Below are 57,671 nucleotides of genomic sequence, written 5' to 3'. Positions count from 1 at the left end.
GGCAAGTTTCGAAATTCCTATCGCTTCTTTTCTCACTTTATCTGTAGATGGAAGTGCAAGTTATTTTTCGGATACCATTGCAACCGCTTCGAATACGATTAGTGTGAGTATGACTTTTACAGGTGTTACCCTGGTTAATTATGGCCCTACTGCATTTAGTATGGCAACGGGGCTAAACTGGTCATGGATGAAGCCGATAACTGATGCCATCAGAAATGGTTCTAAAGATGTTTCAGGTTTTGTGTTTTCTCCGAAGCCAAACATTGATTTCTCTGAAGACGGTCCTTTCAGCTTTTTAACCGGTGTTGCGATTAGTAATTATCCATCTGTTGTGATTACTGTACACAGTGAATCTTATGAGAGCATTGAAAAAACTATTGAACAAACAGTTTCTTTAGGGATCTCGTTCCTGGGCATACCTTTAGGTGGTGGATCGGAATCTACTTATTCACATACCGCCAGTTCAAGCAGTTCATCTTCAACAGTGACCATCACATTGGATCCTCCTGCTGATATGGTTGCCGGTACGAATGAAAGTTCAAGAGGATGGGTTCTTGGTGCAGAAACCAGCTACCCTGGTGCTGTTCAAAGTAATTTTCAGATTGCCGTTGGATTAGGATATCCGGCTTATCAGCTTTACCAAGATAATACTGGCACTACTTATTGCAGTGCTAAGAAGCAGAAAAGCCATGCAGATGGTGCTAAATTCGTGAAAGCCTGTCTTAAAGCACACGCAGGAACAAGTTGTAATGGTAAACCATGGCTTAGTGATAGCCAAAGTGGTACAATTTGGTCTGCTTAAAATTTTATATAACGTCTCTCTTATAGCTGCCTCTGTTTGGGGCGGCTATTTTTTATAAATCCGGTCTGCCAGACTTAAATGCTGTTTTTTGATTTCACGTAATACGATTTCTGCAATTTTACGGGCACCCATTTCATTGAAATGCGTATTATCAGTTTTTCCTTCTGGATAATTGGGATTTTCACCAGCTTTTAACTGATTAAAAAGCATTTTTGAGTTTTCCGGACCTAATTCCTGAAATAATGCCTGGCTTTCTTTGTCCAGGTCAATTAATTGCACTTGTTGTTCTTGCGCAATTTCGCGTACCAGTGCTGAATAAATAAGGTGTGTTTCTTCAATTTGACCGGTGGTATTAAATTTACGACGTGATACAGGAGTAATCAGTACCGGAACCGCAGCTCTCGCCTTTGTTTCTTTGATAAATAACCGCAGGTTGTTCTTGTAATCAGCTCCAGGAGTATAGCTGGCTTTGGCCTGTGATTCATCGTTATGCCCAAATTGAATAAATACATAATCCTCTGCTTTTAGTTGATTTGTAATTTGCTTCCATAAACCTTCAGCGATGAAGGTTTTAGTGCTCCTGCCATTTTTGGCGATATTTTTTATGGTAACTGTGGAATCGAAGAATAGGGCAAAAGGCATACCCCAGCCAGTTTCGGGGTAAGCTCTTATATTTTTATCAGACATTGTCGAATCTCCTGCAAGATAAATAGTGATGTTTTTAGCAGGCCAGTAAAAAGACATCATCAGCATTAACGAAGTAATGGTCAGCAAATAAATTAAGGATTGTGGTAATCTTTTCATACGTTTTAAACTTTGAATAGTTGATTCAGAGTCTTGAAATTACGATTAGCAGATGGGGGTAATCGTATGATGCGGCTATTAAAAATGTGCAATCGTTGCCAAAAAGATTTATTTAAAGGTTATCTGAGAGATAACCTTTAAGAATCAAATATAATAATACATGGAAAAAAGCATAAGCCAGATCAGATGAGCTCACTGCTGCTTAGACGTCATGAGTGGAATCGAACCACCATATAAGGTTTATGAAACCTCTGCCTTGCCACTCGGCCACATGACTATTTGTGATTGTTTTAAGCTTAATGTTCAACAAACATAATTAAAGTATACTTAAATAGTAGTATTTATTTTGATTTTTATTTTAAATCACTATGTTTACAGCGTTAAGCTGGTTAGAAGGTGTTAATAAATTTTACACCTTCAATTCAGGAGCTTGAAACAATGAACTTGAAAAACATTTAATCAAAAGAACCATGAGCAAATTCGCAAAATTGAAAGAAGTAATCGCTGCTACAGAAACAGACGTGGAAAAATTTTATAATTCGGGTAATGGCGCTGCTGGTACCAGATTACGTAAGGCTTTACAGGAAATTAAAGGTATTGCTCAGGAAATCCGTACCGAAATTACGGAGAAGAAAAATGCTGGAAAATAAGCATCAGATTGGGAATAGTTTAAAGCTATTCCCAATTTTAAACTCTAATATGCTAATGAATTTATATTGCCTTTATATTCAAAATAGCAGTCTCAAATCCGTCTGGATTGTTTGATTTATTCTTAATCCTTGTCCGGTAGTTATAAATCGTATTTAAAGAATATTCGAGTATACGAGCTAACTTATCCGGGTCATTTACACCTAAACGGATAAGCGCAAATATTCTTAAATCAGTGTTTAACAGTTGGTGAGGGTGTAGTCTGACCTGATGTTCTGCAGGGAAAAGCGTATTAAATTCAGTAACGAAATTCGGAAAGAGTTTTAGGAATGCTTTGTCAAAGTTGCTGAATAGTTCTTCACGTTCTTTTTTCAGATTGATATTGCCCACCAGAATTTTGATTTCATCAAACTTTTTAGTGGTAAGTCTTTGTGTGATAGAGCTTTTTATCTTTTCGAGTTTGTTCAGATAGTCAGAAATGATATGTAGATAATATCCTATATATTCTTCTTTGATCTTTTCTGTCTCATTCAGTTTTTCAATCGTATTTCTGAGCCTGGCATTGGCCTCTAAGACTAGTTTATCGGCCGCTTTGATCCTTTTGAGTTGCTTATAAATGATTATAGTAAAACCGATAATTGTCATTGAAAGGACAGTCAGCAGCGCGCAATAAAAAAATAACATTCTTTTTTGTTCCTGTTCATGTAAGATCCTGGCGCTGGCAATAACCGGTAAAATAGCACTTACTTGTACTTTACGCTGTCTGGCGCCATAATTAACTGCATCATCCATGGCTGCTTTGATAAAAAGATAAGCATCTTCTGTATTGTTGTATTGATTCAATAACTGCGCTAGATTTAACATGGCCGCGGCTTCTTTTGTGGACGATTTTATATCAGCGATTGAAGCATTAATAAGTAATTTTACGGCAATATAGTTTTGATGATGCCGAATGTATATGTCACTCAAAGTAGAGGCTGTTATGGCATATTGATGGTAAGATAGTCGTTTGCTGTTAATCAGCGATTTGAGCTTAAGGATAGCCTGTCCAAGATGACCAGCTTTAATTAATTTCAATCCACTATAATAGGAGTATTCAAATGACTTGATAGCACAGAGTTTAAGTGCTGAGTCTACATAAAGGCTGGCTTTCGAGGTATAGATCCTGGTGTAATAATCGTCCTGATCAAAGTCTGCCAGGTCATAATAAGTTCTGGCGTTCAGCAAATAATATTCTCTTTTTACCGAATCAGGAAGGTGTTTGATTTTTAAGGTGCTTAAAGAATCAAATGTCTCTTTAAACATACCTGAAGAAAGTAAGATGAAGCCCAGTTTTAATTTGGCGTAAGCAATTTTGGCTGGGTCTTTCAGTTGGCTGCTGATCCGTTGTAACTGATGGGCGTAATAGAATGCTTTGTCGTATTGGAAAGATTTATATTCGTTATATAATTTCAAGTTAATAAGATATTCGTCCTTTAAGCTCAATTCCCTTTGTACTAATGAAGCTTTCAGAAAATCGATACGCCGCTGTTTTTGAGCATCCAATTGTGATTTCTCTTTTAAAACGAGTTTAAGTTTTTCTATTTCCCTTACAGGGGATTGGGCGGCACAGTTAAGGCAAACGATAGTTAACAAGAGGAGATGAAGTATCAGAAGTTTCATACTATGTGAATGGAATTTTGAACGTAATTAAGCTACTAATTAAATTTTGGTTTATATTCTTCGTCCAGGTATTCGTGTTTTAACTTTGTTAAGTGTTTGTTTTTTAGTTGGTTATTTAATTTGTTTCTAAATATGAGTTTATATTATTTTTCAGGGAACTGAGATTGCTTTAATTAGCTGAATATACTGCTGTCATTTGTAGAAATACCCGACGCGCAAAGCGTAGGGTAGCTAACCAAATATTCTGCTTATGAAACACTTAACTATTTGCTTACTTATAGCCATGGCTTGTCTGGGTTGTAAGAAGTCAGTGACCCTGCAACAAAATGAGCTGGGTACATCCCAATCGCTTACAGTAGCGAATGCGATCTCTAAGTCTACCTCTAAGAAAATTTTCATGCACTGGATGCCCTGGTTCGAGACGCCGGATTCAAGAGGAGCATGGGGGTATCATTGGAAAATGAACACGCAAAATCCGGATGTGATTACAAACGGTAAGCGCCAGATCGCAGCTTATGCTTATCCTAAAACAGGACCATATGCCTCAGGCGATCCTGATATTATTGAGTACCAGTTATTGCTGATGAAGTATTCTGGTGTTGATGGAGTAATGATTGACTGGCCGGGTACCAGGGTACGCTATGATTATCCCGATAACCTGGCAAATTCTAATGCGTTAATTTCAAAGCTAAATGCGCTAGGACTGCAATTCAGTATTGTGCAGGAAGACCGGAACTGGGACGCTGGACAAACCAGCGGAGCAAATGGTGATTTCGTTTATATGCAAAATAATTACTTTAATCAAAGTAATTATCTGAAGGTTAATAATGTGCCAGTGGTTTTAAACTTTGGTCCTATAACTTTTCATCAGCCTTCAGAATGGAACCAGATCCTGGCAGGTCTTAATCCAAAACCAAAAGTGATTCCATTGTATGGCAATACAAACCAGGTGGGATCAAATAATGCCGGGGGGGAATTTCCATGGATTTATCAAGATCATCCTACTGTGGTTAACAATTATTATGCACAGGCTGCTAACTTCCCGATTTCTATTGGTGTGGTTTATCCTGGTTTCAAGTCTTTCTATCAGGCTGGTGGAGCTGACGGGCCCACCTGGCAGATTGCCTATAATGGGACCAGTACTTTTTCAACCTTGCTGGATAAAGCATTAGCTTCCAGTGTAGGGATCATTCAATTTGCAACCTGGAATGATTACGGAGAAGGTACTATGATTGAACCCACTGCCGAATTTGGTTATGGATTTTTGACAACCATGCAGCAAAAACTGGGGGTGTCTTATGGGCAGCATGAATTGGAATTGATTTACCGTTTATATCAATATCGTAAGCAGTATAAAGGTAATTCTGGTGTTCAGCAACAACTAAATCAGGTCTTCAGTTACTTTGCTGCGCAGCAGATCAGCAATGCTGAAGGGCTATTGAACAGTATTGGAGGAGGAACTACCACGCCGCCAACAGGAACAGGTATCACAATCAAAAATAAATGGTTAAATACTTTCCTGTTTGAAGAGAATGGACAGGTTAAATATGGTTCTTCCAATACTGATGCCCGGTCTAAATGGGTTTTAGAACAGGTAAATGGTCATACCAGGATTAAAAATGTAAGTACAAGCCATTACCTGAATATTGAACATCTGTATAGTTATGCGGAAAGTTCAGTAATTCCTGATACTTTTTATAGCAGTTATTGGATAATCGAAGATTATAATGGTTTTAAAAGGATAAAAAGTGAATGGAAAAATACTTATCTGAATTTAGAAAACCAGAGTGGATTTGCGCAAGCTACCAATATTAATGCTACTGCCGAGAGCAGTCAGTGGACTTTGAATTAGTCCTGTAAGTTAACCACGAATGCGTCAAGGGTCTATCCGTGATAGACTCTTGACGCATTTATTTTTCCATAACTAATTTCAAGCACCTCAGCGATCAGCATTTCTGTTTCTCCTTCCACTGATCTTATGTATTCCATAAATATACGTTGTTCATTAGCTGTAAATGAAGTTGGTTGATAGTGCAAAGTAGGTAAGCGGTCAAAAGAGTCTTTCCACCAATCACGAAGAGCTGCTTTACCTTTAATCAGGCCCTGGGTTTCAGGTTGTCTGGTCTTTAGTTTCGGGCTAAAGTGTATGGCATGGTCATCGTATAAAGCTAAAAGTCCTTCGAGGTTATGCGTGTTAAAAGCATTGAACCATTGCTGGGCGATATCTTCTAAAGTAAGACTTTTCATGTGGGTTAAATTCAGGTCCGCAAATTAAATAAAAATTCCTGTTCCCAATGCTAGCTCGTCTCTTGATTATTCATAGCTGATGAACTAAGTTTTAAGAAGTGAGTTTTCGTTTAAATACTAACAATTGTTGATTATTTCGTTAAAATCTGCTTTTAGAATCGATAAATTATGTCATACTATTAACCACGATAATATGTGGATTCGTGTAATAAAAAAATGATTACAGTTTTAAAAATTTATACTTGAAGATTATTAAAGTGTTTTTATGAGAAAACAATTGATTTTTAAAAATTTGATGATGCTATTCGTTGTTTCATGCGTTAGTCTATGTTTCGGTTCACGTAAAAAAGGTCAGCAGGCTGCTGAGAATAAAAAAGAGTATGTTGCCATTCAGAAAAATATGGCCTGGCTGGAGAAGAATATAATTGTACCCTGTCCGGGTAAAAGTTGTTGATTCCTGAGTTTTTATGTATACAACTAAAAGCATATCAGTTGTTTGTGTCCATGTAAAGTTTGATTAAAATCATGCTTTAAAAAATTAAATTAACGCTCACTCTATTTTGCCTGGTCCCGCCAGGCAAATAAAAATAAATATAATGACCTCTCCCTTTCAAAACCCACACTATAAAATTGCGAATATTTTTAACGATAAATTGATCTTTTTTAAGGTTAATAGTAATCAGTAGTTATTAATAAATTAATATTCGCTATTTACTTTCGAGCAATCTATTAAAGCATTCGTGATAATTTGAAACTACTATGAAAATTGGAATTACAATTGAAGAATTGGATTTGCCGCCTGCCTATGCAGATGATAAATCAAAAGCAATACGGTTACGTTTAAAGGCAGTTTATCCTTTGGAATTATAACACTGCCATATCTCCACAACTACATCTACAATCTTAAAAAACAATAATTATGTCACTGCATACTTTTCCGCTACACCCCGCCCAGCAAGACGTGTATATAGATCAATTGATCAATACAGAAGCTCCATATTATAATTTGGGAGGATACATCAGGTTAACTGGGTCTCTTGATAAAGAAAAATTTATCATAGCTGTTAATTCATCGTTAGAAGTTTTTGATGCGCTAAAAATGAGATTTGATCTCAACGACCCGGTACCTGTTATTTATATAGATGATACTTACCAGAAATTTGAGTTACCAGAACTTAATTTTGAAGAGGGTGAAGGTAAGCGTGCGGAAATCGAACAGTGGATAAAGGAGCGTCTGGCTATACCTTTTGAGGTGAAAAAAGAGAATGTTCTGATCGAACAATACCTGATCAGCGTTACGGATGAGGAGCATTATTATTATTTTAAGATGCATCATTTGATTACAGATGGTTATGGTGTTTCGGGATTTAACCAGTATGTAGCTAAAAAATATAAAGCATTGATAACCGGGGAAGATTTAGTTTTTAAGCATCCTTCGTATATTGAAGAAGCCGCAAGAGCTTCGGCCTATTATAATTCTGATGCTTATGCAGCTGAAGGGGAATACTGGAAAAAGAAACTAGAGAAAAGGCCCTCACATGTACTGAGCAGCAGGTATCCGGGTGAGGAGAAATGGAGTACTAAATGTGATACTTTTATTATTGATTTCACGGCTCAGCAGAGAAGTAAACTGGAAGCTTTACAAGTAAAAACCAAAGCTTCCTTTCAACAGCTGACGCTTGCAGCACTGATGATCTATTTCAGCAGTATCCAAGATCAATCCGAGTTCGTTTTTGGTATACCCTTACACCGCAGAAGAACAAAACAGCTACGTGTTATCCCAGGAATGTTTACTGGTGTAATTCCATTTATGGGAAGTTGCACTCCGGGAACAAAAGTGGCAGATCTCTTGAAATCAATTGGGATTTCTCAAAGAGAAGATTATCGCAATCAGAATTATCTGATAGGTGATCTGAGCAGGCATTTTAAAATCAATGCAGTAGAAGATGCCTTGATTGAGATTGTAGTGAATTATGCAGCAATGGATTTTCAGCTGGACTTTGGCGATGGCCTGAGTGGCACAGCAAATAATATTCCCAGCGGACATTTACCTTTTCCAATGGAGATGTTCTGGTATGATTATGGTCAGCAGCAGCCGCTACAGTTGAGAATTGATTTTCAGATTCAGTACTTTGACAAGAAAGAAGTAGAATTACTCGCTGAACGTATTCTTTTCATGCTGGATCAGTTTGATTACATGCTGGACAGTGATGTTTCAGAGATTAATACACTGCCAGGAAAAGAACGCGAATTGCTGAAATCACTCAGTCACTCGCCAGCTTCTTCTTTTGCACCTGATCCGAAAATGCTGACCGAACTGCTTGATGCGCAGGCCGCGATCAGACCTGAGGCTATCGCGATTGTAATGGAAGGCAATTCATTAACTTATAAACAGTTGGAGGAACGTTCTAATCAGTTGTCTCATTATCTGCATGGTCTTGATATAAAGAAAGATACAATAATCCCATTGTGTATAGGGCGTTCCATAGAGATGCTGATCGCGATTATAGGGATCATGAAGGCAGGAGCTGCTTATGTACCAATTGACATTTCTTATCCGGCAGAAAGAATAAATTATATTCTGGAAGATACGGCTGCTGAACTGATGATTTGCAGCGAAGAAACAAAAAAACAGATTACAGGTCAAATTCAGGTAATTACGATTGAAGAAGGCTCTTCAATTTTTGCAGGACAACCAGCAGATCATCCTGCGGCTATCCCTGAAGGTAAAGATTTATGTTATGTGATTTATACCTCCGGATCTACAGGTAAACCAAAAGGGGTAATGGTAGAGCATGCTGGAATGATCAATCACTTATTTGCAAAAATTGATGATCTGCAAATGGACGCAGAAACGGTATTAGCCTTTACCGCGTCTTATACGTTTGATATTTCTGTGTGGCAGATGTTTGCTGCAATTTTATGTGGTGGGCGGACTGTTATTTATACCGATGAATTAATTTATAAACCATCGGATCTGATCGGTGCAGTAGCACAGGATCAGATTACTATTCTGGAGTTGGTGCCGTCTTATCTGGCTGCAGTGTTGCAGGAAGAAATGGATATCCCACTGGAGAAATTGCGTTATCTGATGGTGACAGGGGAAGCAGTCAGTCAGCATGTATTAAGCTTGTGGTTCAGCCACCGGTATTATGCGGGTATTCCGGTAGTCAATGCTTATGGTCCTACTGAAGCATCTGACGATATTACCCATCATATTATGCAGGATACACCACGGAATATTAATGTTCCTCTGGGTAAACCGGTAAGGAATCTGCGAATTTATATTTTCGACGAAGCGATGGAGCTATCACCCATGGGTATTCCTGGTGAAATCTGTGTAGCTGGTATTGGTGTTTCAAGAGGTTATCTTGGCAGACCGGAGCTGACTAATGAGAAATTTATTAAAGATCCTTTCAGCACAGATCCTGCGCAGCGGATGTACCGTACTGGTGATTTGGGCCGCTGGCTGCCAGATGGTGCTATTGAATACCTGGGGCGTATAGACGATCAGGTTAAAATCAGGGGGTATCGTATTGAATTGGGAGAGATAGAACATGCTTTACAGCAATCTGGCTTTGTCAGTCAATCGGTAGTTGTTGCAAAAGAAGATGTTACCGGAAACAAGCGTTTGCTAGGCTATATAGTACCTGCGGCCGGTTATGATAAAGATGCAGTGATTGATTATCTGAAGGAAAAGCTTCCTGCGTATATGGTTCCGGCATTGGTCGAACTGGAACAATTGCCCTTAAGTCCTAATGGAAAAATAGATAAAAAAGCACTTCCGGATGCAACCGCCGACGCTGTCATTAGTACGAAATATGTGGCTCCACGTGACCAAACGGAAGAGTTTCTGGCGGCACAGTGGGTGCAATTACTGCAGGTATCGCCAATAGGTGTCTATGACAATTTCTTTGAATTGGGGGGACATTCATTATTGGGAATGCGGTTAATCGCAGCAATTACAAAAGAATTGCAAGTGGTCATCACCATGAAAAAATTATTCCTTTATCCAACTATTGCTGCTTTGGCGGCTTATATAGCGCAACAGGAAAAAGGGACACAATTAACAATTACCCCACAACCAAGAACTAACGAAATACCCCTGTCTTTTAGCCAGGAAGGCTTATGGTTTATCGATCAGCTGGAAGGAAGTGTACATTACCATATCCCTTTGGTCTTAAGGTTAAAGGGGAAGTTGAATACGGAAGCTTTACAACTGGCTTTAAAAGATATTGTTGGTCGTCATGAAATTCTCAGGACAGTAATCGGCCAAAAAGATGGGATAGGTTATCAGCAGATTCAATCGGCAGCTTACTGGAAAACGGAAGAAATCAATGCGCATGATGATCTTAAAGGTGCAATAGCAGCATTTATTTCCCGTCCTTTTGATCTTTCTGCTGATTATATGCTGCGTGCAGCTATTATTAAAGCTAAAAAAGGCGAAGTCATATTAGCCATCACGATCCATCATATTGCTGCTGATGGTTGGTCTACTCCAATTATTATTAGTGAATTATCTGCATTATATAACCATTATGCGGGGCTTCAGCAGACATTCCTTGCTGAACTTCCATTGCAATATGCAGATTACGCTTGCTGGCAAAGGAACTACATGACAGGAAGAGTTTTGCAAGCGGAACAAGATTACTGGAAAAAACAGCTTTCTGGAATAGAACCACTAAATCTGGTGACTGATTATACACGGCCTGCAGTGCAAAGTAAGTCGGGGGCGTTACTTGAAGTTGAAATAGAAGATGTGATTTTACAGCAGCTTTCTCACTTTAACCGTGAACATAATGTGACGTTATTTATGACACTGATGTCTGTATGCCAGGCATTATTGTATCGGTATACCAATCAGGAAGATATCTGCGTGGGCACACCTGTTGCCGGTAGAAAGCAACAGGAAGTTGAAGGCATGATTGGCTTTTTTGTCAATACGCTTGCGATAAGAAGTAACGTAAATGGATCACTTTCTTTCAGCGGATTATTGCAAATGGTAAAAGAAACGCTGCTTGAGGGTTATGAGCATGAGGATCTGCCATTTGACGAAGTCGTGAAAGTAGCGGGAGAAAAATGGGATATCAGCAGAAGTCCTGTGTTCCAGGTGATGTTCGTGTTACAGGATGCGATGGACTTGTCAAGTATCAAACTGGATGGCATCTCTGCGACAACAGAAGATATTGACCATACCATAGCTAAGTTTGATCTTTCATTCATTGTTACAGAAAGGGAAGACGGACTAAAATTAAGTATAGAATATTGTACTGACCTGTTTCATCAGGATACGATCGAAAGAATGACAGGGCATTATAAGCAAATGCTAAAAGCGGTTATTACACAGCCGGAACATCAGCTCAGTTCAATCAACTTCCTGACTGCAGGAGAAGAACAAAAAATATTACAGGATTTTGCAGTTGCACCGGTCAATTATCCGGCAGCAGAAGAAATGACTTTGGTGTCATTGTTCAGGGAACAGGTTTTAAAAAACCCGGATGCTGTAGCACTGGTGGCTGAGGATAAAATGCTTACTTACGGTGAGTTAGATCGAAGGTCAGATCAGCTTGCGCATTATTTGAGTGCTCAGGGAATTGATGCGGAGTTATTGATCCCGGTTTGTCTGGATAGAGGTAATGAGTTAGTCATAAGTATTCTGGGCATATTAAAGGCAGGGGCTGCCTATGTGCCGGTGGATGCCAATTATCCGCAAGAGCGGATTGCTTATATGCTTTCAGATTGTAATAGCAGCCTGGTGGTGACCAGTAAAAAGTATGCGCATTTATGCGCTGCTAATCCTGAGATTGAGTTGATTTTTATCGATGAACCGGAGACTTTAATAGCGGAGCTAACTGAGGTAGCGGCTGATGCGGATGTTCTTCCCGGCCAGCTGGCTTATGTAATTTATACTTCAGGTTCTACTGGTCGTCCTAAGGGCGTAATGGTAGAACATCATAGTGTAGTTAACCTGGTTAAATGGCATATAGGTGCTTATAAAGTGAGTGCAGAAAGCCGTTCTACAGCTATGGCCAGTATCGGATTTGATGCATTTGGCTGGGAAATATGGCCTTATCTGTGCGCTGGAAGTACCATTTTTATGCTGGATGATGATACGCGGCTTTCTCCGCAAGAGGTAGCAAAACGTTATGTTGCTGCTGGTATCACGCATAGTTTTATTGCAACTGGTTTGGTCAAAGATATTATCAGCGCATTAAGCAGCGCTGCAAATTCGCTTCAATATTTACTAACAGGGGGTGATCGTTTGCCGCAGGTAGAGGTAAGTGATTTATCCTATGTACTGGTCAATAATTATGGGCCTACGGAAAATACGGTAGTGACCAGCAGTTATCCTTTATCTGCAGCTAAAAATGATACACTGCCAGCTATCGGCCGGCCGGTATCCAATACCAGGGCTTATATCTTGGATGCGAACTTTTCACCAGTTCCAATAGGAACTGCGGGAGAATTATGTGTGAGTGGAGCGCAATTAGCCAGAGGATATCTTAATTTGCCTGAACTGACAGCCGAAAAATTTGTCGCCCATCCATTTATACCGGGAGAAAGATTGTATCGTACCGGAGATCTGGCACGCTGGCTGGCTGACGGAAATATAGAATACCTGGGAAGAACTGATGAGCAAGTGAAAATCAGAGGCTACCGGATTGAATTGGGCGAGATAGCTACAGTTATACAACAAAGCAGCCTGGTCAGAGAGTCACTGGTAGTGGCCAAAGTAAATGGTGACGGCAATAAACAACTGGTAGGGTTTATTATACCTGAGGCGAATTATGAAAGGGAACAGCTTGTTGCTTATCTGAAGCAGGCACTTCCTGAATACATGGTTCCATTACTCGTAGAATTGGAAGCCTTTCCGCTGACAACCAGTGGTAAAGTGGATAGAAGAGCATTGCCAGATCCTGCAGGAGAACTATTGCGAAAAAATATATATACAGCACCAATTAATCAAACAGAACAGGTGCTGGTTACGATCTGGGAGGAATTATTAGCGGTAGAAAAAGTAGGTACTTCTGATGATTTCTTTGAGATGGGAGGGCATTCACTACTCGTTATCAGATTAATCGCTGCAATCAGAAAGCAACTGCAGGCAGAGCTGGCGGTAAAGGATGTTTTTATTCACCGTACAATCACAGCTTTGTCAGTTTATATCCAGCAAAATGAGCATAAAATATTATTGCCTGCACTTACTGCGCAGGTGAGACCAGAACGTATTCCATTGTCATTCAGTCAGGAGCGTCTTTGGTTTATTGACAAGTTTGAGGGCAGTACGCATTATCATATCTCTACCTCATTGACTATCAAAGGAACTGTAAACCGGGAGGCCTTGCAATATGCATTCCAGACTATCGTGAACAGACATGAGGTTTTAAGGACTGTAATCCGGGAAGAAGAAGGTGTTGCTTATCAATATATATTGGAAGCTGATGCTTGGGAGCTTACCGATATCAAGACCGCTGAAGGAGTGCGTATACTGGCTGGTCAGCCTTTCAATCTTGCCGTAGATTATGCACTGCGTGCAGGTTTGTTAGTGGTTTCTGAACAAGAACAATTGTTATTGATCACCCTGCACCATATTGCTGCAGATGGTTGGTCGGTTGCCATTCTTGCTCAAGAATTATCAGTGCTATATGGTGCTTATCTGAAAAACCAGGCGCATCAATTATTGCCATTATCCATACAATATGCTGACTATGCATTATGGCAGAAAGCATACGTTACCGGTGATGTGCTCAAACAACAAAAACAATATTGGGTAGATAAATTATCGGGGTTATCACCATTGAATTTACCAACAGATTATCCAAGACCAGCTGTTCAGCGCACTAATGGTGCATTGTTAACTTTTGCATTGGATAGTGAACTTACTGGGCAGTTGAACAGGTTGAATCAGCAGCAAGAAGTTACCCTTTTTATGACGCTATTAACCGTGTTTAAAATATTGTTGTATCGCTATAGCGGGCAGACCGATATCTGTGTAGGTACCCCTCTGGCTGGAAGAAAGCAGCAGGAAGAGGAAGCGCTGATAGGATTTTTCGTCAATACACTAGTTGTGCGGACTGATCTTAGCGAGAATCCAGTTTTCACTAATTTACTGCAGCAGGTAAAACAGACATTACTGGAAGGTTATGATTATCAGGATATGCCTTTCGAAAAGATAGTGGAAGCAGTGACAACAAACAGGGACTTGAGCAGACATCCGTTGTTCCAGGCCATGTTCGTTTTACAGAATACCATGGAGGATATCTCTTTTGAACTGGATGATTTAGCCCTGACTACTACCGATCTGGAAGAGACTACTGCTAAATTTGATCTTGTTTTTACGGTAGTTTCGAAAGGAGAAGAGCTGTTTTTAGGCATAGAATACTGTACAGACCTGTTTAACGCCGAGACGATTGAAAAGATGGCGGGGAATTATGGCGAATTGCTGAAATCAATAGTCTCCACTCCGGAACAAAGAATGGGCATGTTGAATATGCTTACTGCGCGTGATGAAAATGAGTTGAGAAAGCTTTCAAATGGGCCGCTGGTTGACTATGATCAGGAGCTGACTTTCGTTCATGAATTTGAAGCACAAGTCAAAAATACACCCGATGCAGTGGCATTGAGGTTTGAAGAGCAGGTATTAACCTTTGCAGAATTAAATGAAAGAGCCAATCAGCTCGCCCATTATTTAAAAGCACAAGGCGTGAAACCTGATAGTATGGTTCCTATTTGTATGCATAGAGGGTTGGAGATGATTGTTGCTGTTGTAGGGATATGGAAAGCCGGTGGTGCCTATGTTCCTGTGGATCCGAAATATCCACAAGATAGAATCAGTTACTTGCTTGCAGACTGTGAAGCCACAGTAGTCATCACTGACGCAGTGAGTCAGTCAGTTATACCTTTGGCAAGTCAGGTTACGATCGTAGCTTTGGGCGGTGAGCTGGAAATATGGAATACTCAGCCAGTGCATTCGCCGGAAATAATTACAGTTCCCGGAAACCTGGCTTATGTGCTGTATACATCAGGCTCTACAGGTAAACCAAAAGGAGTTCTGGTTGAACACGCTGGATTGCTGAACCACTTACTAGCTATGGTAGATGAGTTCACGATGAATGAAAATACTATTCTGGCTTTTACTGCGCCTTATACTTTCGATATATCTGTATGGCAGATGGTGAATACGCTTATTTGTGGTGGTTGCACTGTTATCTATCCGGAAAGCCTGATCCTTCGTCCTGATGCGCTGATCAGAAAAGTTGAACAGCAACAAGTAACATTGCTTCAGTTGGTACCTTCTTATCTGACTGCTGTATTGCAGGAAGATACGGAAGTAACTTTAAGTGCTTTGCAGTATTTGCTGGTTACAGGAGAAGCGGTAACCCGTCAATTGCTGGCGTTATGGTTTGCACACCCGCATTTTAAAGCTATACAGGTCGTTAATGCTTACGGACCTACAGAGGCTTCTGATGATGTGAGTTTTTATTTTATGAATGAAACCCCGGATGCAGTAAATATTCCGGTGGGTGTTCCTATTCAAAACCTGAGATTGTATGTGCTGGATAATGAAGGACAACTGGTACCTGCAGGGGTGCCGGGAGAAATTTGTGTAGCTGGTATTGGTGTTGCACGGGGCTATCTTAAACGTCCGGAACTTACTGCTGAAAAATTTGTCTGTGATCCTTTCTATCCACAGGACAGGATGTATAAGACAGGAGATTTGGGAAGATGGCTTCCGGATGGGAATATGGAATATCTGGGCCGTATGGATGATCAGGTTAAAATCCGTGGTTTCCGTATTGAGCTGGGAGAAATAGAGATTGTTTTACAAGACCATCCGCTGGTATCGCGGGCTGTAGTGGTCGCAAAGGCAGATGACAAAGGTATTAAACGCCTGATTGGGTATGTGGTTCCTGAAGGGGAGGCTGATAAAGATGAACTGGCTGATTATCTGAAAGAAAGATTACCTGAATTTATGGTACCTGTCATTTTTATGATGGAAAAATTTCCATTGACTGCGAATGGGAAAATTGATAAAAAAGCATTGCCTGATGTGGCCTCGGCAACATTACAGGAATACGTTGCCCCACGTGACCAGGCCGAACAGCATTTAGCTGAGATCTGGCAACGGCTGCTTGAAATACCACAGGCAGGTATATATGACAATTTCTTTGAACGTGGCGGACATTCTTTACTGGTTATCAGATTGATTGCCGCTATCCGAAAAGAAATGCTGGTAGAATTACTTGTAAAAGATGTATTTATACATCCGACCATACATGCACTGGCAGCTTGTATCAAGCAGCTGGGAACTTCTGTACTGGCTCCTGCAATTACTGTGCAGATCAGACCGGATATTATTCCATTATCTTATAGTCAGGAACGTTTATGGTTTATCGATCAGCTGGAAGGTAGTACACATTATCATATTCCTGCGGTATTCAGACTGAATGGAATATTAAATAAAGAAGCGTTGTCCATTGCACTGCAGCAGGTAATTAATCGCCATGAAGCATTGCGGACAGTCATCAGAGAAAAACAAGGAGTACCTTATCAATATGTTCTTTCGCCAGATAGCTGGCAGCTGGAAGAAATCAGCATTCATCATGAGCTTCAGCAGGAAATCAGTGCATTTATAGACAGGCCGTTTGTATTGTCAGCAGATCATATGCTGCGGGCCGGATTGATTACTGTAGGTGAGCGGGAGCACATACTTGTTGTTGCGCTGCACCATATCGCATCGGATGGGTGGTCATCGGGCTTGATTATACGTGAACTCTCTGCGCTCTATACTGCTTATATCACAGCTACCGATGCAGTATTGAAAATGCCAGAGGTACAATATGCTGACTATGCAATCTGGCAGCGTCAGTATTTGAAAGGAGCAGTATTAGAATCACTGCAAAGTTACTGGAAACAAAAACTGTCTGGTTTGGAGCCACTTGCGTTGCCAACGGATTTTATCAGACCAGTTGTACAAAGCACTAAGGGCGCGATGCAGACTTTTAGCATAGATCCTGAGCTAAGTAAAGCATTGAATCAGTTAAGTCAGCAACAGGGAACTACCTTATTTATGACATTAATGTCTGTGTTGCAGGTGCTATTATACCGCTATACCGGACAAGAAGATATTTGCGTAGGTACACCGGTGGCTGGAAGAAGCCGTCAGGAGGTAGAAGAACTGGTTGGTTTCTTTATTAACACCATCGTAATACGCACCAGTTTGAATGAAGAGCTGTCTTTTGCTGATTTATTACAACAGGTTAAAACTACGTTACTGGAAGCTTATGAGCATCAGGAATTACCATTTGAAAAAGTAGTAGATACGGTAGTGAAAAGCAGGGATATGAGCATCAGCCCATTATTCCAGGTGATGTTTGTTTTACAAAATGTACCAGATCACGCGGGCTGGGGTATGCCGGGCTTGATGCTGGCAGAGGATGAAGTAGAGCTGACAACCGCCAAATTTGATCTGATCTTCAATATGGAGGAAGGTGAAGATGGGTTGACACTCAGCATTGAATACTGTACAGACTTGTTCAGACCAGCAACCATCAGCAGAATGGCCGGACATTTTGAACAATTATTGCAGGCAGTTACGACTTCGCCTGCACAACAAATCGGCGTATTACCTTTATTGACTTCGCCAGAAAAACATACACTGCTGCAAACCTTTACAGGTGCACAGGTAGATTACCCTAAAGCAAAAACTATTGTATCACTCTTTGAAGAGCAGGTGGAAAGAACACCGGATGCAGTAGCGGTAGTTTATGAAAATGAGCACCTGACTTACCGTCAGCTCCATGAACGTTCTAATCAGCTTGGGCATTACTTACACAGTATAGGTGTGGTTAAAGAAACACTGGTGCCACTTTGCATGGGCAATGGACTGGATATGATCGTGGCCATCATCGGTGTATTGAAAGCTGGTGGTGTTTATGTGCCAATGGATCCTGCTTATCCTGAAGACCGTATCCAATATATGGTAGAAGATACCGCAGCAGCTATCGTGATCAGTAACAGTGTTGATAGTCATGTTTTAAAAACTATTGACGCGGTACGTGTAGTAGTTGAAATGGATACTGATTTTGAAATGATCAGTAAATATTCAACTGAACCAGTGCCTGTAGCTGTAAATGCAGAAAACCTGGCTTATGTAATTTATACTTCTGGTTCTACTGGCCGTCCTAAGGGGGTATTGATAGAACATAGAAATGTGGTCAGGTTATTTGAAACTGCTACTCCATTATTTGATTTTAATGAACAGGATGTATGGACAATGTTCCACTCGTTTTGTTTTGACTTCTCGGTATGGGAAATGTATGGTGCTTTGTTTTATGGTGGCCGTTTGGTGATGGTTCCTAAACATATTACCCGTGATATTTCTTTGTTTGCTGAGCTACTGGTCAAAGAGAAAGTGTCCGTACTTAACCAGACACCATCTTCATTTTATGTATTACAGGACTATCTGACTACTTATACGGATAAGATAGCAGTACGTTATGTAGTTTTTGGCGGAGAAGCATTGAACCCGGGAAAATTGAAACCATGGAAAGAAGCTTATCCAGACTGTTTGCTGATCAATATGTATGGTATTACCGAAACAACGGTGCATGTAACTTACCAGGAGCTGAATGATGGGCATCTGAACAGCAGTGCAAGTATTATTGGTAAAACGATACCCACGTTAAGTGCTTATATTCTGGATCCGAAGCAGAACCCCGTGCCAATTGGCGTTCCGGGAGAACTCTACATCAGTGGTGCAGGTGTAGCCAGAGGGTATCTGAACAGAGCAGAGCTGTCTGCAGAAAGATTTATTGCCAACCCATTTGAAGCGGGAGAAAGATTATACCGCACAGGAGATTTAGCCCGCTGGTATCCAGATGGAAACATTGAATATCTGGGCCGTATTGATGATCAGGTGAAGATCCGTGGTTTCCGTATAGAGCTTGGAGAAATTGAAAGCTGTTTACAAGAGAGCGGTCTGGTTAGCAATAGTGTGGTATTGGCAAGGACCGGGCATTCGGGTGATAAGCAACTTGTGGGTTATGTCGTACCAGAAATTGGCTTTAGCAAGGAGGCGGTGCAAAACTGGCTTGGTACACGTTTACCAGAATATATGGTACCTGCTATATGGGTGATGATGGAAGATATTCCGCTTACCTCCAATGGAAAGGTCAATCGTAAAGCTTTACCAGAGCCGGAGGTGGATAAATTGCTGAGCACTGCTTATGAAGCAGCCCGCAATGAAACGGAAGAAAAACTGGTTACCATCTGGCAGGAATTACTGGGAGCAGAGCGAATTGGTATCCATGATAACTTTTTTGAACTGGGGGGAGATTCTATCAGTATCATCAGGGTAGTCAGTAAAATAAAGCAACTATTTAACAAAGAAGTAAAAGTATTTGAAGTTTATAAAGCAGCGACTATTGCGCAACTGGGTGAGGTGGTGGATAGTAAATCTGCTATTGCTCAAAGCAGTACGCAGCTCTATGATCAGATTGCAGCAGAGATTGCAGAACTTAAAGATAGTATAAGCACGCAATTTGAAAATATAGCAGAGATTGAGGATATCTATCCAATGAGTGATATTGAACGCGGGATGATTTATGTTTCGTCGTTAAACCCGAAGGAAGCTTTGTATCACGATCAGTTTGTATGCCCTGTCCCTGCATCTTTTGATGCGGCCTTATTTAAAAAAGCTTATGAACTTATTGCAGCGAAGCATAGTATTTTAAGAACTGCTTTCCAACTGGATGTAGCTGGAAATGATCTTCAGCTTGTCTATAAGTCGATTGAGGTAACAGTACCTGCATTTGATGTCCGGGATTTAACTGATGCAGCTGTAAAAACTGCTGTGGAGCAATACCTGGAAGAAGAAAGAGCCACTCCTTTTATTCCTGAAAAAGCGCCATTATGGAAAGCGGCCGTTTTTAACCAGAAAGACCAGAATATTCTTGTATTCCAGTTTCACCATGCCATCCTGGATGGATGGAGTGTGGCTTCTTTGAATACAGAACTTTTCAATTTGTGCAGTCAGCTGATCCGCGAGCCAGAGCAGATTACATTGCCTTTATTGAAATGTACTTATAAGGATTTTATCATTGAAAGTCTGGTTGCTAGAAATAGCGATGGCAATGCGCAGTTCTGGAAAAATGAATTGGAAGATTATAAACGTCTTGATATTTTTTCTGCAGAAAATGACTTCCAGGTATTAGATTATCAGTATGATGCAGCATTGGTTGCACAGCTGAAAGGAAGAACAAAACGAGATAATATTTCATTGAAAGGTTTAGCGATGGGTGCCTATTTATATGCACTGAACCTGCTTACACCAGAAGATGAGCTTACTGTCGGGTTGGTCACCAATAACAGACCGTTGCTGGAAGACGCAGAGCAGTTACTTGGATGTTTCCTGAATACAAATCCTTTCAGGTTTAAAATTGAAGATACTGAGCTCACCTGGAGCAGCTATTTCAATGCGGTAGAAAACAAATTGTTGTCACTGAAAGAACGGGACAGAACCAGCCTTTTTGAGATTACAAAGGCTACCGGACAACAATCATCCCATGATAACCCTTTCTTTGATGCATTATTCAATTATATTAATTTCCATGTTTACAATAAACTGGATCAGGAAATAACAGGAAATGATACGGAAGCATCTGCTGCAGACGCGTTGGATATTGCTGGATATGAGCTGACGAACACTTACCTGGATTGTACAGTAAATACAACGGGAGATACCTTCAGCATTCAATATATCCTGCGTAAAAAACTGAAATCGGGTAAGAAACTGAGCGAATTGCTGGACTATTTCAATAACGTAATCCAGGCTTACCTGAATGATTATTCAGGGTTAATCAAAGATAGTATCATTCTTCCTGCCGGGGAATCTGCACAGTTATTAAAGGTATTTACAGGTGTACCGGCAGGTTATCCTGAGAAAGAAACTATGATCTCACTTTTTGAAGTACAGGCAATCAAAACTCCTGATGCTATTGCAGTAAGTTATGAAACCGGTCAGCTTAGTTATCGTCAATTGCAGGAACGTTCTAATCAGCTGGGACATTACCTGTGCGAAATAGGCTTGACCAAAGAAATGCTCGTGCCGGTTTGCATGAGTAACGGGCTGGATATGATTGTCGCGTTGTTAGGTGTGTTAAAGGCTGGTGGTGCTTATGTGCCTATGGATCCTGCTTATCCGCAAGACCGTATCCAGTATATGGTAGAAGATACGGCAGCTGTTATTGTAATTAGTAACAGTACCGATAGTGAGGCTTTAAAATCGATCAGTAGTATCCGTACACTGGTCGAAATGGATACAGATCTGGAGCGCATTAGTAAATATTCAACTTTACCGGTAAATGTGAAGGTAAGTCCGGCTAACCTGGCTTATGTAATTTACACTTCTGGTTCTACAGGCCGGCCTAAAGGAGTACTGATTGAACATGTGAATGTGGTCAGGTTATTTGAGACAGAATCACCATTATACGATTTTAACGATCAGGATGTATGGACAATGTTCCATTCCTTCTGTTTCGACTTCTCAGTTTGGGAAATGTATGGTGCATTATTCTATGGTGGACGTTTGGTTATCGTCCCTAAACATATTGCCCGTGATACCTCTTTATTTGCTGAGCTGTTAGTTCATGAAAAAGTGACTGTGCTTAACCAGACACCATCTTCATTTTATGTGTTACAAGACTACCTGACTACTTATACAGCTGAAATCTCTGTACGTTATGTGATTTTTGGTGGAGAAGCATTGAATCCTGGAAAACTGAAACCATGGAAAGAGGCTTATCAGGATTGCCGTTTAATCAATATGTATGGCATTACTGAAACAACTGTACATGTTACTTATCAGGAACTTGACGCAGCACATTTGAATAGCAGCGCGAGTATTATTGGGAAAACTATACCCACATTGAGTGCCTATATTTTGGACAGAAATCAAAATCCTGTGCCGGTAGGTGTCCCTGGAGAACTTTATATCAGTGGGGCTGGTGTGGCCAGAGGGTATCTGAACAGAGCAGAATTGACAGCCGAACGCTTTATTGTCAATCCATTTGTAGCGGGCGAAAGATTATACCGTACAGGTGATCTGGCAAGATGGTATCCTGATGGAAATCTCGAATATCTGGGCAGGATTGATGACCAGGTTAAAATCCGTGGCTTCCGTATTGAGCTGGGAGAAATTGAAAGTTCTTTGCAGCAGAGTGGGTTGGTAAGTAATAGTGTGGTACTGGCCAGAACAGGTCATTCGGGAGATAAGCAATTGGTTGCTTATGTAGTACCAGAAAAAGAATTCGATAAAGATGCCGTTCAAAATTGGCTTGGTGCAAGGTTGCCGGAATATATGGTGCCTGCGATATGGGTATTAATGGAAGAAATTCCGTTGACATCCAACGGAAAAGTGAACCGGAAAGAATTGCCTGATCCACAGGATGGTGCATTGTCAGCGAATGAATATCTGGCGCCGCGTACGGCTACAGAAGTAAAAATTGCAGCGATCTGGCAACAGTTATTAGCAGTGCCCCGTATTGGTATTTACGATAACTTCTTTGAGTTGGGCGGACATTCTCTGCTGGCTATCAGGTTACTGGGAGCGATGCGCAGAGATTTGAAAGTAGAAATGCAGGTAAAAGATCTTTTTGCACATGCTACGATTGCAGCATTGGCGGTCTATGCAGAACAAGCATCCGGACGGATTTTATTGCCGGCAATTACCGTACAGCCTAAACCAGAATTTATACCATTGTCGTTTGGACAGGAACGTTTATGGTTCATCGATCAGTTGGAAGGAAGTAAACATTATCATATTCCTGCTGTACTTAAAATGAAGGGACAGGTCAATAAAGCTGCATTGCAGGCTGCAATACAGCAAGTGATTAACCGTCATGAAATATTAAGAACAGTAGTGTTACAAGCTCAGGATGGAGGAATGGTTTATCAGCAGGTATTGCCTGCAGATTTATGGCAGCTGGAAGAAATAACTGGAGCAGAAAATGCACAGTTGGCTGTTGTTGACTTCATCGATCGTCCTTTTAACCTGGCTGCTGATCATATGCTGAGAGCGGGGTTAATTTCTTTAGCACAGGATGAATTTATTCTGGCGATAGTGATGCATCATATTGCTTCAGACGGATGGTCAGTTTCTCTTCTTGTGACTGAAATTACCTTGCTTTACAATGCTTATGCTACTGGGCAAGTGCCTTCGTTACCAGTTTTACCAATACAATATGCAGATTATGCTATATGGGAAAGAGAATACCTTACCGGAGCTGTACTGGTCCAGCAACAGGCTTATTGGGGAAAACAACTGGGCGGTCTGGAACCGCTGGAACTTCCGGCAGATTATCCAAGACCAGCTATTCAAAGTACAAATGGAGCGGTATTGCGTTTTGAAATAGAGCAGGATCTTGCAAGTAGTCTGCAACAGTTTAGTGGTCAGCAGGAAACTACGTTGTTTATGACTTTGTTTGCAACTTTCCAGGTATTGCTGCACCGTTATAGCGGGCAGGAAAATATTTGTGTAGGTACACCTGTAGCGGGCAGAAGACAACAGGAAGTAGAAGGTCTGGTCGGGTTTTTTGTCAATACATTGGCTATCCATACAGACCTGGCTGGTAATCCTTCTTTTGAAAATCTGTTGCAGCGTGTTAAAATGACGTTACTTGATGGATACGAGCATCAGGATATGCCATTTGAGAAAATAGTGGAGGCTATGGTGAAAACCAGGGACCTGAGCAGAAGTCCATTATTCCAGGTGCTTTTTGTAATGCAGGATAATCCTGATGAGGGAGCCGGTTTTAATGGGGTGACCATCTCTCCAATAGATAACGAACATGTTGTCGCTCAGTTTGATCTTACTTTTACCATTGTAGAAGAAGCAGGAGCATTCCTGTTAAATATAGAATATTGTACAGATCTTTTTGCGGAAGAAACAATCGCCCGTATGGGAAGTCATTATAAACAGTTGCTAAAATCTGTGGTTAATGAGCCATCGGAAGCGATTGCAGGACTGGTTATGCTGACCGCGGAAGAAGGGGCTCAATTGCAGCAAATCGGGCAGGGGCCAATTGTACCTTATCCGAAAAATGAGACGTTTGTAAGCTTGTTTGAAAAGCAGGTTGCGATAGCACCTGATGCGATCGCACTGGTTTGTGATAAGCGTGTTTTAACCTATCGTGAACTGAATGCACAAGCAAATCAGCTGGCGGCTCATCTTCTTAGTCTGGGTGTAAAACCAGATGCAATGATACCTATATGTATTACCCGTTCCCTGGATATGATCATTTCCATATTAGGTGTAATGAAAGCAGGAGCGGCTTATATACCTGTTGATACTAATTATCCAGCACAACGGATCAGTTATTTACTGGAGGACGCACAGGCAAAGCTGGTGATCAGCAACAGTACAGTATGTAATGTTTTGCCGGCTAGCTCAGCAGTTATCCTGTTAATGGATGGTGACAGAGAAGTATTGAGTAAATATCCGGTTGATAATCCTGTGCTGGCAGCAAATCCTGACAACCTTTCTTATGTGATCTATACTTCTGGTTCTACGGGAATGCCAAAAGGGGTATTGGTAGAACATGACGGAATGCTGAACCATTTATTTGCCAAAATCAATGATTTACAGTTGAATGCAGAATCAATTCTGGCTTATACAGCATCCTATACTTTTGATATTTCTGTATGGCAGATGTTTGCTGCTTTATTATGCGGAGGCAGAACGGTAATCTATGATGATGTACTGATCCTGCAACCGGTCTCATTTATTGAGCAGGTGGCAACAGATGAAATCACTATTCTGGAATTAGTCCCTTCTTATCTCAGCGCGCTGCTTCTGGAAGAAGTGGATGTGAAACTGGAAAGATTACAGTATTTACTGGTCACTGGTGAAGCTGTTAATCAGCCTTTGCTGGAGCAATGGTTTAGCCATCCAAATTATGGTCGTATTCCGGTCGTTAATGCTTACGGGCCAACTGAGGCATCTGATGATATTACACATTTTGTAATGCATAAAACCCCAGTGGGTAATAGTGTCCCACTAGGTAAACCGGTACAGAATTTACAGCTCTCCATATTGGATAAAACCGGTCAGTTGTGTGCATTGGGTATACCTGGTGAAATTTGTGTATCCGGAGTTGGGGTATCACGTGGTTACCTGAACCGCGCGGAACTTACAGCAGAAAAGTTTGTGACCAATCTGCAGGGAGAAAGAATGTACAAAACGGGAGATCTTGGGCGCTGGCTTCCAGATGGAAATGTTGAATACCTTGGCCGTATTGATGACCAGGTAAAAATCCGGGGTTATCGTATCGAACTTGGAGAAATAGAAAAAGTATTGCTGCAGCATGCGCTGATAAACTCTGCTGTAGTTGTAGTTAAAGCAGATAACCTGGTTGGTTATATCACGGGTACAGCTATAGATAAAGAGGTTATTCGTCAGTACCTTCTTCAAAAATTACCTGAATATATGGTACCGGTATTGGTAGAGTTAGCGCTCTTGCCATTAACTGCGAATGGAAAAGTAGATAGAAAACTATTACCTGATCCTTCCGGAGAATTGTTGATTAATAATTTATATGTAGCTCCCCGTAATGAAACAGAAGAGGTATTAGCTGGTATCTGGGAAGAGCTTTTGGCAACAGAGGGAGCAGGTGTAAATGATAATTTCTTTGAGCGTGGTGGCCATTCATTATTGGCGATCAGATTGCTCGCTATGATACGTACCAGACTGAAAACTGAATTGGTAGTCAAAGATATATTCCTGCATCCGACGATTGCAGGACAGGCTGAGTTTCTACAACAAAAACAGCAGCAAACTACCCATTTGCTACCGCCGGTAACAGCTCAGGAACGTCCTGTACATATTCCGCTTTCATTCAGCCAGGAGCGTCTTTGGTTTATTGATAAGCTGGAAGGAAGCGTGCACTATCATATGCCTGCTGTACTGAGGTTACAGGGAAAACTTAACATCGATAGTTTACAGTATGCACTGCAGCATATTATTAACAGGCACGAAGTACTCAGAAGTGTAATACATTGGTCTGAAGAAGATAATGTTGCTTATCAGCAGATTTTATCAGCAGATAGCTGGCAATTGTCTGTTATAGTACCAGTAGTATCGCCTGAAGATTTAAAAACGGCAATTAATTCTTTTATACAATTACCTTTTGATCTTTCAGCAGACCATCCGCTGAGGGCTGGAGTGATTTCGTTAAGTGCAACTGAACATTTATTGATTATAGTTACCCATCATATTGCTTCTGATGGATGGTCTGAAGCTATTATTGTGCAGGAATTTACAGCACTGTATAATGCACATGTTGAACAACGTGCTGCAGAATTACCTCCGTTGCCTGTACAATACGCAGATTATGCGATGTGGCAGCGTAATTATTTACAGGGAACGGTACTGACCAGGCAATTGGAATACTGGAAAAAGCAGTTAGCTGGTACAACAGTACTGGATCTGCCTGTTGATTATTTGAGACCTGCAGTACAAAGTACCAATGGAGCGATGGCTGATTTTACGCTGGATGCTGAGTTGAATAAGCAATTGCAACAGTTCAGCCAGCAGCATGGAAGTACTTTATTTATGACTTTACTGGCTGCATTTAAAGTATTGATGTACAGATACAGCGGTCAGGATGACATCTGTGTAGGTATACCGGTAGCCGGAAGACAGCAGCAGGAAGTAGAGGGACTGGTTGGTTTCTTTATCAATACGCTGGCTATAAGAACCGATTTAAGCGGGGAACCTGTATTTACAAAGCTGCTGCAGCAAGTCAAAGAAAATCTTTTACAAGGGTATGCTTTCCAGGATACACCTTTTGAGAAAATTGTGGATGCAGTAGTACAAGACAGGGATATGAGCAGAACGCCGGTGTTCCAGGTTATGTTTGTATTACAGAATACTCCTGAACCTTCTGAGTTGAAATTAGGAGAGTTGTTATTGACTGAAGAAAGAGCTGAACATAATTCTTCAAAATTTGATCTGACGTTTGTACTGAAAGAAAGTGAAGATGGCCTGGCTTTGAGTATTGAGTACTGTACGGATTTGTTTAGCGGTGAGACGATTGCCAGAATGAAAGGGCACTATGCGCAATTGCTGAAAGCTATTGTGGCATCACCATCAGCACAAATCAGTTTGCTTCCAATCCTGACGATTGAAGAAGAAGGTCAGTTATTGCATGAATTTAATTTGCCTGTGAACAGGCTGGCCAGAAACAGGACTATTCTGGATGTATTTGCGGATAAAGTGAAAGCTGCGCCAGAGGCTATAGCAGTGTGGTATAAAGAAACGAAGCTTACTTATCTTGAACTGGACAAGCTATCCAATCATCTTGGAAATCACCTGAGAGTTAAAGGAGTGAAAGAAGATACCCTGGTACCCATATATCTGGACAGAGGACTTGAAATGATCATTGGAATTATGGGTGTACTGAAAGCCGGAGGTGCTTATGTACCTGTTGATACGCAGTACCCAGAAGAAAGGATCAGATTTATGCTGGAAGATATTGCCAGTGAATATTGTCTGACTAATGCTGCATTTGAAGCATCTTTAATGGCAATTGTGAAACAACCGATTGAGCTGATCACGCTTGATTATGCAACTATTTCCAAGCTGCATAAGTCAAATGCAGAAGTTAAGACTTCGCTTTGGCCGCATAACCTGGCTTATATGATTTATACTTCGGGTTCTACAGGTTCTCCAAAAGGTGTGCTGGTAGAACATGGTGGAGTTGTCAATCTGGCTGCAACTCAGGTTGTGACTTTAGGTTTAAAGCCTGCCATGAGAACGTTACAGTTTGCTTCGTTTGGGTTTGATGCTTCTTGTTATGAGCTGTTTGGCACATTATTAAGTGGCGGTTGCCTGGTTATTCCGGAAAAGGAAGATATTCTGTCAGCGCAGCACTTCAGTGAATTTATGAATGCGCGTGAAGTGGAAGTGGTTACACTGCCGCCATCTTATCTGAATGTGATTAAAGATAATATACCTGATTTCATTAAGGTCATTGTGTCGGCGGGAGAAGCATTGAATAGTGATGCTGCCCGTATGATGCAGGAAAATGGTATCCGTATGATCAATGCTTACGGGCCAACAGAGAATACAGTTTGTGCTACATTATCTGATGATCCGATTAAAGAAAATGGCAGGGTAGTTATTGGAAAACCAATTGATAATGTGACGATACATATCCTTGATACTGCGGGGAAATTGGTGCCGGTAGGTGTACCTGGTGAATTACATATAGGTGGCGTACAAGTAGCAAGAGGGTATTTCAAAAGACCTGAACTGACGCTTGAAAAATTCATTGCTGATCCTTTTCTGAAACATTCAAATCTATACCGGAGCGGTGACCTTGCACGCTGGTTGCCAGATGGTAATATTGAATATCTGGGCAGAACAGATGACCAGGTGAAAATCAGAGGATACCGTATTGAACTGGGTGAAATTGAAAGTGTATTAACGCAAAGTGACCTGGTTAATGAGGCAGTAGTTTTAGTGAGTCCTGATGACCATGGAAATAAGCGTTTAGTGGGTTATATTGTATCAACGGATATATTTAACAGGTCATTGCTGGAAGAGTATCTGAAAACACGCTTGCCAGTTTATATGGTGCCGGCATTGTGGGTAAGCTTATCAGTCTTTCCGTTAACTACAAGTGGTAAGATAAATCGTAAAGCTTTACCTCAGTTCACACCTGATGCTGAGGTGGATATCACGACTTATGTTGCGCCACGTAATGAGACCGAAGCCGCCTTGGCTGGTGTATGGCAGGAATTGTTGAGTATGACTAATATTGGGATACATGACAACTTCTTTAGGTTGGGCGGCGATTCCATTATTACCATACAGTTGGTAAGCCGTGCCAAATGGTTGGGTTATAACCTGAAGCCTAAAGATGTGTTTATGCATCAGACTATAGCGGAGCTGGCAATTGTTGCCACTTCCCGTAAAAATACTGCTGCAACTGTGAAAGGTGAGCAAGGGCAGTTGGAAGGAAAAGCAGAACTGATGCCAATCCAGCAATGGTTTTTTGAAGAAAAAGAGGCCACAGCACAAGCTATAAATCATTTCAATCAAAGTGTGCTGCTGAACCTTGACAAGGGGATTGATCAGGACATATTAACAACTATAGTACAACAATTGCAGGAGCATCATGATGTGCTGAGATTCTCGTATCAAAAGAACGAGACGGAATGGGTGCAAACCTATACAGACCGTCAAACGCAATTGGTACAGGAAGATCTAAAGGCAATAGAAGAATCGGCGCTTGAATCAGCGATTACCGAAAATTGCCAAAGGCATCAGCTGTCTTTGAATATCACAACCGGACCACAATTAAAGATGGTCTGGATAGAAACACCTGAATTTGCAAAGCATAACCGATTGTTGATTGTGATTCATCATTTGTCAGTGGATGGGGTTTCATGGCGCGTTTTACTGGAAGATATGGAGCGGTTGCTTGAAGGTGCATTGAAAAAAGAAAGTGTCAGCCTGGGAGAGAAAAGTGGTTCTTACAGACAATGGTACAACCATCTTGAACAATATGGGAAGACTTCAGGTCTGCGCTCACAGCTACCTTATTGGAAAGAGATCGAAAAATCGGCGAAGCATTTGCCAACTGATAAAATTCCTGAACGCCTGGTAACCAATAAAGATGTGGGATCATTTTCGATACAACTTGATCAGGTGTTCACACAGCAATTATTACAAGAGGTTTCACAGGCTTATAATACTGGAATAAACGATTTGTTACTTGCAGCACTCGCGTTGACCATAAACGGATGGAGCGGTGAAAAACAGCTGGTTGTAGGGATGGAAGGCCATGGAAGGGAAGAATTGGGAACTGATATTGACATTAGCCGTACGGTAGGGTGGTTCACCAATCTTTATCCGGTCTTATTGACTACTGATGAAAGTAATCAGCATGGAAATCTTATAAAAAGTATAAAAGAACAACTCCGTCAGATTCCTGATAAAGGACTTGGTTATGGTGTGCTTAAATATATTAACAGAGAGCCATTACTTCAAGGTGATTCACCATGGAATATTATATTCAATTATCTGGGTCAGTTTGATAACATGACAAGTGAAGAAGGTTTGTTTGGTTATGCCGAAGAGTCTGCTGGTCAGGAAATAAGCAGTAATTATCCAATGAGAGACTTACTTTCTATCAATGGAATGATCGAAAGCGGGCTGTTATCATTAACGTGGAGTTACAGTGCCTTGCATTATGAAAGCTCAACTGTGGAATCGTTAGCTGCTGCTTATCTGGTACACCTTAAAGAACTGATTACACATTGTGTTACCCAGGATATTGGCGGGCAGTCCTTTACGCCGTCAGACTATGGGTTGTCAGGAGAAGTAAGTTACCAGCAAATGGACAAGTTTTTAAATAGCGATCAGGACGATCTCGAAGATATCATTAGTTTTTAAAATTTTATTACATGGAAATCAAGCAATTCATAGACGAACTATATCGCAAACATTTTTCTCTGGCCGTACAGGATGGTAAACTCATTTTGAGAGGGGACAAAGACAAATTAACTAATGAGCAGATCGGTGCCATAAGAAATGATACGACTACTATTACCTATATAAAAAATAATAAGCAGGAGCTGATTGATTATATCTCTTTAAATGCAGAACCAGAAAAGAAGAAGCGCCACGAAAAAATAACAGCGATTTACCGGCTGAGTGGTTTGCAGGAAGGAATGCTGTTTCATGGATTATATGATGGGGATGCAAGTGCTTATATGGAACAATTTACCTGTGATCTTTCACAGGTAAATGTCGGTTTATTCGAGGAAAGCTGGAATCTGCTGCTGGAGCGTCATACGATTTTACGCAGTAGTTTTGAATACGAAACATTGGGCATGCCAGTACAATGTGTGCATCAGGATATAAAACTCCCTTTCCAGCTACTCGATTATAGTGATTTGAGCCATGAATTACAGGAAGAGACAGTTGATGCGTTTATAGCGGCAGATTTGAAGAAGGGAATTGATTTAAAAAAGCCTCCTTTAATGCGTATTAACTTGTTGCAGCTGGCCCAGGGAAGCTATAAGATGGTGTGGACCTATCATCATATTTTGCTGGATGGCTGGTCCATCTCGATTTTGATGGAAGAACTGCTGCAGTTCTACGACCAGTTGTTAGCTGGTCAGAAAGTAGTGATACAGCACGATAAGTATGAAGATTATATCCGCTATATAGAAAGCAAAAATATTGGTGCTCAGGAACAGTATTGGCGTGAATATATGAAAGGAGTAGAGGGGGGAAGTTTACTGCCATTTATCCATTCTGCAGAAAGCAGTACAAAAGGGGCAGGTTTGTATAAAGATGAATTACTTTTGTTTAATGCACAAATAAAAGCAGAAGCTGAGGCCTATACGAAAGCATGCGGGATCACCTTAAATACGCTTTTGCAAGGGGTATGGGCATTCATTTTGCACAATTATACCGGTAAAACAGGTGTAACTTATGGCGTGGTCATATCCGGACGTCCCGAAGAACTTTCTGAGATGGAAAAAAGGGTTGGTATGTATATAAATACACTTCCTTTGTATACAGCGGTAAATCACGATACAACGATTACTGAATGGTTATCTACTATTCAGAATGGGCAGATATCTTCCAGAGAGTATGGTTATACGGCCTTAAGTACGATACAGCAATGGGCTGGTGTAACTGGAGATTTATTTGATACTATCCTGGTATTTGAAAATTATCCTGTGAGTGAAACTGACTCGTCTGGTCCGGGAAAAATGCAAGTGGAAAATGTGGTTGTAAAAGAACACAATAATTATCCATTGAGTATTGTTGCGGCGGTAACTGACGAAATACATGTACTATTCGTATATAATGAAGAAATGGTTCATGAATCGTATGTCAGACAGTTAAAAAGACATTTCGAGCAGGTGCTATCGCAAATTATATCCTTAGAAAAAAGTAAAGTAGGGGAGCTGCTATTAGTTGAAGGAGAGGATGAAACGCAATTATTACATCATTTTAACGACACCTTCTCTGTTTATGAACAGGAAGATTCTATTGTTTCACTATTTCATAAACAGGCTGAACAGACGCCTTCAGCAGTAGGTTTAGTATTCAGAGAAGGAAAACTAACCTATGCTAAACTGGATGAACGCAGTAATCAACTGGCCAGCTATCTGGTGGAGCAAGGGGTGACTACTGGCATGCTGGTTCCGCTTTGTATGGACAGAAGCCTGGAAGTCATGATTGCTATTCTGGCCATATTGAAGGCAGGAGCTGTCTATATGCCGATTGATCCGGGATATCCTGAGGAGCGGATCCGTTTTATGTTATCAGAAAGCAACAGTCCGGTAGTAGTAACCACTTCAGACTATGCAGACTTGCTCGAAATGCTGGGAAATGCTGAACCTGTAATTTTAGATAAGCTGGCTTATAAGTTACATCAAAAACCAGTGACGCCGACGGGTATCGTGCTTTCTGAACAGGATCTGGCTTACGTTATTTATACTTCTGGTTCTACTGGCCAGCCCAAAGGGGTTAAAGTAACTCATGGAAATGTCGTGAGTTTAGTTCGGGGTGTAAATTATGTTTCTTTCAGTCCTGATGATGTGCTGTTGTCAACCGGAGCACCTTCATTTGATGCAACAACTTTTGAATATTGGGGAATGTTGCTTAATGGAGGCCGCCTGGTTTTATGTGAAGAACAAACATTACTCGATCCTGCTTTGCTGAAAAATGAAATAGTGGAGCACCAGGTCAATAAAATGTGGTTTACCGCCGGCTGGTTTAATCAGTTGGTAGAAACAGCTATTGATGTGTTTGAGAGCCTGCAGGTTATCTTAGTGGGTGGGGAAAAGCTATCTGCAAAACATGTACATAAATTACTGGAAACCTATCCTGCTATTGAAATCATTAACGGCTATGGCCCCACAGAGAATACTACTTTCTCGCTGACTTATCCGATTAAACCAGGGTTTGACCACCATATTCCTATAGGTTATCCATTAAGTAATCGTACGGTCTATGTTTTAAATGAGCAGCAGCAATTGTTGCCAATCGGTGTCGTTGGGGAAATTTATCTGGGTGGTGCTGGTTTGTCCGCAGGATATTTGAACCGGCCGGAGCTGACTGCAGAAAAATTTATTCCGCATCCTTTTTCTGAAAAGGCAGGAGAACGGCTGTATAAAACAGGTGATTTAGGTAAATGGCTTCCAGATGGCAGTATTGCTTATGAAGGCCGGATAGATGAGCAGGTGAAAATTCGCGGTTTCCGTATTGAGCTTGGTGAAATAGAAAGTGTACTGCAAAAATGCGATGGTGTAAGCCAGGCGGTGGTCACTGTTTTAACTGATGAAGATGGCGGTAAACGTTTGATCGGTTATATAGTGCCGGATGGGGTTTATGATCAGGAAAATATAATGGAATTTCTAATACAAAAACTGCCTGATTATATGATTCCGTCAATGCTGGTGGAATTAGAATACCTGCCGTTAACAGCTAATGGTAAAGTCAACAAAAAAGAATTACCAGCTCCCGAAGGCGGCTCTCAGGCAGAGCAGGGATATGTTGCACCGAGAAACGAAACAGAACAAGCGCTGGTTTTGATCTGGCAGAAGATATTAAAAATTGAACAGATAGGAGTATATGAGGATTTCTTCAAACTTGGAGGACATTCTCTGCTGGCTATCCGGCTGATCGGGACCATAAGGGATCAGATGAAGTTGGAGGTTACCGTGAAAGCGATGTTCGAAAATACAACGATCGCAGCCCTTGCTGAATATTTGCAGGTTAGTGGGAATAAGACGTTGCTTCCACCCATTACAGTGTTGCCAAGACCGGAATTTATTCCTTTATCTTTCAGTCAGGAGCGGCTGTGGTTTATAGATCAGCTGGAAGGAAGTGTCCATTATCACATGCCTTCAGTGCTTAAATTAAAAGGTAAACTTAACCAGGATGCCCTTCAGAATGCACTACAAAGTATTGTTCGCAGACACGAAGTACTGCGTTCAGTCATCAAATCTGCAGAGGGTGTACCTTATCAAGAAATCAGATCAGCTGATCAATGGCAATTGTCCCTTATTGATGTTAAGGATGAGCTTGCTAAAACTATCAATTCATTGATAGTGAAACCTTTTGAGCTCTCTGCTGACTATATGCTGAGAGCAGGATTGATCAAATTGCAGGAAGAAGAATATTTGCTGGTTTTGACTATGCATCATATTGCATGTGATGGCTGGTCAATTAATATTCTGGTCGATGAGTTAACTGCTAACTACCAGGCTGCTATCCAAAACGAAAAAGCTCAATTGCCTGATCTGGCTATTCAGTATGCTGATTATGCGATCTGGCAACGTACTTATTTAGCTGGCGAAATACTGAAATCACAACAAGATTACTGGTCAGCAAAATTGGGTGATGCAGCCGCATTGGAACTTCCACTGGATTATGAAAGACCTGCTATACAAAGTACCCGTGGCGCGGTGATGAATTTCCATATTGAGCGTCCACTAACGGAGCAGCTGAATACCTTCAGTCGGCAACAGGATGTGACTTTATTTATCACGCTGTTGTCTTCATTTTATGTGTTGTTGTCGCGTTACAGCAGACAGGATGATATTACGGTAGGTACTCCGATAGCCGGAAGAAGACAAAAAGAATCGGAAGCATTGATCGGATTTTTCATTAATACACTGGCATTACGTTGTGATCTTAGCGCCTCGCCAACTTTTCTGGAATTAGTGAAGCGGGTTAAAACAACTTCGTTGGAAGCTTATGACAATCAGGATATTCCTTTTGAGAAAATTGTAGAGGCGGTGGTTAAAGACAGAGACCGAAGCAAAAGTCCTTTATTCCAGGCCATGCTGGTCTTGCAAAATACGCCGGAAGCGCCTGAACTGATATTAGGCGACCTGAGACTGAGCGGTGAAGAAGTAGACCATGCTTCTGCTAAGTTTGATCTTAATTTTATGATTGAAGAAACAGCTGAAGGGCTGGATCTGACTATCGTCTATTGTACCGATTTATTCAAGGAGACTACCATCGCCAGAATGGCCAAACATTACGAGCAGTTGTTAAAAGCTGCTGTGACTCTTCCTTCTGAAGCTGTTAAAACAATGAAATTACTTTCTCCACAAGAAGAAAATGAGATCGTTCATGGATTTAATGAAGGGGCAGCTGCGCGTCAGTATGCACAGGATAAAACTATCGTAGATCTGTTTTTGGAACAGGTAAATACTAGTCCTGATGCAACAGCTGTAGTATATGAAGGCCAGCAACTCACTTACCGTGAGCTGGATCAGCGCACAAATGAGCTGGGAAGATATCTTCAGGCACAAGGTGTAAAAGGAGATACCCTGGTTTCGATCTGTATGAACAGAAGCCTGGAGATGATCGTCTCTATTATTGGGATATTGAAGGCAGGAGGTGCTTATGTACCTATTGATCTGGCATTTCCTGAGGAGCGTATCCGTTTCATCCTGAAAGACACAGGTGCTTTAATCTGTATAACTGATGGAAGTTTACAAGACAAAATAACTATTCATCCTGATGACCATATCAACTATCTGAATATTACAGAAGATTGGCCTGCTATTATCGGTAAGGCGCCTCGGGAAGATTCATTAAATGCCAGTAAGCCTGGTAATCTGGTTTATGTGATTTATACTTCTGGTTCTACAGGTAACCCTAAAGGGGTAATGATCACTCATAATAACCTGGTGGATTATGTTTACGGTTTACAGCAGAAATGTGCGGTCAATACTTGCAGTTCATTTGCATTAGTACCTGCTATCGCAACCGATCTTGGAAATACGATTCTGTTTGGTGCTTTAGCTGCGGGTGGTGCGCTGCATATTATTGCTGAAGCTTTAACAACGGATGCATTATCACTTTATAATTATTTTGAGATTCATCCTATTGATTGTCTGAAGATAGTTCCCTCGCATTGGAAAGCTTTATGTATAGATGGAAAATTATTGCTGCCTGCTAAATTGCTGATTTTTGGTGGAGAAGCCTTGCAGGATGATGTTGTAAAGCAGCTCAGGTTCGCTGAAGCCAGTTGTGAAGTATTTAATCATTATGGGCCTACAGAAACCACGATCGGAAAATGTATGTATCAACTGGATCTTGAAAAAGATTATGCAGGTGTACCGATTGGAAATGCGTTTTCCGAAACCACTTTATATATCCTGGATACTGAGGGTCGAATTGTACCGGTAGGAGCAGGAGGAGAGTTGTGTATAGGTGGGCGCGGGGTGGCCAGAGGTTATCTCAATCTGCCTGAATTGACCACAGAGAAATTTATATCAGATCCTTTTAGTAAAGATGCTGATTTGCGGCTTTATAAAACGGGTGATCTGGCCTGTTGGTTACCAGATGGTAATCTCAGGTACATGGGACGAATGGATGACCAGGTGAAAATCAGAGGTTACCGGATAGAACCTGGAGAAATAGAACGTGTTCTGCAACAAAGTGGTTTAGTGAATCATGCGGTAGTACTGGCAAAAACAGACAGCGAGGGGAATAAATACCTGGCAGCATATGTGGTGCCAAAAGGTGAGTTTAACAAAGCGGAGCTCACTGGATTTTTACAAGGATGTTTGCCAGCTTACATGATTCCTGGAATATGGGTTCCTTTAACTGAGATACCCCTCACGGTTAACGGTAAGATCAATAGAAAAGCGCTTCCTGAACCTGATCATAAGAAATTGACAAATGCAGCCTATGTTGGTCCGCGCAATACTATAGAAAGGAAACTGGCCGGTATCTGGCAAGAGTTGCTGGGGATTGAAAAAATAGGAATTGATGATAACTTTTTTGAACTGGGAGGCCATTCTCTGATTACCGTGAGGCTACTGGCACAGATCAGAAAAATGGGTTATGCTATTCAATTGAATGCGCTCATGATCAATAAAACTATTGAAACTCAGGCTGCATTGCTAATTGGATTACAAACACAAGATGACAGCAATTTTAATGAACATTTGATCTTACTCAGTAACGCTGCAGGAGACAGACCTTTGTTTATTCTGCCTGGTGGTGATGGTAATCCAGAATGGTACGATCAGCTTGCGGGAGAAATCCGTAGCGAAGGCCCGGTGTATGGTCTTAAAATGATCGGCTTGCTGGAAGGAGAAATTCCACTGCATACCGTGGAAGAGATCGCAGCACAAAATATTAAGTGGATCAAAGAGTTGCAGCCAGAAGGCCCTTATCGTTTATTGGGCCATTCTTTTGGTGGATATGTGCTCTATGAAATGATTCGTCAGCTCGAAGCTATAAATCAACAGGTTGAACAGGCTATTTTACTGGATATACCAGTCAGGGAAAATATTTACCCGATCCCTGTCGATTCATTAATGCATGATGCGCTGATTTATCTCGAAGAAAATAAATATATAGAGAAACCTTACCCGGGATGGGTGGAGGAAATGAAAGCGGCTATGGAACAATTGCCTGTCAATGAACGCCGCGCATTTATGCTGGACTATGTGAAAACTCGGTGTCTTGGTAAAGGTGTGCTCACAGAGTTCCTGGCCAGGATGGTTTACCTGATGATTTGTAATTCAACTATGGAATATTATATATCCGGTAAAGTGGATGCAACACTGACTGTGGTGAGGGCTCTTGAACAGGAGTGGGAAAAGATGGGCTTTGATGAGAACCTTGGTTGGGCACCGCATGCAAATGAGATCCAGCCGGTTGGTGCAGCAGGCGATCATGTAACTATGCTGAAAAATGAAAATGCTAAAACATTGGCAGCTCACCTGAATAATTATACCATGAATACACCAATAACTGATCAAACGGAAGCCTGATCAGCTTCTATATAAAAATCTAATCATCTAACTATTAAATTATAAATTCTCTAATTTTTATTATTATGTCTACACAAGTTTTTGAAACTCTTGAATCCAATGTACGCAGCTATTCCAGAAGTTTTCCTCAGGTATTTCAGAAAGCAAAAGGGTCTTTCTTATACGGGTCAAATGGGGAAGAATATATTGATTTTCTGATGGGAGCTGGTGCGCTTAACTATGGTCATAACAATGATTACATTAAAGCGCAGTTAGTAGAGTATATGGCTGGAGATAATATCATGCAGGGGCTTGATATGTTTACTGTGGCCAAGAGTGACTTTATCACCACTTTTAATGATTTGTTACTTAAACCAAAAGGATTGGAATACAAGTTTCAATTTTGCGGGCCAACAGGTACCAATGCAATTGAAGCCGCACTTAAATTAGCTAGAAACTATACTAAACGCACTAATGTGATTGCATTTATGGGTGCATATCATGGTTTGTCTCAGGGTAGTCTTGCATTGACCAGTAATCAATATCATCGAGATGTAGCTGGAGTCGGACTGCACAATGTTACTTTTCTCCCTTTTGAGAACTGTGGCCCGGCAGGTTTTGATAGTCTTGCATATTTCGAAATGATCCTGGAAGACACACACTCAGGAATTGAAAAACCAGCAGCTGTGATATTGGAAACAGTGCAAGCAGAAGGCGGAATACATGTAGCTTCTCCAGAATGGTTGTTTAAACTGAAAAAAATATGCGAAAAACACAGTATTCTTTTTATCTGTGATGATATTCAGATTGGTTGCGGAAGATCTGGTGACTTTTTCTCTTTCGAAAGAGCACAAATTGCACCCGATATTGTGGTTTTATCAAAATCCCTGAGTGGTTATGGTTTGCCAATGGCTATTTTATTAATTAAACCTGAGTTAGATATCTGGCAGCCAGGTGAGCATAATGGGACTTTCCGTGGTTATCAGCTGGCATTTATTGGTGGCAGGGCAGCCTTGGAATTTAGAGAGAAAACAGGTCTGGAAGCGGCAGTAAAAGAAAAAGCTGCTTTTATTAAAAGTATTCTTCAGGAAGAAATAGCAGCTGAAGATGATCGTATAACAATCAGAGGCCTTGGTATGATGTGGGGAATAGACTTATCTAAATTCAGCGATCCATTACTGGCAAAGAAAATTGCAAAAGACTGTTTTGAAAAGCATAATTTAATTGTGGAATGCGTTGGCCGTCACGATAAAGTGATCAAAATGCTTCCACCGCTGACGATAGAGAAAGAAGTGCTGGAAAGAGCTCTGGCAATCTTACAGGATACTATAAATTTACATGTTCAGCAAAAAGCAGCGGTACTATCTTAATGATTTGTTGAGGTCTTTACCTTTTATCAATGAAGAATAATGCCACATTGCGGCAGAATATGTTTAAATTGCCGAAAATAGAAACGGGATGTCTAATTCAAGACTGAACAATAGTAAATTGAAATCATGAGTAAAGCAGTAAAAGCACAGGATAAAGTTGTAAAAGGTGGTGATGTAGTTCGTATACCACGTAAATTGAAGAAATTAAACAAAAAGAATTTTGGTATTGTTTCTTTTGATGAAAAAGAAGCTTAAGATTTTAAAGCCTCTCCATATGGAGAGGCTTTTTTAGTTAACGCTATAATTTAAAGGTACCCATACCTCTCCTTTTTTGCCCTTTCTTACATTCCCGCGAAGCTTTTAAGGAAATACCACCAGGGGCAAACCCAATCCCTTCTTTATAAGCTGTGGTTTCAAACGTTTGAATTGAACGGAAAACGCAGTTTCCTTTTGTTTTATTTTTTCTTCTAAATCATTCTTTGTCAAATATTTATATTGCGTTAAAGTTCATGTGCTTTGATTATTTATCGGCGCGTACTGGATAACCAAATATTTATTTACACCAAACTTCCCTCTTGTATGAAGGCCCCTTCACACAAATACAATTATGATTAAACGTTTTTTATCTGAAAAACAGCTTAGTCCTGCAACCAAACCAAAAACCAACCAAACCAAATATTAATCGTATGAAGAAAAAAATCAGCTTATTAACTGTGTTTCTATTCGCAGGTTTACTTGCCGCTACCGCTCAGGATATGCAGGTAAACGGAACCGTTAAAGACGCACAAGGAGAACCACTGCCAGGGGTTTCCGTAAAATTACAAGGCACAACAAAAGCTACCAGTACAACCGCTAAGGGTACTTTTACCATCTCAACTCCTGCTACTGGCATTTTGATATTCAGAAGTATTGGCTTTATTACCAAAGAACAAGCCGTAAACAACCGCCAGCAAATTAATATTACGCTCGAAGCCGATAATACCAATCTCGATGAGCTTGTAGTGGTTGGTTACGGTTCAGTCAGGAAAAGCGATCTTACAGGATCCGTTGCTTCGATCAGTTCTAAAGAGATTAAAGCTACTCCGGTTGCTTCTTTAACGCAGGCCATTCAGGGCAGGGCTGCCGGAGTACGGGTTTCACAGTCATCTAATGCGCCCGGTGGTGGAATGAACATTCGTATTCGTGGAGGCAATTCTATTCAAGGTGGTAATGAGCCACTTTATGTGATTGATGGTTATCCACTTTACAATGAAAATGGGCCAGGAATTAATCCTAATGATGTAGAATCCATGGAGATCTTGAAAGATGCTTCAGCAGCGGCTATTTATGGTTCCAGAGGTGCAAACGGGGTAATTATTATCACCACAAAAAGAGGTAAAGAAGGGCTTAACCGTATCCAGTTTGAGAGCTATTATGGTATTCAGACCCTAAGAAAAAAACTGGATCTTCTGGACGCATCTCAGCTGGCCACGCTGGTTAATGATGGAATTGCTAATGTGAACGGAGATAATATCGGTAAGCCTGGTTATCCTAAACCTTTAACTTATACGGATGCTCAAATCGCTGCAATGGGTAAAGGAACCGATTGGCAGGACGAAATATTCAGGTCAGCACCTATTCAAAGCTATCAATTGACATTTTCTGGTGGAAACGACAAAACGCAATATGCCGTAGCGGGGAATTATTTTAGCCAGGGAGGGATTGTTGCTAATTCTGACTTTAACCGTGGATCTGTACGTGTAAACCTGGATCAGCAGTTGTCCAGCAAATTTAAATTCAGCAATAGTTTGACGGTAACCAATAGCAAGAGCAATTCTGTAGCAACAGATGGTGATGGCGGCGGTAACGGTGGTGTCGTATATGGCGCATTGTTTTTCTCTCCGACTGTTCCTGTGTACGATGCTCAGGGAGACTATACAATGAATAACAGGCCCGGAGCGCTTTTAATCAGCAATCCGCTGGCTTTAGCTAAAGAACGTACCAATATTGAACTGAAAACCCGTTTATTAGGGAATACTTCACTGGAATACAAAATTATCGAAGGCCTGACTTTAAAAACCATGTTTGGTGCAAATATGGCCTTTAATAAAACTAACTTTTATCTGCCAAGAACAGTTTATTCAGGTCTGGCAACAAATGGAAGAGCAGAAATTACGAATTCAAGATACTTTGAATGGTTAAATGAGAACACTTTGACCTATAAAAAGGTAATCTCTAAAATCCATAGCTTTAATTTCCTGGTAGGCTACACTTTCCAGAATGCTAGTTTTGAAGATGTAAAAGCCAGTGCACAGAACTTTGCGAGTGATATTCAGAAATACAACAATATGGGTGCTGCTCAGCAAACCAATCCAAATACATCTAATGCGTATGATTGGAGTTTACGCTCTTATTTAGGCCGTATAAACTATGATCTGGACAGTAAATATCTTTTCACCTTATCAGGAAGGTATGATGGTTCTTCAAGATTTGGAGATGGTAAAAAATATTCTTTCTTTCCATCAGGCTCTGCGGCATGGCGGCTATCTAGTGAGCCCTTTATGCGCAAGTTAACCGCGGTCAGTGATTTAAAATTCAGAGCAAGTTATGGCCTTACCGGTAACCAGGAAATAGGGCAGTATCAATCATTAGGGGCCTTACAGACTGATGGTTATAATTTTGGGAATGTAATTGTAATTGGTTATGCACCAAATCGTATCGCTAACCCTAACCTGAAATGGGAAACTACAGCACAGTTAAATTTTGGACTGGATTTGGGTTTATTTAAAAACAGGATTACCATCACTACAGATTGGTATCAGAAAAAAACCAAAGATCTGTTGTATAACGTTTCTCTGCCTATTACCTCTGGATTTTCTACCTCCCTGCAGAATATTGGAAAGGTTAAAAATGAAGGCTTTGAATTTGCTGTAAATACCGTTAATCTGAACGGTGCTTTTCAATGGAACACCAATTTTAATATCTCATTTAACAAAAATAAAATCCTTGACCTTGGAGCAGTTACAGATGATATCCCATCGGGAGGGGCCAGTGGTCACTTACAGTTAGGGAACTCCGGAATACTACGTGCAGGACAACCAATTGGTGTTTTTTACGGATTAGTTACGGATGGTATTTTTCAGAATGCAGCAGAAGTTGCTGTCTCCGGACAGAAAAATGCGAGACCTGGAGAACGCAGGTACAAAGATATTAATGGCGATGGTGTAGTCAATTCATCAGATCGCGTGATATTGGGACACGCCCAGCCGGATTATACTTTCGGGTTTACCAATAATTTCTCTTACAAAGGATTTGATCTTTCCATATTCATTCAGGGCGTACAAGGAAATAGCATTTTCAACTTAAATAAGTATGAGATGGAATCTATGACAGGGGTTAGTAATCAATCTGCCAGTGTACTTGACCGCTGGACTCCAGCAAATCCCAGTAATGATATACCTCGTGCAAGTTCGGCAGGTTCTCCTTACCAGGTAACCAGTCATCAAGTGGAGGAAGGCTCTTACATTCGTTTAAAGAATGTGCAGCTGGGCTATAATTTTAGTCCTGCACTTTTGAAAAGAGTAAGACTTTCCAATGTTAAAGTATACATCAGCGGACAGAATCTTTTAACTAAAACCAAGTACTCAGGTTATGATCCGGAAGTGAGCCGGTTTGGACAGGATAATTTAAGTCAGGGGATAGATTATGGAAGTTATCCATCGTCAAAAATATTCCTGGTAGGTATCAATATCGGACTGTAAAAATTCAATAACCATTAAAAATAATCATATGAAAAGTTTAAAATATATATTGCTCCTCAGTCTGGTATGGCTGTCATCCTGTAAAAAACTAGATGAAAATCCACAATCATTCATCTCACCTGTTAATTTTTATAAAACTAAAAATGATGCACTTTCCGCAATCACAGCTGTATATGCACCAGTCCGTTTAAACGGATTTGTGACGCGCAACTATGTTATCCTCGGTGAAATAACCACGGATAACATGTTCCCGTTAAATAACAGTGCACCAAGAATTGAACTGAATACTTATGTGCATACCTCACAAAACGGTATTTTACGCGAAACCTGGGATAACTTTTATATCGGGATTACCAGAGCAAATGCTTCTATCAATAAAATACCCGGAATAAATATGGAAGAAGCATTGCGTACCAGGCTGGTTGCTGAGGCTAAGTTTTTGAGGGCATTTTACTACTATCACCTGGTGAGATTGTTTGGAGACCTGCCTGTCGTTACCTCAGAGGTCAGTTCATTAGATCAGCTCACTTATCCTAAACGCGACCCTAAAGCTGACGTTTATAAACAGATTATTGCAGACCTTACCGCTGTAGAAAATGTATTGCCTGCATCTTATAGTGGAGCGGATCGTGGCAGAGCGACCAGTGGTGCAGCAAAATCCTTTCTGGCCAGTGTATATCTGACCTTAAAACAATACCAGCTGGCCGCCGATAAGGCAAATGAAGTGATGACTTTAGCTGGTGCAGGTTATGGTCTTTGGGACAATTATACAGATGTCTATGACATTAAAAACGAATTCGGAAAAGAGGCCATATTTGACGCGCAGTTTGTAAGTGGCCCAGGTGGACAAGGAGGAAATCTCATTGCCTTTTTCGCCCAGGAAAATAATAGTGTAGGAGGGAGAGGTTTCGGATCATTCCAGCCTACTACAGATATTTATGATAGTTATACGGCTGCCGATAAACGTAAAGCTATTTTCTTTATTAAGGGTACAGACGGTAAATATTACGTGAATAAATGGATAGATGCAGATGCGACAACAGAGAACCAAAGTGATAATAACTTTCCTTTAATGCGTTACGCAGAAGTAGTGCTCACTTATGCAGAAGCCTATAATGAATTAAATAGTCCTGCGAACGGTAATCCAGCCTATAAAGCGGTCAATAGCATCAGAAAAAGAGCTGGTTTGACTGATCTTGAAAATTTAACACAAGATGGACTTCGGATTGCAATTCTGCAAGAACGCAGGTTAGAACTCGCTTTTGAAGGAAGCAGATGGTTTGATTTGGTCCGTACCGGCAAACTGGTTTCCACATTAACCGCTAAAGGGACAACCAATGTGAGGGAATATCATAACCTATTTCCTGTTCCACAGTTTCCTTTAGGGGTGAATCCTAATCTGGCCCCACAAAACCCAGGCTATACACAATAAAATTAGCCGATATAAAAGGCCGCTTGAATAAATGTATTCAAGCGGCCTTTTCAGTTTTCACCAGATTTTACTTCATCGCCTTATTCAATGCGATGATAGCTTGTTTAAATTGTTCAGGTGCAATCAAAAACTGGATATTTACTTTTCTTAATGCAAAGCCTGCACTTTTGATATTTATATCGTTTTCGGTTAATGCATTGGCGCTTTTAGCCAGTAAGCCAGGCTGGTCCATATTCGTGCCCAGCAAGCAAACCATCGCTACTTTCTCTATGGTAACTTTCTCAAAATCATCTTCCAGTTTATTGATCAGTTTTTTATTAAAGTCGCGCGCCCATATCACAATAGAAATACTATTTGCGCTGGTTGCTTTAAAAGTATAACTTACTTTATGGTCATAAAATGCCTGCATAATCTGTAAATCACTCCCTACATTTCCAACCATCGAAGGGTCGTAGACATCAATCATTAATAACTTGTCCGTTCCGGTAATGACCTCTACGCGTTTATGTTCACAAACAAATTCCCTGGTGATCAAAGTACCTGGATGTGAAGGCTCAAATGTGTTTTTAATCCGCAGATTAATACCACTTACCTCCAATGGTTTTGAAGCCTTTGGATGGATAGCCTCCATCCCTACATCTGCCAGCTGATCGGCAATATCGTAATTCGTATAACCGACTGGTGTACAATTTTCCAATCCTACCAGTGCAGGATCGGCAGTAGACAAATGATACTCCTTATGGATAATAGCTTCTGCCGGTTTTAAAAACTCTGCAATTTTGCTAAAGGTAACCTCTGAATAACCTCTGTCAAACTCACGCATAATACCCTCAGTACCCTTCGCATAACCTGTCACAATACAGAGTGTCTTTTTGAGCTCTATATCTTTAAAAGCATGCCTGATGCGCTGATCGATCGTAAAAGCACGGTGGTCATTAAAGCCACTCAGGTCAACTAGTGCTGTATTGATGTTCATGTTCTGCAAAATATTGGTGAAGTTAAATGCCGAATGGCTCTCCCCAATAGAAGCTAATATTTCGCGTGCTGCTTGCAAAATGCCTTCTTTACTGACGTAACCCGAAGCCAGAATATTTGCTAAATTCTCCAGATATTTCTGGGCCTGATTTACATGATTTTCAATAAACTGATCTGCAACAGTAAGATCTAATCCAAGATCCACGTATTTTTTATTAATAGCTTTTAATTTGACAATTAAATCTTTAAGCGGGCGATGGAAATTCTGGTGTTTAGCAATGCGGTGATAAACACCCGGAGCACCTGTTTTCTTGTTTTCAAGCAACAGATCTGTGACACCTGAGAAAGCTGATACTACAAATATCCTGTTATATAACTGATCACCTGTACGTTCAAATAGAACAATATTTTTAATGACATCCTGCAAGGCACTCATAGAAGTGCCGCCAATTTTTTCTACTGTTAACATCTAATATATTTATTATACCAGGATCTTACTGGTTCTTTTGTTTAGTTTTCCGCCTAAAATACAGGATTATTTTGATAGTTTTTCTACTCCCAGTTCAACAGAATCAAGGAAATTAATCTGTTTACCTTTATTGCTTTCAAAAATAAAGTCTTTGATGCTCTGACCAGGATATTTTGTGAATTCACCAACAATCACCAATCTTACTCTATAGTTAGAGAATTTTTGGAGGATCTCTCCCGCAATACCTGTTTTCAAGTCAAAGAAATCGGGTGTAATGTTTTTCTCATGGATAATAATTTTATCGAAATCCTGATAATAAAGATCAACTAATAATTGGAGCCCTTCCTCTGAGTTGTTAATCAGGATTTCTTCTGAATTTACTTCTGCTATTTTATAAGCATCAGACTGGTGTATTTCTATACTCATAGTTTTTTAGCCAAAACATTCTGGTTGATCAGCTTGCAGGTAAGGTAAAAAAAAACTGGTAAATAAGGAATCTGGAACTTTGGTTTAAGTGATTAATAATTTTGTTTACCTTACTATTTCTTATCAGTCAATAATTCACAGATAAGAGATGTGTATCCAAGAATTAAAACAAGACTATGCCCTGTTCAAAAACACTGCTGTATTTATTGTTTCCTTACTTTGTTTTTTTATTCAGTTGTAAAAGCAAGAGTGAGTCCCTGGATCATACCGACATCACTTTGCTCAGAAATATGGGCTATAGCTTACGATTTACAGATACCACAAAATCAGTAACCTATCAGCAAAGGGCTTTGGCCATAGCGAAAAAAGAAAATAAAGAAGAAGATGTTTCGATTAGTTATGCGCTGCTCTCTCTCTTTTATAAAAAGAAGTTTCAAACCAATAATGCGCAGCTTTATGCTGATAGTTCTTATTACCTGGCGACTCAAATAAAATCTCCCCGTGCAATGGGTTATGCATATCTGGCTACGGGACTATTGAAATCTTTTTTTAGCGAAACAGATCAGGCAATAAATCAATTGATATTAGCTTATCAAAACTTTAAGCAACTCAATGATTATGCAAATATTGCCAGGGTAGCCAGTGAAATTTCAAATCTCTATGCAGATAAAGATGCAGCAAAGCAAAAGAAGTATGTGACCTTAGCTGTGAATGCAGCTGCAAAAACGAATTCGGCAGATGAAAGGCTCTATGTCCGCCTTTCTTATGGAAGTTTTCTAATTGGTGAAAAGAGAAAAAATCCCTTATTGTCAGCCGATACGGCTATAAATTATTTTAAAGAAACGATCCGTCAAATAGAACAGCATCCTGATAAAATCCACACTAAATCAAATATGGCCGTTCCCTATATTAATTTAGCTGTGCTCTACTTTGAAAATCCATTTCCAGGGAGTGAACTCTTATTCTTGCAACAACTGGATAAAGCATTGGTTATTGCAAGGCAATATAATATCCGCAATGTATACCGCAATTCTTTGGGACTGAAAGGCGAATATTATATTCAGAAGAAGGAATATGCAACTGCTGGCCGGTTATTTAAAGAAGGAATTGCTTATCAGGAAGCTATGCCTTATCAGGATTATTACACGTTATCCATGTTTTATGCTGCATTGAAGAAGTTAGCTATCCTGCAGCAAGATTATAAAAGCTATGCCTTATATGACACTGGATTTGTGAAATATAATGCCCTGGAATATAATGAGGCAACTGCAAAAGCATTACAAAATGCAGATGTTCGTTTTGAGTCTTCTCAAAAAGCAAATATGATCAGGACTTTAGAGAAAGAAAATAAGCTGCAGCGTAGTAATAAATGGTTTGGTTATGGTACAGCCTTCTTATTGGCAATTGGCCTGTTATTTATGTTTCGTTCCTATTATTTCAGGCAAAAATATTATATACAAAATGAAACTATTTTCCGGGATAAGCAGAAAACTGCTGAACTGCAATTACAATTAGAAAAACTAGAAACAGCTGCGGCAATGTCAGAGAAACTTTCTATAGAGCGAAGGTTGCTACAATCGCAAATAAACCCGCATTTTGTATTTAATGCATTGGGTAATATTCAAAGCTTTATTTTACAGAATGATACCCGGAATGCTGTTGTTTATTTGGCGAAGTTTTCTAAACTAATGCGTCAGATCTTAGAGTTTACCACCAAAGAATTTATTCCGCTAACAGATGAAATTGATACGTTGAAAAATTATATTGAATTGCAGCAGCTCCGTTTAAATAATAGTTTTGACTATACAATTATTAATCAGGGGATAGACACAGATATCTCCATTCCACCAATGCTCATCCAACCTTTTATAGAGAATTCGATTGAGCATGGCTTAAAGCCGTTACCGTTGACAAAAAGAGGTAATCTTCAGCTTGTATTTTCTCTTGCTGAGCATCACACGTATATTTCATGTACCCTAACTGATAATGGGATAGGGATCGATTTTTCCCTGTCGAATAAGGTGAAAAATGAAGCTAAACAGGAACACCGATCAATGGGGACTGCAATTACAAAAGAAAGATTGAACAGCGAAGGGAGTAGCTATGGCTTTAGCCTTGCTGAAATTAAAGATAATCAGGGAGTGATTGCAGGAACAACAGCAGTCATTAAAATTCCTTTTATCAAAGTATAATATTTTATATAAACCATTATAGTAAGTGTATAAAGCAATACTTATAGAAGATGAACATAAACTGCGTGAAGCTTTATTCTTAATGCTGCAACTTGTTGCTGCCGAAAAAGTAAATGTGATTGCAGTCGCAGAAAGTGTTCAAACTGCAGTTGAGCTGATTGATGAATTGCAGCCCGATCTGGTCTTTATGGATATCCAGTTAAAAGATGGAAGTGGTTTTGAAGTATTAGAACAATGCTCCTTTAAAAAGTTCCATATTATATTTACCACTGCCTATCATAATTATGCTATACGTGCCTTTAAGTGTAGTGCTATTGATTATTTGCTTAAGCCTGTAGATCCGTCAGAACTGAGAGCCGCCATAGAAAAAATAGGCCTTTTAGAGCAGAAGTTTTTAACCAGTACACAGTTAGCTACTTTACAAAATAGCCTGGGTAAATCATCAACTGGCAGAATTTCACTAGCTACACAAGAAGGTCTTCACCTGGTTTCATTAAATGATATTATTTATTGCCAGACTTCGGGTTCTTATACCACGTTTAATCTGAGTAACGGCAGTGCAATAATTGTATCAAAACCATTAAAGAGTTACGAAGACCAGCTCACCCTTCCTGATTTCTTTAGAATCCATCAATCTTATCTGGTCAATCTATCTTTTGTAGCTACCTATTTAAAAGACGGTGTCGTTATCCTGAAAGATAAAACAGAACTTCCTGTTGCGCAGCGTAAAAAAGATGAATTTCTAAGGTTAATCAGATTATAGCAATAAAGCTTCGGATACAAAGCCAAACCCTGCGTATACAAATTCCCGGATAAAAGTATTGATTATCGTTTTACATTCATCTTAAAATTAATACGAAGATGAGCAGTAAAACACTTTCAATCCTATCCTATATTACAATTATCGGATGGCTGATTTCTTATTTTTCTTATAAAAAGGAAACCGTTAAAGACACGTTGGTTGGTTACCACCTGGAGCAGGGGCTTGGGATTTTTATAATCTCGGTGGCGTTAAATATTGCCCTGATAAGTGTTGCGATGCTGATCCCCTCGCTGGCATCAATACTCTCTGTTTTGGGCTATGTTATCGTTATTCTCTGGGTTTTTGGTATCATGAATGCGATGAATGAACAAAGGAAACCAGTCCCTGTATTCGGAAAGTTATTTGAAGGGAAATTCAATTTCAATTCTTAATTCAAACCCTGTTTCATCAGCTGTAAAACCCCTGAAAAATGATAATTCCCTTTATAGAGATCATAGAATCCGTTACTCCAGACCCAAATTTACTGATGTGGAAATTTGCAGACGGAGATAAAGAAATTAAGAATGGTGCCGTTCTTCTTGTAAGAGAAAGTCAGACTGCAATTCTGCTCAATGAAGGACAGCTTGCAGACACCTTTACAGCTGGAAAACACAATCTGAAAACAGAAAATATTCCTATACTTACACGGCTTAAAGGCTGGAAATACGGATTCGAGAGTCCTTTTAAAGTTGATGTTTATTTTTTCAATACGCATCAATTCGTTAATCTTAAGTGGGGCACTCCGGCGCCTGTACTGATGAGGGATCCGGGGTTTGGACAGGTGAGAATCCGTTCCTTTGGTACCTATAACATCCGGATCGCAGATGTCGTGAAATTCTTTAAAGTGTATGCCGGCACTTATCCCAGGCTGACCATTGCCGAACTGGAATTGCAGCTCCGGGATTTTATTGCCCCCAAATTTGCAGAGGTACTTGCAAAGGCAAATATATCCGTATTGGATGCCGCAGGAAATATTTCTGAATTAAATAAGAAAATACAGCCAGTTATTCAGTTATACTTTACCGAGCTGGGGCTGGAGGCCACTCAATTCACAATTACCAGTGTTACTTTACCCGAAGAAGTGCTTAAACACTATGACCAGGTTACCGGTATGAATATGGTAACGGATATGAATAAATATGCTCAGTTTAGTGTGGCAAGTGCAATGGACAAAGAGAATTCTGCTATGGGCGAAGGTGCCCGGAATGCAGTGGCCATGGGAATGCTTATGAACCAGGTAAATCCTGTCGTTTCACAGCCTGCGGAAGATATAACATCCAGGCTTAAAAAATTAAAAGATCTTTTTGAAGCCCAGTTGATTACAGAGGCGGAGTATTTGGCTAAAAAAGAAGAGTTACTCAACTTATTATAAGGAATTGCGGAGATGGGCGAAGACGGAAAAAATAAGACATTATCCTACCTCGGGAAGTTGAAACAGCGGGCGGTCAATCAAGAGAATTATGGCGGGGAGTTCAAAGCGGAAGAGGCTAAAATGGAAATTCATGATTGTCCGGAATGTGGTGCAGGCCGCGCTTTTCAAAAGGGACTTACGGCCTGCGCTTATTGCGGTTTTAAATTTATGGATATCAAGCTTACTTCTGGTCTGTATATCAAAAAAGAAAATAACTCATAGCCGATGTTTGGTCTGTTCGATAAAAAATATAATAATCCGGAACTGCTTGAAACTATCAGTCAAACAAAGGAAAAATGGTTCGCTTTTCTGGATAAACTAGAGGAACGTATGGATGAATTATGCAGTTCAGCAATACAGGAGATCAGGGAGGTTTTTAACCAGGATAAAGACCCTTACAAGCGTGCACATGGCCACATGCTGCTTGGCATACGCGGACAAATTAATCAGATGCGGAATAAAGCTAACGCAGTAAGAGAAGAAAAGATAACCCATTTTATAGATGTAGTCAAAACCGGGCTTCCCGATTTTATTTCCTTTTCTGGCCGGGAATACCACGATAAGTTGATGGCTTTCAGGATAGACTGCATCAACAGGCATCAGATTTTTGAAGATAAAATCGCGCATTATAATGTTTTACTAGGACAGGCTGCGGGCGAGCAGGATCTGGAAACTGCTTATCAGCAAGAAATGGAAGCATTTGAAAGTATCCGGGATAAATTCAATTGTAAACAATGCGGTGGCCAGCTCACCATTCCAAAGCTATTTTTCATTGCTACTTACATCACTTGTCCATACTGCCAGACGCAGAATACTTTCACGCCTTCTACTGGCGCACAAATGGTATTGCAACGGGCACGCAGCCTTGCAGAGCAGCGTACTGCGCATTTGCTTAAACGTTATGAAGAAAGCAAACCTCAAAACAAGACTTTATATCAGCAATATCTACGTGCTATGTTCGATGAATGGAATAAGATTGTACCGGGCATGGCAGTAGAAAATGAAAAGTTTTATCAACGAATGTTACAAGATCATTTGAATTCAATTCACCATTATTAAATAAAAAATCATATGTCAGAGAATCCATTATTAGCACCTGTTCACGGTATTACTTTAGAAGATTACAGTGCAGCGTGCGCGAAAATAGGCAGCGGTTTAAGTGAAACTGCTATCGCAAAAGCTTTAGGAGTAGAATTACCTGTATGGGAAGAAGCCAATCTGCTTTGGCCGGAAAGGATGAAACAAGATTCCACTTATCATATTGTAACGCTTTTTGGCCAGTACTTCGGTGTTGCAGATCAGCATCCAAAACTTGGAAACTTAAAACCAGAACCTTCTGCCGGGGGATCGGGAAATATAGAGAAGATTAAAGCTGACAAAGACTTTTACCAGGAATTGGAAGTGGCCAGACAGGTAGCTTATGATTATGGGCATGATGGGGCACAGTGGATCGCTGATCAGTATGGTATTTCCATTGGAGATTTTCAGATTGCGGCCGCGAAGTGGAGTGAGCAGATTCATCAGGATATTCAGGCCGATTACGAAGGATATAATGAAACACAAGCAGGTTACAGAAAAAAATATGAGCAACAATTTGCTGATGCTCAGGGAGGGAATGTAGCGGATGATATTGATTTCTAAAGGCATTAAATAAACCAGAATTGTTTAGTAGGTCTGGCTGGTTTTAAAGCTTCGTGGTGTATTTAAGGAATGGTTTGAATGCATCAATTCTTTAAATACACCATATTATTTTTATAAATTTGCAAGGTCAATTAAATCGCTGTCAGATGAAAAAGAATACTATTTTGCTCGCTTTGCTATTTGCGTTCACTACTACCTTTGCACAGGTAAAAACACAATATTTTGATGAAGATTGGAAGCCAGTAGCCAAAGAAGATATGGTCTATTACAGGCCAGAGCCAAAAGCTGTAAATGGAAAATATCTTTTCAAGGATTATTACAAATCTGGAAAGCCTCAATTTGTAGGTTACTCTTTATCTAAAACCGAAGAGAAATTTGAAGGAGAAGTCAAATATTACGGGGAGAACGGTAAAATCAGCGGAACATCTGTATTTAAAAATGGAGTTTTAAATGGCTCGGTGAAAACATTCTTTGAAGACGGAAGAATGCGGCAAGATGCAATATACAAAGACGGAGAGGAGCAAACGGCTACACTTTATACTTATAAAGGGACGGAGATAGAAGGTGTTCCTTCCGTATATGATCTGATCACCATCTTTGAAAAAGACGAACGTGTTAAACAGATTATTTATGATGGTAATCCGAAAGGGATGCGTCAGGAGTCTTTTTTAAGCGAAGGTTCTGCTAAGTATTATGGCGCTGATGGAAAACTTTTAGGGGAGCTGATTTTTGATTTAAATGGCAATCCCAATAACGGGACCATGATCGAATTTGAATTTAATCCAATGAGGGTTTCTGCTACGCGTTTTTTCGTTGACGGTCAGGAACAGGAGAATAAGCAGATCTGATCGGCCGTTTATTCAACAATTCAAGTTTAGTTTAAACGGTTAAACAATTAATGCTGAAAATAAGTCATTTGCACCCTATTGTATTGAAAATACGATAGGGTGTTTTAGTAGGTGAAAAGATGTATTATGATGCTAAAATATCAATTTATTGAGTAATAAAGGTCGATTATAGGCCTGTAACTGTCTAAATTATGCGCCGGTTTGACAAAAATATATGTTAAATAATTTGCGATTTAAACGTTTAAATAGAATATTAGCAGTCACAAACCAGTATTTTAAATAAATACTTCGAAAAAAAACGAATATATACGGATGAAAAAGAACATTTCAATGAAAGATATTGCCCAGCGATTGGGCGTTTCAACAGCATTGGTATCCTATGTTCTTAACGGCCAATTAAAAGACAGAATCAATAAAGATACTGCGCAAAAGATTAAAAGCCTGGCAGAAGAACTTGGTTACCGGCCTAACCATGTAGCTAAAAGTTTAAAGATCAATAAAACGCTGACTATCGGTTTAATTCTTGCTGATATTTCAAATCCTTTTTCTGCGAGCCTGGCCAGGATTATTGAAGATGAAGCAAAAAGACATGAATACACAGTGATTTTTGGAAGTGCTGATGAAAGTGCTGACAAATCAGAAGACCTGATCCGGACTTTGATGAGCAGGCGTGTAGATGGCTTTATTCTCGCTGCCCCCGAAGGCTCAGAAGAGCTTTTAAGCGCGCTTAAAAAACAGGATATTCCATTTGTTCTGATCGATCGCTATTTTCCGGAGTTGCAGGTGAATACTGTAACTATCAATAATTTTCAAGCCTCGGCTGAGGCTACCAATCATTTATTGGAACAAGGGTTCAGTGAAATCGGGATGCTCAATTTAAAGGCAGATCTTTTGCACCTGGCAGAGCGTTCCAGAGGATATAAAGCAGCACTCATTCAGGCTGGTCAGAAAGATGAAGGAAAAAACCTTAAAGAAGTAGACGAAAAAAATATGATTGAAGAAGTTCATCAGGCTATCAATGAACTTTTAAACCAGCCGGAACCAATTCAGGCAATCTTTTTTGGCAACAATAATTTAGCGATTGAAGGATTGATTCATATCCGGAGTTTGAATATCCGTATTCCCGAAGATTTGGCTATCGTATGTTTTGACGAGTCGAATGCCTACAATTTATTTTATTGTCCGGTTACTTATATCCGGCAACCACTTGCCAAATTAGGCCAGGCAGCAGTTAAACTATTAATTGAAAGTATCGGAAATCAGGAGCGGAGTACAAATAATATTACACTCGAAGCAGAACTGATCATTCAAAAATCATCTCAAAAGTATATTTAATAACAAGTTGATAACTTGATGTTTAAAATGGTCTAATTTTATTTAATCGATTAAATTAAACTAATAAATAAAACCTGATGTTAACCAAATAAATCCAATATGAAAATTAAGCAGTTTAAAGAAGATGTTGCAAAAGTAATCAGTATAATTGATCAATATTAACAAGATATGAGCAGGAAAAATAGTCTTCAGGTAGTATGTTTTGGGGAAGTATTGTGGGATAACTTTCCGTCTGGTAAAAAGCCCGGTGGTGCGGTCATGAATGTAGCTTATCATTTAAAGACCCTGGGCGTGAACAGTCATTTAATCAGTAGAGTTGGTCCTGATCAGAATGGAACAGAACTCATGCAGGTCATGAAAGATTCGAATGTAGATACTACATTTGTTCAGTTGGATCAGGAACATAAAACCTCCACTGTTGAAGTCACTACCGATCAGGACAATGAAGTTCGTTATGAGATTGTGAAACCAGTTGCCTGGGATTATATCGCATTTGAAAACTCACATATCCGTTTGGTTGCACAAGCAGATGCAATCGTTTATGGAAGCCTGTCTGGTCGTTGCGAAACCAGCAGAGCGACGCTGGCACAATTATTAGCACTGGCATCTTATAAAGTGATGGATGTTAACCTGCGTGCACCCGATTATGAACCGGAATATATTTCGACGCTGCTGCATCAAACGGATTTACTTAAGTTAAATCTGGAAGAACTAACCATTATCAGTGACTGGTTCAGCCAGGATTGTCAAACAGAAACTGCGCGCATAGAGCTCCTTAGAAACAAATTTAGTATTCCTGAGATTGTAGTCACAAAAGGTAGTAAAGGAGCTTCTTACTATGGAGATCAGACTGAACATCACTGGTCGGCATATGCAATTGAGGTAGCCGATACTGTTGGTAGCGGAGATTCTTTCCTGGCAGGATTACTGGCTATGAAACTATCAAACGAATACATTAACGATACTTTAGATTTTGCAGTTGGACTCAGTGCTTTTATCACAACAAAAGCTGGAGCATGTCCACCTTACAAAATGGCAGATGTAAATAAATTTATCAGAACTTATAAAAAGGAATGGAGTGTTGACCGCCGGGCAAATCCTGCATAACATAAAAAAGCAGCCCTATAAGCTGCTTTTTTATTAAAAAGAATATAATAAGCCATCTGGATGGCGCAATTACCTTATTTTACACGTTCAACGTATTCACCTGTACGTGTGTCGATTTTCACTTTATCACCTTCGTTTACAAATAAAGGAACTTTGATTTCAAAGCCAATTTCTGTAGTTGCATATTTTAATGCACCAGAAGATGTATCTCCTTTAACAGCTGGTTCAGCGTAAGTAATTACCAATTCAACAAAGTTTGGTGCCTGGGCCATGATGGGTTCTTCACTTTCAAATGAAACGATAACATCCATTCCTTCTTTGATAAACTTCGCAGCTGGGCCGAACAATGCTTTAGCCACACTGAACTGCTCAAAAGTAACGTTATCCATCACTACAAAGTAGTCACCTTCTTCATATAAATATTGGAAATCACTAGTTTCTACACGGCAAATTTCAACCTGCTCGTCAGTTGCTAAACGGGCCTCTACAATTTTCCCGGTTTTAATATTACGAAACTTTCCTAAGTAGAAAGCTCCACCTTTACCTGGTGTACGATGCAGGATTTCTGTAACTGTTACCAATTCGCCGTTGAAACGTAAAATATTTCCTACTTTGATTTCGGATGCCTTTGCCATAAAATATAGTTGTAAAATTTGAGTTCAAATATATGTGCTTTTTTTGTGTATTTATAGTTCAATTCATAACATCTTATCCTTTCTTACTTACAAAAGCCGCATTTAATAGTATATTTTAATTTAAAACATTTCATAAAACGGTTTGTTCTGGTTGCGAATCAGCTAGAAATGAGCTGACTCTTATCCTTAAAAGGGTGTAACTACTAAAGATAAAATATCGAATTATGAAAAAACCAGCAGTATCTCCATCGAAAGTAATTTCAAAGAATGAAGACCTTCAATCCAATAGGGAAGATGGATCAGGTCAATTGCTGACCACTAATCAGGGATTAAAAATCAACGATGACCAAAATTCATTGAAAGCAGGTGAGCGTGGGGCGACACTGCTGGAAGATTTTATTCTCAGAGAAAAGATCACTCATTTTGACCATGAAAGAATCCCTGAGCGTATTGTACATGCTAGAGGATCGGGCGCACATGGGGTATTTGAATTGTATAAATCTCAGGCAGAATATACAAAAGCCGGGTTTTTAAACGATACGACTATACAAACTCCGGTTTTCGTCCGATTTTCGACTGTTGCCGGTTCCAGAGGTTCTACAGACCTGGCCAGAGATGTAAGGGGTTTTTCTGTTAAATTTTATACGCAGGAAGGTATTTATGATTTCGTTGGTAACAATATGCCTGTATTCTTTATTCAGGATGCGATCAAATTTCCAGACCTTATCCATGCTGTAAAACCTGAGCCGCACCATGAAATGCCACAGGCAGCGTCTGCGCATGATACATTCTGGGATTTCATTTCACTAATGCCAGAATCTTCCCATATGATTATGTGGCTCATGTCAGACCGTGCAATTCCACGCAGTTATAGAATGATGGAGGGATTTGGTGTACATACTTTCCGCCTGATTAATGAAGAAGGAAAATCGCACTTTGTTAAATTCCACTGGAAACCACTGCTTGGCGTACATTCAGTAATCTGGAATGAAGCTTTGAAGATCTCAGGAAATGATCCGGATTTTCACAGACGTGACCTTTGGGAAGCTATTGAAGCAGGCGCATTTCCTGAATGGGAATTAGGGATTCAGGTAATTCCGGAAGAAGATGAACATAAATTCGAATTTGACTTACTTGATCCAACTAAATTAGTTCCAGAAGAATTGGTACCCGTACAAAGAATCGGAAAAATGACGCTGAACAGGAATCCGGATAATTTTTTTGCGGAAACAGAGCAAGTTGCCTTTCACCCTGGTCACCTGGTTCCGGGTATTGATTTTACCAATGACCCACTTTTACAAGGGCGTCTGTTT

26 protein-coding genes and 1 tRNA gene (2 of these 27 running past the window's edge) are annotated in these 57,671 nt (G+C 40.2%); 20 read left to right on the top strand and 7 right to left on the bottom strand.

Annotation, left to right across the window (positions count from 1 at the left end; translation table 11 throughout):
• Nucleotides 1-802, top strand: partial view of a hypothetical protein gene (locus ABIB30_RS16905; RefSeq protein WP_354304004.1) — the end only. The gene continues 836 nt to the left of window position 1, outside the view; only the last 802 of its 1,638 coding nucleotides appear in the window; the start codon falls outside the window, past its left edge; it ends in the stop codon at nucleotides 800-802.
• A 45-nt stretch (nucleotides 803-847) separates the two neighbouring features.
• On the opposite strand, the gene ABIB30_RS16900 is transcribed toward ABIB30_RS16905, so the two are convergent.
• Both ABIB30_RS16900 and ABIB30_RS16895 read right to left on the bottom strand, forming a co-directional pair.
• Entirely contained in the window at nucleotides 848-1,606 is a 759-nt protein-coding gene (locus tag ABIB30_RS16900) for a rhamnogalacturonan acetylesterase (protein ID WP_354304002.1), read from the bottom strand.
• A gap of 206 nt (nucleotides 1,607-1,812) precedes the next feature.
• Nucleotides 1,813-1,883 (bottom strand) — tRNA-Met (locus tag ABIB30_RS16895).
• 193 nt (nucleotides 1,884-2,076) lie between these two features.
• On the opposite strand from ABIB30_RS16895, the gene ABIB30_RS16890 reads away from it, so the two are divergent.
• Nucleotides 2,077-2,256 (top strand): BF3379 family histone-like protein, encoded by a 180-nt coding sequence (locus ABIB30_RS16890; protein ID WP_183865524.1) that lies wholly within the window; start codon nucleotides 2,077-2,079, stop codon nucleotides 2,254-2,256.
• A gap of 61 nt (nucleotides 2,257-2,317) precedes the next feature.
• Here ABIB30_RS16890 and susR read toward each other — a convergent pair whose 3' ends face one another.
• A complete protein-coding gene (susR, locus tag ABIB30_RS16885) occupies nucleotides 2,318-3,916 on the bottom strand; it encodes a SusR family glycan utilization regulator (RefSeq protein ID WP_354304000.1) in 1,599 nt (532 codons plus the stop codon).
• 250 nt (nucleotides 3,917-4,166) lie between these two features.
• Between susR and ABIB30_RS16880 the strand changes: the two genes are divergently transcribed.
• Nucleotides 4,167-5,768: a glycoside hydrolase family 71/99-like protein gene (locus ABIB30_RS16880; RefSeq protein ID WP_354303999.1), complete on the top strand. Its 1,602-nt coding sequence runs from the start codon at nucleotides 4,167-4,169 to the stop codon at nucleotides 5,766-5,768.
• 32 nt (nucleotides 5,769-5,800) lie between these two features.
• On the opposite strand, the gene ABIB30_RS16875 is transcribed toward ABIB30_RS16880, so the two are convergent.
• On the bottom strand, nucleotides 5,801-6,163 hold the full coding sequence (locus tag ABIB30_RS16875; protein ID WP_354303997.1) for a nuclear transport factor 2 family protein: 363 nt from the start codon (nucleotides 6,161-6,163) through the stop codon (nucleotides 5,801-5,803).
• Between the two features lie 919 nt (nucleotides 6,164-7,082).
• Here ABIB30_RS16875 and ABIB30_RS16870 point away from each other — a divergent pair.
• The 6 genes from ABIB30_RS16870 (at nucleotide 7,083) to ABIB30_RS16845 (ending at nucleotide 44,517) form a co-directional block, all read left to right on the top strand.
• Nucleotides 7,083-30,623 carry a non-ribosomal peptide synthase/polyketide synthase gene (locus tag ABIB30_RS16870; RefSeq protein ID WP_354303995.1) on the top strand — a complete coding sequence of 7,847 codons (23,541 nt, stop codon included), beginning with the start codon at nucleotides 7,083-7,085 and terminating at the stop codon, nucleotides 30,621-30,623.
• Between the two features lie 11 nt (nucleotides 30,624-30,634).
• The gene (locus tag ABIB30_RS16865) at nucleotides 30,635-37,996 is read left to right on the top strand and encodes a non-ribosomal peptide synthetase (RefSeq protein ID WP_354303993.1); all 7,362 of its coding nucleotides are present in this window, start codon (nucleotides 30,635-30,637) and stop codon (nucleotides 37,994-37,996) included.
• Between the two features lie 65 nt (nucleotides 37,997-38,061).
• Entirely contained in the window at nucleotides 38,062-39,345 is a 1,284-nt protein-coding gene (ectB, locus tag ABIB30_RS16860) for a diaminobutyrate--2-oxoglutarate transaminase (RefSeq protein ID WP_354303991.1), read from the top strand.
• A gap of 126 nt (nucleotides 39,346-39,471) precedes the next feature.
• Entirely contained in the window at nucleotides 39,472-39,600 is a 129-nt protein-coding gene (locus tag ABIB30_RS16855; RefSeq protein ID WP_257722241.1) for a hypothetical protein, read from the top strand.
• Nucleotides 39,601-40,031: 431 nt separating this feature from the next.
• Nucleotides 40,032-43,085 carry a SusC/RagA family TonB-linked outer membrane protein gene (locus tag ABIB30_RS16850; protein ID WP_354303989.1) on the top strand — a complete coding sequence of 1,018 codons (3,054 nt, stop codon included), beginning with the start codon at nucleotides 40,032-40,034 and terminating at the stop codon, nucleotides 43,083-43,085.
• Nucleotides 43,086-43,113: 28 nt separating this feature from the next.
• A complete protein-coding gene (locus tag ABIB30_RS16845; RefSeq protein WP_354303987.1) occupies nucleotides 43,114-44,517 on the top strand; it encodes a RagB/SusD family nutrient uptake outer membrane protein in 1,404 nt (467 codons plus the stop codon).
• 67 nt (nucleotides 44,518-44,584) lie between these two features.
• Here the strand turns inward: ABIB30_RS16845 and ABIB30_RS16840 are convergent, their stop codons facing one another.
• Nucleotides 44,585-45,961 (bottom strand): aspartate kinase, encoded by a 1,377-nt coding sequence (locus ABIB30_RS16840; protein WP_354303985.1) that lies wholly within the window; start codon nucleotides 45,959-45,961, stop codon nucleotides 44,585-44,587.
• A 66-nt stretch (nucleotides 45,962-46,027) separates the two neighbouring features.
• Complete coding sequence (locus tag ABIB30_RS16835) at nucleotides 46,028-46,387, bottom strand: DUF4180 domain-containing protein (protein ID WP_354303983.1); 360 nt, start codon at nucleotides 46,385-46,387, stop codon at nucleotides 46,028-46,030.
• A gap of 176 nt (nucleotides 46,388-46,563) precedes the next feature.
• Here ABIB30_RS16835 and ABIB30_RS16830 point away from each other — a divergent pair, with 176 nt between their 5' ends.
• The 10 genes from ABIB30_RS16830 (at nucleotide 46,564) to ABIB30_RS16785 (ending at nucleotide 55,723) form a co-directional block, all read left to right on the top strand.
• The gene (locus tag ABIB30_RS16830; protein WP_354303982.1) at nucleotides 46,564-48,579 is read left to right on the top strand and encodes a sensor histidine kinase; all 2,016 of its coding nucleotides are present in this window, start codon (nucleotides 46,564-46,566) and stop codon (nucleotides 48,577-48,579) included.
• A gap of 25 nt (nucleotides 48,580-48,604) precedes the next feature.
• Complete coding sequence (locus tag ABIB30_RS16825; RefSeq protein ID WP_354303980.1) at nucleotides 48,605-49,342, top strand: LytR/AlgR family response regulator transcription factor; 738 nt, start codon at nucleotides 48,605-48,607, stop codon at nucleotides 49,340-49,342.
• A 98-nt stretch (nucleotides 49,343-49,440) separates the two neighbouring features.
• On the top strand, nucleotides 49,441-49,773 hold the full coding sequence (locus ABIB30_RS16820) for a DUF4870 domain-containing protein (protein ID WP_354303978.1): 333 nt from the start codon (nucleotides 49,441-49,443) through the stop codon (nucleotides 49,771-49,773).
• A 38-nt stretch (nucleotides 49,774-49,811) separates the two neighbouring features.
• A complete protein-coding gene (locus ABIB30_RS16815) occupies nucleotides 49,812-50,753 on the top strand; it encodes an SPFH domain-containing protein (RefSeq protein ID WP_354303976.1) in 942 nt (313 codons plus the stop codon).
• 12 nt (nucleotides 50,754-50,765) lie between these two features.
• Entirely contained in the window at nucleotides 50,766-51,014 is a 249-nt protein-coding gene (locus ABIB30_RS16810) for a hypothetical protein (protein WP_354303974.1), read from the top strand.
• 3 nt (nucleotides 51,015-51,017) lie between these two features.
• Nucleotides 51,018-51,851, top strand: coding sequence for a hypothetical protein (locus tag ABIB30_RS16805; protein WP_354303973.1), 834 nt, complete (start codon nucleotides 51,018-51,020; stop codon nucleotides 51,849-51,851).
• 12 nt (nucleotides 51,852-51,863) lie between these two features.
• Nucleotides 51,864-52,433, top strand: coding sequence for a DUF6620 family protein (locus ABIB30_RS16800; protein WP_354303971.1), 570 nt, complete (start codon nucleotides 51,864-51,866; stop codon nucleotides 52,431-52,433).
• Nucleotides 52,434-52,579: 146 nt separating this feature from the next.
• Nucleotides 52,580-53,281 (top strand): toxin-antitoxin system YwqK family antitoxin, encoded by a 702-nt coding sequence (locus ABIB30_RS16795; RefSeq protein ID WP_354303969.1) that lies wholly within the window; start codon nucleotides 52,580-52,582, stop codon nucleotides 53,279-53,281.
• 312 nt (nucleotides 53,282-53,593) lie between these two features.
• Nucleotides 53,594-54,616: a LacI family DNA-binding transcriptional regulator gene (locus tag ABIB30_RS16790; protein ID WP_354303967.1), complete on the top strand. Its 1,023-nt coding sequence runs from the start codon at nucleotides 53,594-53,596 to the stop codon at nucleotides 54,614-54,616.
• A 168-nt stretch (nucleotides 54,617-54,784) separates the two neighbouring features.
• The gene (locus tag ABIB30_RS16785; protein WP_354303965.1) at nucleotides 54,785-55,723 is read left to right on the top strand and encodes a carbohydrate kinase family protein; all 939 of its coding nucleotides are present in this window, start codon (nucleotides 54,785-54,787) and stop codon (nucleotides 55,721-55,723) included.
• Between the two features lie 74 nt (nucleotides 55,724-55,797).
• Here the strand turns inward: ABIB30_RS16785 and efp are convergent, their stop codons facing one another.
• Nucleotides 55,798-56,358, bottom strand: coding sequence for an elongation factor P (gene efp, locus ABIB30_RS16780; RefSeq protein ID WP_354303963.1), 561 nt, complete (start codon nucleotides 56,356-56,358; stop codon nucleotides 55,798-55,800).
• Nucleotides 56,359-56,582: 224 nt separating this feature from the next.
• Here efp and katE point away from each other — a divergent pair, with 224 nt between their 5' ends.
• Nucleotides 56,583-57,671: the 5' portion of a catalase HPII gene (gene katE / locus ABIB30_RS16775; protein WP_354303961.1), read on the top strand. It continues 1,059 nt past the right edge of the window; 1,089 of the gene's 2,148 nt are visible here — the first part of the coding sequence; the start codon lies at nucleotides 56,583-56,585; the stop codon falls past the right edge of the window.

Origin of the sequence: Pedobacter sp. UYP1 (genome assembly GCF_040547305.1) — a bacterium.
Lineage (GTDB): Bacteria > Bacteroidota > Bacteroidia > Sphingobacteriales > Sphingobacteriaceae > Pedobacter.
The sequence above is the reverse complement of the archived record's forward strand: the minus strand, read 5'-3'. Positions and strand labels throughout refer to the sequence as shown.

Coding starts and splice junctions, on each gene's coding strand:
- ABIB30_RS16840 (WP_354303985.1), bottom strand. CDS start 45,961: ATGTTAACAGTAGAAAAAATTGGCGGCACTTCTATGAGTGCCTTGCAG.
- ABIB30_RS16800 (WP_354303971.1), top strand. CDS start 51,864: ATGTCAGAGAATCCATTATTAGCACCTGTTCACGGTATTACTTTAGAA.
- ABIB30_RS16815 (WP_354303976.1), top strand. CDS start 49,812: ATGATAATTCCCTTTATAGAGATCATAGAATCCGTTACTCCAGACCCA.
- ABIB30_RS16810 (WP_354303974.1), top strand. CDS start 50,766: ATGGGCGAAGACGGAAAAAATAAGACATTATCCTACCTCGGGAAGTTG.
- ABIB30_RS16805 (WP_354303973.1), top strand. CDS start 51,018: ATGTTTGGTCTGTTCGATAAAAAATATAATAATCCGGAACTGCTTGAA.
- ABIB30_RS16900 (WP_354304002.1), bottom strand. CDS start 1,606: ATGAAAAGATTACCACAATCCTTAATTTATTTGCTGACCATTACTTCG.
- ABIB30_RS16870 (WP_354303995.1), top strand. CDS start 7,083: ATGTCACTGCATACTTTTCCGCTACACCCCGCCCAGCAAGACGTGTAT.
- ABIB30_RS16790 (WP_354303967.1), top strand. CDS start 53,594: ATGAAAAAGAACATTTCAATGAAAGATATTGCCCAGCGATTGGGCGTT.
- ABIB30_RS16785 (WP_354303965.1), top strand. CDS start 54,785: ATGAGCAGGAAAAATAGTCTTCAGGTAGTATGTTTTGGGGAAGTATTG.
- ABIB30_RS16835 (WP_354303983.1), bottom strand. CDS start 46,387: ATGAGTATAGAAATACACCAGTCTGATGCTTATAAAATAGCAGAAGTA.
- ABIB30_RS16890 (WP_183865524.1), top strand. CDS start 2,077: ATGAGCAAATTCGCAAAATTGAAAGAAGTAATCGCTGCTACAGAAACA.
- ABIB30_RS16850 (WP_354303989.1), top strand. CDS start 40,032: ATGAAGAAAAAAATCAGCTTATTAACTGTGTTTCTATTCGCAGGTTTA.
- ABIB30_RS16845 (WP_354303987.1), top strand. CDS start 43,114: ATGAAAAGTTTAAAATATATATTGCTCCTCAGTCTGGTATGGCTGTCA.
- ABIB30_RS16855 (WP_257722241.1), top strand. CDS start 39,472: ATGAGTAAAGCAGTAAAAGCACAGGATAAAGTTGTAAAAGGTGGTGAT.
- susR (WP_354304000.1), bottom strand. CDS start 3,916: ATGAAACTTCTGATACTTCATCTCCTCTTGTTAACTATCGTTTGCCTT.
- ABIB30_RS16875 (WP_354303997.1), bottom strand. CDS start 6,163: ATGAAAAGTCTTACTTTAGAAGATATCGCCCAGCAATGGTTCAATGCT.
- ectB (WP_354303991.1), top strand. CDS start 38,062: ATGTCTACACAAGTTTTTGAAACTCTTGAATCCAATGTACGCAGCTAT.
- ABIB30_RS16820 (WP_354303978.1), top strand. CDS start 49,441: ATGAGCAGTAAAACACTTTCAATCCTATCCTATATTACAATTATCGGA.
- ABIB30_RS16880 (WP_354303999.1), top strand. CDS start 4,167: ATGAAACACTTAACTATTTGCTTACTTATAGCCATGGCTTGTCTGGGT.
- ABIB30_RS16865 (WP_354303993.1), top strand. CDS start 30,635: ATGGAAATCAAGCAATTCATAGACGAACTATATCGCAAACATTTTTCT.
- efp (WP_354303963.1), bottom strand. CDS start 56,358: ATGGCAAAGGCATCCGAAATCAAAGTAGGAAATATTTTACGTTTCAAC.
- ABIB30_RS16795 (WP_354303969.1), top strand. CDS start 52,580: ATGAAAAAGAATACTATTTTGCTCGCTTTGCTATTTGCGTTCACTACT.
- ABIB30_RS16830 (WP_354303982.1), top strand. CDS start 46,564: ATGCCCTGTTCAAAAACACTGCTGTATTTATTGTTTCCTTACTTTGTT.